This is a genomic window from Microbacterium testaceum (assembly GCF_020781835.1).
In the GTDB taxonomy this organism is placed as follows: domain Bacteria; phylum Actinomycetota; class Actinomycetes; order Actinomycetales; family Microbacteriaceae; genus Microbacterium; species Microbacterium testaceum_H.
The window spans coordinates 168,259-221,805 of sequence record NZ_JAJGNJ010000007.1; the positions used below are offsets into that span (position 1 = coordinate 168,259).

At 70.1% G+C, this 53,547-nt stretch carries 51 protein-coding genes and 3 tRNA genes (1 of these 54 only partly in view); 20 read left to right on the forward strand and 34 right to left on the reverse strand.

Annotated features, from left to right (window positions below; translation table 11 throughout):
* Both LL239_RS11960 and LL239_RS11965 read left to right on the forward strand, forming a co-directional pair.
* Nucleotides 1-675 carry the 3' portion of an SDR family oxidoreductase gene (locus LL239_RS11960; RefSeq protein WP_228163657.1) on the forward strand. The gene continues 84 nt to the left of window position 1, outside the view, so only the last 675 of its 759 coding nucleotides appear in the window; its start codon lies off the left edge, out of view; the stop codon is at nt 673-675.
* A gap of 319 nt (nt 676-994) precedes the next feature.
* Nucleotides 995-2,317 carry a right-handed parallel beta-helix repeat-containing protein gene (locus LL239_RS11965; RefSeq protein ID WP_228163658.1) on the forward strand — a complete coding sequence of 441 codons (1,323 nt, stop codon included), beginning with the start codon at nt 995-997 and terminating at the stop codon, nt 2,315-2,317.
* A 124-nt stretch (nt 2,318-2,441) separates the two neighbouring features.
* Here the strand turns inward: LL239_RS11965 and LL239_RS11970 are convergent, their stop codons facing one another.
* From LL239_RS11970 to LL239_RS11985, 4 genes are read right to left on the reverse strand one after another with little or no spacing between them, the layout of a single operon-like run.
* Nucleotides 2,442-3,524 (reverse strand): right-handed parallel beta-helix repeat-containing protein, encoded by a 1,083-nt coding sequence (locus LL239_RS11970; protein ID WP_228163659.1) that lies wholly within the window; start codon nt 3,522-3,524, stop codon nt 2,442-2,444.
* Complete coding sequence (locus LL239_RS18055) at nt 3,521-5,377, reverse strand: right-handed parallel beta-helix repeat-containing protein (protein ID WP_228163660.1); 1,857 nt, start codon at nt 5,375-5,377, stop codon at nt 3,521-3,523. Before LL239_RS18055 ends, LL239_RS11970 begins: the two co-directional genes overlap by 4 nt.
* Nucleotides 5,374-6,675, reverse strand: a complete 1,302-nt coding sequence (locus LL239_RS11980) for a glycosyltransferase (RefSeq protein WP_228163661.1) — start codon at nt 6,673-6,675, stop codon at nt 5,374-5,376. The genes LL239_RS18055 and LL239_RS11980 overlap by 4 nt, the downstream gene beginning before the upstream one ends.
* Before the next feature lie 43 nt (nt 6,676-6,718).
* Nucleotides 6,719-6,898, reverse strand: coding sequence for a hypothetical protein (locus LL239_RS11985; protein WP_228163662.1), 180 nt, complete (start codon nt 6,896-6,898; stop codon nt 6,719-6,721).
* A 161-nt stretch (nt 6,899-7,059) separates the two neighbouring features.
* Here LL239_RS11985 and LL239_RS11990 point away from each other — a divergent pair, with 161 nt between their 5' ends.
* Complete coding sequence (locus LL239_RS11990) at nt 7,060-7,224, forward strand: hypothetical protein (RefSeq protein WP_228163663.1); 165 nt, start codon at nt 7,060-7,062, stop codon at nt 7,222-7,224.
* A gap of 34 nt (nt 7,225-7,258) precedes the next feature.
* On the opposite strand, the gene LL239_RS11995 is transcribed toward LL239_RS11990, so the two are convergent.
* On the reverse strand, nt 7,259-8,080 hold the full coding sequence (locus tag LL239_RS11995; protein ID WP_228163664.1) for a nucleotidyltransferase domain-containing protein: 822 nt from the start codon (nt 8,078-8,080) through the stop codon (nt 7,259-7,261).
* A 175-nt stretch (nt 8,081-8,255) separates the two neighbouring features.
* Complete coding sequence (locus LL239_RS12000) at nt 8,256-8,909, reverse strand: FMN-dependent NADH-azoreductase (RefSeq protein WP_228163665.1); 654 nt, start codon at nt 8,907-8,909, stop codon at nt 8,256-8,258.
* A gap of 77 nt (nt 8,910-8,986) precedes the next feature.
* Here LL239_RS12000 and LL239_RS12005 point away from each other — a divergent pair, with 77 nt between their 5' ends.
* Nucleotides 8,987-9,337, forward strand: a complete 351-nt coding sequence (locus LL239_RS12005) for a winged helix-turn-helix transcriptional regulator (protein ID WP_228163666.1) — start codon at nt 8,987-8,989, stop codon at nt 9,335-9,337.
* 304 nt (nt 9,338-9,641) lie between these two features.
* Here the strand turns inward: LL239_RS12005 and LL239_RS12010 are convergent.
* The 4 genes from LL239_RS12010 to galU all read right to left on the reverse strand — a co-directional run bounded on the left by LL239_RS12010 (nt 9,642) and on the right by galU (nt 12,567).
* Nucleotides 9,642-9,717 (reverse strand) — tRNA-Ala (locus LL239_RS12010).
* A gap of 77 nt (nt 9,718-9,794) precedes the next feature.
* A complete protein-coding gene (locus LL239_RS12015; RefSeq protein ID WP_228163667.1) occupies nt 9,795-10,859 on the reverse strand; it encodes a large exoprotein in 1,065 nt (354 codons plus the stop codon).
* 179 nt (nt 10,860-11,038) lie between these two features.
* On the reverse strand, nt 11,039-11,662 hold the full coding sequence (locus LL239_RS12020) for a GNAT family N-acetyltransferase (protein WP_228163668.1): 624 nt from the start codon (nt 11,660-11,662) through the stop codon (nt 11,039-11,041).
* Between the two features lie 14 nt (nt 11,663-11,676).
* On the reverse strand, nt 11,677-12,567 hold the full coding sequence (galU, locus tag LL239_RS12025; RefSeq protein WP_228163669.1) for a UTP--glucose-1-phosphate uridylyltransferase GalU: 891 nt from the start codon (nt 12,565-12,567) through the stop codon (nt 11,677-11,679).
* Nucleotides 12,568-12,633: 66 nt separating this feature from the next.
* Here galU and LL239_RS12030 point away from each other — a divergent pair, with 66 nt between their 5' ends.
* From LL239_RS12030 to mscL, 3 genes are read left to right on the forward strand one after another with little or no spacing between them, the layout of a single operon-like run.
* On the forward strand, nt 12,634-13,230 hold the full coding sequence (locus tag LL239_RS12030) for a 5-formyltetrahydrofolate cyclo-ligase (protein ID WP_228163670.1): 597 nt from the start codon (nt 12,634-12,636) through the stop codon (nt 13,228-13,230).
* 19 nt (nt 13,231-13,249) lie between these two features.
* Nucleotides 13,250-13,528, forward strand: a complete 279-nt coding sequence (locus LL239_RS12035; protein ID WP_228163671.1) for an FmdB family zinc ribbon protein — start codon at nt 13,250-13,252, stop codon at nt 13,526-13,528.
* A 34-nt stretch (nt 13,529-13,562) separates the two neighbouring features.
* Nucleotides 13,563-13,979, forward strand: a complete 417-nt coding sequence (gene mscL / locus LL239_RS12040; RefSeq protein WP_228163672.1) for a large conductance mechanosensitive channel protein MscL — start codon at nt 13,563-13,565, stop codon at nt 13,977-13,979.
* A 359-nt stretch (nt 13,980-14,338) separates the two neighbouring features.
* On the opposite strand, the gene LL239_RS12045 is transcribed toward mscL, so the two are convergent.
* On the reverse strand, nt 14,339-18,046 hold the full coding sequence (locus LL239_RS12045; RefSeq protein ID WP_228163673.1) for an AAA family ATPase: 3,708 nt from the start codon (nt 18,044-18,046) through the stop codon (nt 14,339-14,341).
* A gap of 199 nt (nt 18,047-18,245) precedes the next feature.
* Between LL239_RS12045 and LL239_RS12050 the strand changes: the two genes are divergently transcribed.
* Nucleotides 18,246-18,773: a methylated-DNA--[protein]-cysteine S-methyltransferase gene (locus tag LL239_RS12050; protein WP_228163674.1), complete on the forward strand. Its 528-nt coding sequence runs from the start codon at nt 18,246-18,248 to the stop codon at nt 18,771-18,773.
* A gap of 164 nt (nt 18,774-18,937) precedes the next feature.
* Here the strand turns inward: LL239_RS12050 and LL239_RS12055 are convergent, their stop codons facing one another.
* Entirely contained in the window at nt 18,938-20,554 is a 1,617-nt protein-coding gene (locus LL239_RS12055) for a solute symporter family protein (RefSeq protein WP_228163675.1), read from the reverse strand.
* Nucleotides 20,551-20,901: a DUF485 domain-containing protein gene (locus LL239_RS12060; RefSeq protein ID WP_228163676.1), complete on the reverse strand. Its 351-nt coding sequence runs from the start codon at nt 20,899-20,901 to the stop codon at nt 20,551-20,553. Before LL239_RS12060 ends, LL239_RS12055 begins: the two co-directional genes overlap by 4 nt.
* 138 nt (nt 20,902-21,039) lie before the next feature.
* On the opposite strand from LL239_RS12060, the gene LL239_RS12065 reads away from it, so the two are divergent.
* Nucleotides 21,040-21,891: a response regulator transcription factor gene (locus tag LL239_RS12065; protein WP_228163677.1), complete on the forward strand. Its 852-nt coding sequence runs from the start codon at nt 21,040-21,042 to the stop codon at nt 21,889-21,891.
* 126 nt (nt 21,892-22,017) lie between these two features.
* On the forward strand, nt 22,018-22,302 hold the full coding sequence (locus LL239_RS12070; protein WP_228163678.1) for a Fe-S cluster assembly protein HesB: 285 nt from the start codon (nt 22,018-22,020) through the stop codon (nt 22,300-22,302).
* Between the two features lie 104 nt (nt 22,303-22,406).
* Here LL239_RS12070 and LL239_RS12075 read toward each other — a convergent pair whose 3' ends face one another.
* The 3 genes from LL239_RS12075 to LL239_RS12085 all read right to left on the reverse strand — a co-directional run bounded on the left by LL239_RS12075 (nt 22,407) and on the right by LL239_RS12085 (nt 24,198).
* Nucleotides 22,407-23,270 carry a DUF4436 family protein gene (locus tag LL239_RS12075; RefSeq protein WP_228163679.1) on the reverse strand — a complete coding sequence of 288 codons (864 nt, stop codon included), beginning with the start codon at nt 23,268-23,270 and terminating at the stop codon, nt 22,407-22,409.
* Nucleotides 23,271-23,374: 104 nt separating this feature from the next.
* A tRNA-Arg gene (locus tag LL239_RS12080) sits at nt 23,375-23,447 on the reverse strand.
* Nucleotides 23,448-23,463: 16 nt separating this feature from the next.
* Entirely contained in the window at nt 23,464-24,198 is a 735-nt protein-coding gene (locus LL239_RS12085) for an NRDE family protein (protein WP_228163680.1), read from the reverse strand.
* 167 nt (nt 24,199-24,365) lie between these two features.
* Between LL239_RS12085 and coaBC the strand changes: the two genes are divergently transcribed.
* Nucleotides 24,366-25,568: a bifunctional phosphopantothenoylcysteine decarboxylase/phosphopantothenate--cysteine ligase CoaBC gene (coaBC, locus tag LL239_RS12090; RefSeq protein WP_228163681.1), complete on the forward strand. Its 1,203-nt coding sequence runs from the start codon at nt 24,366-24,368 to the stop codon at nt 25,566-25,568.
* A gap of 3 nt (nt 25,569-25,571) precedes the next feature.
* On the opposite strand, the gene LL239_RS12095 is transcribed toward coaBC, so the two are convergent.
* The 8 genes from LL239_RS12095 to LL239_RS12130 form a co-directional block, all read right to left on the reverse strand.
* Complete coding sequence (locus LL239_RS12095; RefSeq protein WP_228163682.1) at nt 25,572-26,480, reverse strand: DUF2510 domain-containing protein; 909 nt, start codon at nt 26,478-26,480, stop codon at nt 25,572-25,574.
* Nucleotides 26,481-26,545: 65 nt separating this feature from the next.
* Entirely contained in the window at nt 26,546-29,980 is a 3,435-nt protein-coding gene (locus LL239_RS12100; protein ID WP_228163683.1) for an error-prone DNA polymerase, read from the reverse strand.
* A gap of 60 nt (nt 29,981-30,040) precedes the next feature.
* Nucleotides 30,041-31,588: a DNA polymerase Y family protein gene (locus LL239_RS12105; protein WP_228163684.1), complete on the reverse strand. Its 1,548-nt coding sequence runs from the start codon at nt 31,586-31,588 to the stop codon at nt 30,041-30,043.
* Entirely contained in the window at nt 31,585-32,310 is a 726-nt protein-coding gene (locus LL239_RS12110; protein WP_228163685.1) for a hypothetical protein, read from the reverse strand. The genes LL239_RS12105 and LL239_RS12110 overlap by 4 nt, the downstream gene beginning before the upstream one ends.
* Before the next feature lie 84 nt (nt 32,311-32,394).
* A complete protein-coding gene (locus tag LL239_RS12115; protein ID WP_228163686.1) occupies nt 32,395-32,952 on the reverse strand; it encodes a cysteine hydrolase family protein in 558 nt (185 codons plus the stop codon).
* Between the two features lie 295 nt (nt 32,953-33,247).
* Complete coding sequence (locus tag LL239_RS12120) at nt 33,248-33,745, reverse strand: HNH endonuclease (protein WP_228163687.1); 498 nt, start codon at nt 33,743-33,745, stop codon at nt 33,248-33,250.
* A gap of 340 nt (nt 33,746-34,085) precedes the next feature.
* Nucleotides 34,086-34,997 carry a M23 family metallopeptidase gene (locus tag LL239_RS12125; RefSeq protein WP_228163688.1) on the reverse strand — a complete coding sequence of 304 codons (912 nt, stop codon included), beginning with the start codon at nt 34,995-34,997 and terminating at the stop codon, nt 34,086-34,088.
* 259 nt (nt 34,998-35,256) lie between these two features.
* Entirely contained in the window at nt 35,257-35,955 is a 699-nt protein-coding gene (locus LL239_RS12130) for a metal-dependent transcriptional regulator (protein WP_228163689.1), read from the reverse strand.
* A gap of 96 nt (nt 35,956-36,051) precedes the next feature.
* Here LL239_RS12130 and serC point away from each other — a divergent pair, with 96 nt between their 5' ends.
* The gene (serC, locus tag LL239_RS12135; protein WP_228163690.1) at nt 36,052-37,173 is read left to right on the forward strand and encodes a phosphoserine transaminase; all 1,122 of its coding nucleotides are present in this window, start codon (nt 36,052-36,054) and stop codon (nt 37,171-37,173) included.
* 114 nt (nt 37,174-37,287) lie between these two features.
* Here the strand turns inward: serC and LL239_RS12140 are convergent, their stop codons facing one another.
* On the reverse strand, nt 37,288-37,908 hold the full coding sequence (locus LL239_RS12140; RefSeq protein ID WP_228163691.1) for a DUF3027 domain-containing protein: 621 nt from the start codon (nt 37,906-37,908) through the stop codon (nt 37,288-37,290).
* Entirely contained in the window at nt 37,892-38,275 is a 384-nt protein-coding gene (locus LL239_RS12145; RefSeq protein ID WP_228163719.1) for a cold-shock protein, read from the reverse strand. The genes LL239_RS12140 and LL239_RS12145 overlap by 17 nt, the downstream gene beginning before the upstream one ends.
* A gap of 106 nt (nt 38,276-38,381) precedes the next feature.
* Between LL239_RS12145 and LL239_RS12150 the strand changes: the two genes are divergently transcribed.
* The 5 genes from LL239_RS12150 to LL239_RS12170 all read left to right on the forward strand — a co-directional run bounded on the left by LL239_RS12150 (nt 38,382) and on the right by LL239_RS12170 (nt 44,640).
* Nucleotides 38,382-38,648, forward strand: coding sequence for a multidrug ABC transporter ATPase (locus LL239_RS12150; protein WP_228163692.1), 267 nt, complete (start codon nt 38,382-38,384; stop codon nt 38,646-38,648).
* Nucleotide 38,649: 1 nt separating this feature from the next.
* A complete protein-coding gene (locus LL239_RS12155; protein ID WP_228163693.1) occupies nt 38,650-40,371 on the forward strand; it encodes a helicase-associated domain-containing protein in 1,722 nt (573 codons plus the stop codon).
* A 47-nt stretch (nt 40,372-40,418) separates the two neighbouring features.
* Entirely contained in the window at nt 40,419-42,068 is a 1,650-nt protein-coding gene (locus tag LL239_RS12160) for a DNA repair helicase XPB (RefSeq protein WP_228163694.1), read from the forward strand.
* A 69-nt stretch (nt 42,069-42,137) separates the two neighbouring features.
* Complete coding sequence (locus tag LL239_RS12165; protein WP_128216810.1) at nt 42,138-42,830, forward strand: response regulator transcription factor; 693 nt, start codon at nt 42,138-42,140, stop codon at nt 42,828-42,830.
* An 82-nt stretch (nt 42,831-42,912) separates the two neighbouring features.
* Entirely contained in the window at nt 42,913-44,640 is a 1,728-nt protein-coding gene (locus LL239_RS12170) for a sensor histidine kinase (protein ID WP_228163695.1), read from the forward strand.
* Nucleotides 44,641-44,739: 99 nt separating this feature from the next.
* On the opposite strand, the gene groL is transcribed toward LL239_RS12170, so the two are convergent.
* From groL to LL239_RS12195, 5 genes are all read right to left on the reverse strand, one after another.
* Nucleotides 44,740-46,359 carry a chaperonin GroEL gene (gene groL, locus LL239_RS12175; protein WP_228163696.1) on the reverse strand — a complete coding sequence of 540 codons (1,620 nt, stop codon included), beginning with the start codon at nt 46,357-46,359 and terminating at the stop codon, nt 44,740-44,742.
* A 142-nt stretch (nt 46,360-46,501) separates the two neighbouring features.
* Nucleotides 46,502-46,705: a cold-shock protein gene (locus tag LL239_RS12180; RefSeq protein ID WP_013585848.1), complete on the reverse strand. Its 204-nt coding sequence runs from the start codon at nt 46,703-46,705 to the stop codon at nt 46,502-46,504.
* 131 nt (nt 46,706-46,836) lie between these two features.
* Entirely contained in the window at nt 46,837-47,421 is a 585-nt protein-coding gene (locus LL239_RS12185) for a LytR C-terminal domain-containing protein (RefSeq protein WP_228163697.1), read from the reverse strand.
* Nucleotides 47,422-47,456: 35 nt separating this feature from the next.
* Nucleotides 47,457-47,711, reverse strand: a complete 255-nt coding sequence (locus LL239_RS12190; RefSeq protein WP_228163698.1) for a DUF3263 domain-containing protein — start codon at nt 47,709-47,711, stop codon at nt 47,457-47,459.
* Between the two features lie 9 nt (nt 47,712-47,720).
* A complete protein-coding gene (locus tag LL239_RS12195) occupies nt 47,721-48,713 on the reverse strand; it encodes a DUF2332 domain-containing protein (RefSeq protein WP_228163699.1) in 993 nt (330 codons plus the stop codon).
* Between the two features lie 72 nt (nt 48,714-48,785).
* On the opposite strand from LL239_RS12195, the gene msrB reads away from it, so the two are divergent.
* Nucleotides 48,786-49,193, forward strand: a complete 408-nt coding sequence (gene msrB, locus LL239_RS12200) for a peptide-methionine (R)-S-oxide reductase MsrB (protein ID WP_228163700.1) — start codon at nt 48,786-48,788, stop codon at nt 49,191-49,193.
* The gene (locus tag LL239_RS12205; protein ID WP_228163701.1) at nt 49,190-49,759 is read left to right on the forward strand and encodes a nitroreductase family protein; all 570 of its coding nucleotides are present in this window, start codon (nt 49,190-49,192) and stop codon (nt 49,757-49,759) included. Before msrB ends, LL239_RS12205 begins: the two co-directional genes overlap by 4 nt.
* A 60-nt stretch (nt 49,760-49,819) precedes the next feature.
* Here LL239_RS12205 and LL239_RS12210 read toward each other — a convergent pair whose 3' ends face one another.
* The 3 genes from LL239_RS12210 to LL239_RS12220 all read right to left on the reverse strand — a co-directional run bounded on the left by LL239_RS12210 (nt 49,820) and on the right by LL239_RS12220 (nt 52,076).
* Nucleotides 49,820-50,779, reverse strand: a complete 960-nt coding sequence (locus LL239_RS12210; protein ID WP_228163702.1) for a DMT family transporter — start codon at nt 50,777-50,779, stop codon at nt 49,820-49,822.
* Nucleotides 50,780-50,999: 220 nt separating this feature from the next.
* Nucleotides 51,000-51,072, reverse strand: a tRNA-Thr gene (locus tag LL239_RS12215).
* 44 nt (nt 51,073-51,116) lie between these two features.
* Nucleotides 51,117-52,076 (reverse strand): DsbA family protein, encoded by a 960-nt coding sequence (locus LL239_RS12220; protein WP_228163703.1) that lies wholly within the window; start codon nt 52,074-52,076, stop codon nt 51,117-51,119.
* 213 nt (nt 52,077-52,289) lie between these two features.
* Here LL239_RS12220 and LL239_RS12225 point away from each other — a divergent pair, with 213 nt between their 5' ends.
* Nucleotides 52,290-53,393: an ABC transporter ATP-binding protein gene (locus tag LL239_RS12225; protein WP_228163704.1), complete on the forward strand. Its 1,104-nt coding sequence runs from the start codon at nt 52,290-52,292 to the stop codon at nt 53,391-53,393.
* Nucleotides 53,394-53,547 lie beyond the last annotated feature (154 nt).

Genomic DNA, 53,547 nt, shown 5'->3' on the forward strand with positions numbered 1-53,547 from the left:
GGCAACACCGTGATCGTCGGCGGACGCCGACAGGCGCTGCTGGACGAGATCGCCGCGACCCACCCCGGCATCGACACCGTGCGCGTCGACACCGCCGACGCAACCTCCGTCGCCGACGCGGCAGGCGAGGTGCTGGCGCGCCATCCCCACCTCAACGTGCTCGTGACGATGGCCGGCATCATGCGTGTCGAGGACTGGACCACCGGAACCGATGTCCTCGCATCGGCCGAGGAGGTCGTGACCACCAACGTCCTCGGTCCCCTGCGCCTGATCGCCGCTTTCGTGCCGCACCTGCTGCGGCAGCGGGATGCCACGATCATGACCGTCTCCTCCGGTCTGGCGTTCGTGCCACTGCGCGTCACCCCCACCTACAACGCGACCAAAGCGGCGATCCACATGTTCAGCGAGACGTTGCGGCTGCAGCTGGAGGGCACGTCCGTGTCGGTGCTGGAACTCGAGCCGCCGTCGGTGGCCACGGATCTGCTGGAGGGGCAGCGCGAGAGCCCGTTCGCGATGCCGCTGGACGATTTCGCCGACGAGGTCATGGCGATCCTGCAGGATCAACCGGGCGCGACCGAGATTCAGGTCGAACGGGTCGCCTTCCTGCGCCACGCGGAAGCACGCGGCGATTACGCGGAGACGGTCCGCGCGCTCAACGCCGCCGATCCGCACTGACGCGAGGGCGGCGCGCAGGCCGACGTCAGCCGCGAGATCCAGCGGCGACCAGTCCTGACGCCACGCGTCCCTGGTCCGGCGGTCGGCGCGACCGCATCTCGCGGCGGTCGCGCCCCATCGCTGCGCTCCGCGCGGGCGAGCCGCACCGTCGTCGCCCGCGCGGAGCGAACCTTTATTCGCGCGACGGACGGATTCTGCGCGCCCAGTACCGAACTTTTGCTCACCATCCGCGAACTGTTTAGATCTTCGCGCCATGGGGTTGACAACAACGCAACGTCGAGATTCTCGCACGTTGTTCTGAGCAGAAGGACGACTGAGGGTGAAGATTTCCAAGATCAGCATCGGCGCGGCGGCACGCGTCGCCGTCGCCGCCACGGTCGCGATCGGAACGATCGCGACAGCCCCCGCCGCGTCCGCGTTGAGCACCGCCGACGTGACGGTGGACGGCGCCGTTCTGGCAGGGACCACGCGCGCCAGCGGGGTTTTCGACCTCGCCGTGCGTGCCCCCGCGGGCGTCAAGGTGAAGTTCCGTCTCGACGGGACATATCTCGGTCAGGATTCGACGGCGCCCTACACCTGGCCGATCCGGACGACGTCCGGCGCGCACACACTCAACGTGCGTTGGGAGGATGAGGCGGGCCGGCACGAGACGAACGCGACTTTCACCGTCGCGGCGGCGGCCACCGGTGCGAAGCCGGCTGCGCCGAAGCCGACGCCGACCGCCTCGGCCCCCACCGCGCCGGCGGCCGGGTCGGGCACGGCGATCGTGACGGTCTCGACGTCGGCGCAGCTCGCGTCCGCGCTGAAGTCAGCCAGGCCCGGCCAGACCATCCGTCTGAACGACGGCACGTACACGGGCGAGTTCGCCGCTGCGGCCTCGGGGACCGCGTCACAGCGAATCACTCTCACCGGCTCGTCACGAGCCGTGCTGACGACCGGGAAGATCTCGTCGGGCTACGCCCTGCACATCACCGGTGATCACTGGAACGTCTCGGGACTGACGGTGACTCGTGCGGCGAAGGGAATCGTCCTCGACGGCTCCAGCTACACCGTCATCGACGGCGTCGATGTCGGCGACATCGGGGCCGAGGCGGTGCACCTGCGCACCGGCAGCACGCACGTGACGGTGCGCAACTCGCGCATCCACGACACCGGGCGGGACAAGCCGTCCTACGGCGAGGGCATCTACATCGGCAGCGCGAAGAGCAACTGGTCGTCCATCATGGGCTCGTCCAGCACGCCGGATCGCTCGGACCACGCGCAGATCATCGGCAACACGATCTCCCGCACCTCGGCCGAGGGCATCGACATCAAGGAGGGGACGACCGGCGGCGTCGTCAGCGGTAACACGTTCTCCGACGCCGGCTACTCGGGCCAGAACTACGGCGACTCCTGGGTGGACGTGAAGGGCAACGGCTACCAGCTCACTGGCAACCGCGGATCGGGCACCCTCCTGGACGCCTTCCAGGTGCACGTGGCACTCTCCGGGTGGGGCCAGGGCAACGTGTTCCGCGGCAACAGCGTCACGGGCGGCGTCCCTGGCTACGAGGTCTCCGTCCAGTCCGGCGCGACCGGGACCGTCGTCGCGTGCGCACCGTCGGGCGCGGCGAAGGGACTGACCAACATCACCTGCACGCGCTGACGCGACGTGCGGTCGAGCGGGGCCGGGTGCGAACACCGGCTCCGCTCGGCCACCGCGTCTCGGTACGCGGAACCCGCGTACCCGGCGCGTCACGGCACGCGGGGCCCGCGTCCCGCGCGTCCGGCTACGGCGTCCCCGCGGAACAGTCGACGTTGCTCAGGCCTTCACCGACATTCGACGCGGAGTTGCTGCATTCGACGACGTTGCCGAGCCTGGCCGTCACGGCGTAGCCGAATCCGGGACCACCCACGTCGGCGACGTTGGCACTGAAGACATTGCCTCGCCCCCAGCCGTCGAGGATCTCGTGGGTCTGATACCCGTCCCCCGGCGAATCGGTGCCGGTGTTGCCGCGGATGACCCAGTCGTTGCCCTTGATGTCGACCCACGAATCCGCATCGTCCTCCACGAGGGCGGCCCCGTCGAAGGTGTTGCCCTCCACACGCCCGCCCGTGGTCCCCTCCTTGACATCGACGCTTTCGGCTGTCGTTCCGGAGATCCGATTCCCGACGATGGCATTGCGGTCGCTGCGATCGGGCTCGCAGTCCGTGACATCGCACCAGTTGCTCTCCGCCGTACCGATGTACACGCCCTCACCGAACTTCGCCCGGCGCTTGCCGGTGTCGCGGATGACGTTGCCGGAGATCAGATTGTCGGTACTGTGCGCGCGCAGGTGCACGGCCTCATCCCCGATGTCGGAAACCGTCAGGCCCTCGACCACCGTGTGGGTGACTCCGTCGGCCATGAGTCCCTTCTGACCGTTGCGGATGCTGAAGCCTGCGACTCGCCAGTGGGAGACCCCGTCGAGGTGCAGCACGTAGCCGCCGTCCACCCTTCCGCCGTCGAGCACGGCGTCGGGGGCGCCGCACAGATGGATCGGGGCGTCGGCCGTACCCGTCGCGGTCGCGGTGAACTCGCCCGGATAGACGCCGGGCTGCAAGCGGATCGAGGCTCCGGGTTGCGCCTCGTCGAGGGCATCCTGCAACTCTGAGGCCGTCGCGACGACGACCGTGGCCTCGGTGCAGTCGACCCCTTCGGCCGTGGGACCGGTCGGTTGCGGTCCCGGGGACGGATCGCTCACCCCGGTCGACGGTTGCGGCTCCGCCTCGGGGGACGCCCCCCGGGTGACGAGCACGACCACGATTCCGGCGATCAGGATCACGGGAAGCACGATGGCCAGCACGATCAGCACGGGTCGGCCCTGCCTCATGACGGTCCGTCCCGCAGCGAGTCGGGTGAGACGATCCCGCGGCTCAGAGATGTGAGGGGAACATGCTGCTCATAGGGGTGGCGGAAGGTGCCGAAGTGGCGGTCCTTCCTCGTCGCCGCCGTGACCAGGAGCAGGACTCCCAGTCCCAGCCAGATGACCGTGAGCGGCTGGAAGATGAACCGCAGCACGGATGTGACGGTCGCCGCCGGATGCCACCGGTCGGTGTCGTTCTCGCCGATGACCGCGCCGCGAGAGCCTTCCGCACGGAGTGCCGTGCTGCCGTCGCCACCGAGATCGTTGCCGGCGACGGTCGTCCCGGTCACGTCGCCGACGAGCAGAACGGCGTGGTTCGACACATCATGGACGACGTTGCCGGTGATGTCGGCATCGGCGTTGCGCACGTTCACGCCTGTGTCCGATCCCGTGATGGTGTTGCCCTCCACGACGGCATCCGTGACCGATTCCCGGACGGCGATGGACTTCGCCGCCTGATCGACGAACTCGTTCCCCGTGACCCGGACCCCGGCCGCTCCGCGGTCGAGCACGACACCGTCGGGGTTGCGGACGAACCGCGTCTGAGTCACCTGGATGCCGCTGCCACCCATGATCTCGACCCCGTAGCGGCCGTTCTCGGCGACATGACCGCCGTCGAGGATGTTGTCGCCGAAGCTCTCCACCGTGGTCCCGGAAGCGCTGGGTCCATCGGCCAGGGACTGGCCGTCCATGGACACTCCATTGCGACCGTTGCGAGCGGCCATGACGTTCTGCAGCGTGATGCCCGAGGTGGAGCGGCCGATGGTCACCCCGTCCACGGCGTTGTCCATGGACTGCGAATCCTCGACCAGACTCGCCGATACCGCACGATGGAACGTGATCCCGTCCACCAGACTGCCGCTGACGGTGGTGCGCGTGATCTTCACGTTCTGCGCACCGGAGACGAAGATGCCGAAGGCGTTGCCCGTCATCGCCGAGTCCGCGATGGTGGCGGACGCGAGACCTGCGGGCGCCGAGGACGCAGCGGCGTCGGCAGCATCGGCGTCGTCGATCGCAGCGGCGGCGTCGACGACGGGAGCACCCGGCGGTGCGACGAGTGCCCGCGCGCCAGGCTGCATGGTGCCGGCGAGCGTCGGATCGTCCAGATCATCGCTCCCGGTGATCGCCAGGCCTCCCGTGCTGCCGCTCCAGAACCCCAACGCCGACAGCGCGGCGTGGCTCAGGTCGGCGGTCCCACCGATGACGCGAAGGTAAGCGCGACCGTCGCGAGTGTCGGTATCCGGCGCCCCGGCGGCGCTGTCCCAGCTGGTGATGGATGCCGGGGCCTCCGGAGTGCCGGCGATCTCCAGTCGTCCACCGAACGCGACGATGGAGGTGAAACCGGCCGCCGAGCTCTGCAGCCGCAGAGCGACGGACCCGAGGGCCAGGGTCGCTCCCTCCATGACGGCGATGTCCTCCGTGAGGAGGTAGGACCCGTCCGCGTTGGAGGTCAGCGACTCCGGTGCGAGGGCGAGCAGATCGTCGACGGTGTAGGGCTCGGGTCGCTCGGGCAGCACGAGGGTGTACCGGTCACCGGTCTGGAAGCGGTACGGCTCATCGACGGACAGCGCCCAGTAGGCGGCCGAGGCGACTTTGCGCACGTAGACCACGCGCTGCCCCTCTTGCTCGACCAACTCCGCCTCGCTCGTCGGATCACCCGGATACAGCACGCCTTGGACGTTGCCGTTGCGCGCGATCTCGTTCACTCCGTAGGCCTCCGGTTCGCCCGAAGCCTCGATGAACTGGGTGGCCGCCAGGGCCGCCCCACCGCCGACGAGAGCCGCCACCGCGACCATGGCCGCGACCGTGCGCCCCCTCACGACGCCACCGCCGGCTCGAGAGCGGCGACCTGCGGTTCGAGAGTCCGCGCCGTCTGGCCGTCCCCACCCATCTGGTTCGCATGGCGGGTCAACCACCCCTGCTTGTTCATCGTGAAGAAGGAGAACGTCTTGACCGGCAGCGCGACGAAGATCACCACGATCGCGTACAGGGGCAGGATGAGCAGGTCGGCGGGGTTGCGACGCAGGTGCGAGATCCCTCGGATGCCACGTCCCAGGAGCACCCAGCCGACCGCTGCCAGGATGCCGAGCACCGACAGGTCCAACCGGCTGAAGACGAGATAGAACATCGTCAGCCCCATCGTCACAGGGGTCAGAAGGATCTGCAGTACGGTCACCTTCGTCACGAAGGGCACCTTCCACAGCCACCCCTTGGCGACGGCGGTCAGGTAGCAGCGGTAGGAGTTGCGGCTCCAGCGGACGCGCTGCTTCACGAATGCCCGGAAGGTGTCCGGGAACATGCTCAACGCGCGAGCGGAGGACTGGTGCACCGTCTTGTAGCCGGAGGCGAGGATGAGCCACGTGAGGCGGCCGTCGTCACCGGCGATGCAGCGTCGGCCGAGGAAGAACTCGTTCTCCAGGTGGTCGAGCACGGCCAGTACAGCGTCGCGTCGGTACGCGGCTGTGCGGCCGGACAGACACGGAACCGCACCCGCGCGGCCCATGGCGGGAACGTAGTCGTAGTAGCGGAGGTCGACCATCCAGTCGGCGATGCGACGCCAGACGCTCGTACGCGCCTGGAAGACGTTCTGGTGCGTTCCCACACCCCCGACCAGCGGGTCGGCGAAGGGCTTCTGCACGGCGACGAGAAGCCCGTGACGCCACCAGGTGTCGGAGTCGGTGAGCACGATGATCTCCCCGACCGCCAGACGGATGCCCGCCCCCAGCGCAGACCGCTTCCCGACGTGGTGGAAGAGGATGGGACGCAGGCGGTCATCGGCCAGTGCGACGATCCGCCGGTGAGCCTCGAGGTCCTGGACGTCCAGCACGATGATGATCTCGGTGGGGCCCTGTGCTCGCCAGGACTCCAGACACCGCATGAGGATGTCGGGGTCTTCGTGGTACGACGGCACGATCACCGATGTCGTCGTCCGGTAGTCGGATTCGATCGGCCGCGCGCGGCGCGACAGGATGAAGCGGTAGAGCCACAGGCCCCAGACCACGACCCCCGCGATGGCGAGCGGGAAGTACCAGGCCACATCGGCATAGACGTCCTGGACGGCTTGCCACACGACGGGGGGACTCACGGCGGTGAGGAGCGGGACAACGGAAAAAGGCACAGGCGTCATCGGGGACGTCGTTTCTCGCGAAGGGACAGGGTAATCACACGACGGTCAGCGAGTACCGGCGCTGGGCGACGGCGACCATCACCCGGGCGAGAGCTGGAACCGTTTCGGGAATCACGTTCGGGATCTGCGATGTGCGGCAAGTGAACGACCCGGCGAGCCCGATCCGTTCGGGGGTCGACATCTCGAGGGGCGCGTCGTACTCTCGCGGGCGCATGGGGGCGCGCGGCTGCGGTGGCGAGCGCGCGGGCGCGCGGGGGCGCGAACGCGCGGCGGGCGCGCGCGAGGCCGGCCCGCTGATCGGCGAGTCAGCTGCACACGATCGGGCGTTCGTCAATGGACGATCGCATCCGATTTCATCGGCGTACGGTCCGGCGCATGTGGACCGTACTCGTCATCCTGCTCGTCGCGTGGGCGGTGCTATCGATCGTGGGGTTCGCGTTCGAGGGCCTGCTCTGGCTCGCCATCATCGGGGTCGTCCTTTTCCTCGGAACCCTTGTCTTCGGCGTCGTACGGAGCCGCGCACGCCGCCGGACGACCTGAGCGTTTCGCCCCGCGACAGGGCCGAGAGAACGTCTCAGCTCCGCCCGGCACCGTCCGCTTTCGCGGCCACCGCGAACGCAACCATCTCGAAGTAGCGAACGGCGGCCGCTTCGGCTTCGATCCCCCGTCGGACGGGCAGGGGTAATTGCTCGCGCAGCTGCCGGTAGAGCGCGATCGTCCTCCGCGTCGCCGTCACGCATGCGCACACGTCATAACCGGGGATCGTTCCTGCCAGGGCGGGAACGACATCGGGCAGCAGGGTTTCGGCACGGCGTACTCCGCGCGGCTCGTGACCTCGAAGATGCGACGCGAGCGGTGCGAGAGCGTTAGCCCGAAGGAACGACAGGAAGTCGACGGTCTCGAAGATCTCCCCCCGTCCGAGCTTCGTGGCTCCGTAATGCACCCAGACCCAGAACCTGTCCTCGATCCACTGCGGATCCACGGCGAGAGGTGTCGCGGAGGCCGTTGCCAGCCGGCGGGTGATGACGGTGTCACGCTCCCAGAGGACGAGGGGGTCCTCGATCCGCTCGTCCAGGTCTGCGACGGTCACGAACTTCAGGTCGACGTGCAACAACGGTTCGTCGAACAGACAGATCAGGAGCCGCGGCTCCCCGACGTGTTCGCCCGTGAAAGCGGCGAGGAGTCGCCCCCAACCCGCGGCCAGGTCGACGCGGGAATCCATCACGTCACGGTAGTGGGCGTCGGCGACCACCAGCACGAGATCGAGGTCGGAGAACTCGTCGGCCGTTCCGTTCAGCAGCGATCCCCCCGCAGCGACACCCTCGAATCGCGGGTCGGTCGAGACGGCAGAGACGATGCGATCGAGCGCGGCGGAGAGGGGTTCCGGGTACGACATGGGGGCCTCGCGGGTCGAGTGGACGAAAGTTCTCCAGGATACGGAGCACATCCGTGCCTCGCCAAGTCATCCGCGACCTCGACCCGTCACGTCGTGCCGGTGCGAAGAACGACGATCGGTCCGACCCGCGGGCCCGGCGAGAGATCCCCCTCACCGCCGGGCCCCGGGACATCTGTCAGTTCGACGCGGCGCGCGACGCGGCCAATTCGCGGCCGTAGGCCACAGCCTCACTCTCGGCCTTGGATTTGAGTTCTGCAGCCGCATCCGCGAACGCGTCCATTGCCGGGTTCACCCCGACCAGTGTGAACGGGCGCTCCACAACGCGCAGGTCGAGACCCCAGACGTCGGCGAGCACCCGGCGCAGCCAGCCGGTGGAGTGGTCCCAGCCCTCCTTCGGCGTTCCCGGTGCGTAGTTGCCGCCCAGCACGGTGACGAGCGTTGCCGGCTTGCCGCGGAGAGCCGTGCCCTGCGGGTCGATGCGCGGATCGGTGTACGCCAGGTCGAACCAGGTCTTGAAATGCTGCGAGACACCGTAGTTGTACAACGGGACCGCGAAGAGCAACGCGTCGGCTCCGATGAGCTCGTCCGCGAACGCCGTCGCCAGTGCCTGGGCCGCTCGCTGGCCCTCCGTACGCTCTTCGGCGGAGACGAACTTCCCGGTCACGGCATCCGCCCAGGCCGTCGCCGGGACGGGGTCGGTCGCGAGGTCGCGCCGGGTGACGACCGAATCGGGGTGGGCGGCAGCCCACTCCTGCTCGACGAGGTCGGCGAGCGACCGGCTCGCGCTCGAAGTGGGCAGGATGCTGGCATCCAGGCGGAAGAGGGACATGACGCTCCAATCTGAAATGATAGTCACTGTGTAAAACGTAGCGACTAGCGCGACTGTAGCACGCGTACGATAGAAGGATGCCGGAGATGCCCGATGCCGAGCACACCGCCTGTGACGCCGCGGTGACGCTCGCCTTCTCCGTGCTCGGTAAACGGTGGAACGGCATGATCCTGTCGTCGCTCGGCGCCGGGGCGACGTCGTTCGTCGGATTGCGGCGCGCGGTCTCAGGTATCAGCGACACCGTGCTCTCCGATCGGCTCGCAGAGCTCACCGGCGCGGGGCTCGCGGTTCGCCGGGTCGAGGCCGGTCCGCCCGTGTCGGTGTCGTACGAGCTGACGGATGCCGGCCGCCGGCTACTGCCCGTGCTGGATCAGCTCGGCGCCTGGGCGCGAGAGAATCTGACGTCGCCGAGGGCCGCCAACCGCTGAGGCCGCCCCTACGGGGTCCCCGCGCGGCTGGCCCACGGAGCGCCCCCACCGCCGGCACCTCGACACGCCCCGACGACCCGAAGCCGTCCCGAGCACTTCAGAACCTGATCCCATGCCGGCCCCGGCGGCGTGCACCTCGGCCGGGACATTCCGCGAATAGGCGATCGCTCCGCGCGCCCGCCCTGAAGGTATGGGCGTCGCCACGGTCCGCGCGCGCGGGCGAATCGACGGGGCCGCCCGCTCCGAGGAGGTGACTGAAAACGAGGAACGGCGCCCCTCCCGAAGGAGAGACGCCGTTGCGAATTGGTGGACCTGAGGGGATTCGAACCCCTGACCTCTTCATTGCGAACGAAGCGCGCTACCAACTGCGCCACAGGCCCGGACAACTCGACAACACTATCACGCCACCCGTGCGTCACCCGACCCGGCTGACCACCGGGCGTGGCGCTGCGTTCGGCTACTGCCCCGACGCGCGACGATCCAGGAGCCGGCGCACGTGGTCCTCGATCTCGGCGTCGTCGACGTATCCCATGCTCGCGTAGGGCGACGGGGCGGGTCGGGATGCCTCGGCCGCCGGACGCGCGACGTCGATCGGCGTGGGCGCCTGGGCGGCGGCGATGTCACGGGCGACCTGCTCGCGCGCGGCAGCACGGAGCGCTTCGCGGGCGAGCTGCTCATCGACCACGGCGGCGGCGCGCGATCCCGCGGAGGCGACCAGCGGCCGCGGCAGTTCGCGCGGCGTCCATGTCGGCCGAGGTGCCGGAGCCGCGGCCGCGAAGTCCTGCACCTCGATCGGGGCGCGTTCGGATGCCGCAGCGATCGGCCGTGCCGTGGCACGGGCGGCGACGCGCGACAACCGCTGCAGCAGGATCAGAGCCAGCACCAGCACCGCTCCCCCGACGGACAGCAGCACGGGGGCGGCACCGAAGAATGCCTGGATGCCACCGGTCACGGCGGCGACGAGCCCCAGGCCCGCGAACGAGGTCGTCGCGAGCCGGAAACGACGACGCGCGCGCGCCCGACGCAACTCCGGCCGTGCGATGGCGGCGGCACGTTCCGCGCGGGCGCGCTCCACGGCGGCAGCCTGCTCGGCTCGCGTCTTCTCAAGGGCCGCGGCCCGCTCGGCCTTGGCCACCTCGACGGCGGCCGCCCGCTCAGCCCGGGCGAGCTCGAGCGCAGCAGCGCGCTGCTCCCGAACCAGGTCTCGGTCACGTGCGGCTTCTTGGCGCGCCACCTCCAGCCGGGCCCTGGCCTCGGCGAGATCGGTCTGGGCCTTCTGCGCCTGCACCTGACGCGCGATCTTCTGCTGCTGGTGCGCGGTGCGCGCCGTGAGCTCGAGGTGCACTTCGCGGGGAGTCTCGGCGGTCTCGGCCAGAACGCGCAACGCCTGGTTCAGTCGCACGGCGTTACGCTCGGCCGAGGTGAAGCGGTGACGGCTCTGCCATGACGGGAGCAGGTACACCAACCACAGCGCGACCGCGACGAAGACGATCACCCCGCCGCCGAGAACCTGTCCGCCCATGGCACCACGGTAGGTCACGCCGAGGTCACACCTCGGCATCCTTCCGCGTGTCGCGGCCGCGGATCTCGAGACTGCGTCGCGCCGACACCCCCGGTGCAGTCGGCAGATGCGACGTCAGCCGGGTGGGGTCTCGCCGGGAGGAGGCGATGGCCGGCTTCTCGCCGCCCGTCGCCCCTGACCTACAGGCGGTCCGCCGGCGGCACGCGCGCGGCGTCCGGGGGGACCTGGCCCCGTTCCCACCGGTCGAGCACGCCGTGCGGAACCTCCTCGCGCACGAGCGCGAACGCGTAGTGATCGCGCCAGTCGCCGTCGATGTGGATGTACCGACGGCGCAGTCCCTCATAGCGGAACCCGAGCTTCTCCACCACGCGCAGGCTCGCGTGATTCTCGGGACGGATGCAGATCTCGACACGGTGCAGGTTCAGCGCGGTGAAACAGACGTCCGTGGCCATCGCGACGCTGATGGTCGTGATGTTGCGTCCGGCGAACTCCTCCGCGACCCAGTACCCGATCGTCGCCGAGGCGAGGGAGCCGCGTGAGACGCCCCACACGTTCAGCTGACCGGCGACCTCGTCGTCCCACTCCATGACGAAGGGGACGCCGAGGCCGTCGCGATACTGCTGAAGAAGACGTCGGATGCCGAGCCGCATGTCGAACGAGACGGGCCCGTCCGGACTCGTCGCCTCCCACGGCCGCAACCACGACCGGTTGTCGATCAGCTGCTGCTGCAGCACGCGCGCGTCGCGGTTGCGAATGAGACGGATCGACACCTCGCCGTGCCGTCGTGGGACGGAGAGATCCATGGCATCCCGTCGGGTCACAGACCCGCCGCGAACTCCTTGAACCACGGACGCAGAGCAGGTCCCAGGTCTTCGCGGTCGGAGGCGAGCTGAACGATCGCCTTGATGTAGTCGACACGGTCGCCGGTGTCGTAGCGACGCCCGCGGAAGACGACACCGTAGACACCGCCGCCGTCGCCACCGCCGTTCGCGAGCTCTTCGAGCGCGTCGGTCAGCTGGATCTCGCCGCCCTTTCCGGGTTCGGTGTGCTCCAGGATGTCGAACACGTCGGGTCCGAGGACATACCGGCCGATGATGGCGAGGTTGGAGGGAGCGTCCTCCGCCTTGGGCTTCTCCACGAGCTGGGTGACCTTGACCACACCGTCGTCGTCAGTCGGCTCGACCGCTGCGACACCGTAGAGGTGGATGTGAGCGGGGTCGACCTCCATGAGGGCGATGATCGTGGCGTTGCGCTTGGTGTACTCGGCCAGCATCTGCTCGAGCAGCGGGTCGCGCTCGTCGATGAGGTCGTCACCGAGGAGGACCGCGAACGGGTGGTCTCCGACGTGGCTGCGGGCGCGGAGCACCGCGTGGCCGAGACCCTTGGGCTCGCCCTGGCGCACCATGTGGACGTCGGCGAGGTCGGAGGAGTGCTCGACCTTGGCGAGCTTGTCGTGGTCGCCCTTCTCACGCAGCTTCGTCTCGAGCTCGGGCATCGAGTCGAAGTGGTTGGCGATGTTGTTCTTGTTGCGTCCGATGATGATGAGGACGTCACTGATACCGGCTCCGGTGGCCTCTTCAACGACGTACTGGATGGCGGGTTTGTCGACGACCGGGAGCATCTCCTTCGGCATGGCCTTGGTGGCCGGAAGGAAGCGAGTACCGAGTCCTGCGGCCGGGATCACGGCCTTGAAGGGCTTGTTAGGCATGCGCATACCCTACTGGTGCCGCGCGACCGCGCTGTTACCGATTGCGCACCCACGTACACTTGCTGCATGCCCGACAGCATCGAGCAGGCCAAGCGCGCTCTCCGCGCCGACCTGCGCGAACGACGCCAGACCGTCTCGGCCCACGGGCGTGAGCTGGCCGAGGCCGGCGTCAAGGAGCAGCTGGACGCTCTCGTCGACCGTCTGGGCGCCCGCAGCATCTCCTGCTTCCTCTCGACCACGACCGAACCCGGCACGCACTCCTTCGTCGCCGGAGCGGTCGCTCGTGGCATCCGGGTCCTCCTCCCCATCACGCGCGAGGACGGTCTGCTCGACTGGGCTGTCGCCACACCGGATGCCGAGATCGCCGAGGGTCTGTTCGGACTGCCCGAACCGGTCGGCGACGTGCTCGGCCCGATCGCCGTCAACGACGTCGATCTGCTCGTGATCCCGGCAGCCGCGGTCGACCAGCGCGGAATGCGCCTGGGCTGGGGAGGCGGCTACTTCGACAAGACCATCGGCTCGATGGAGAAGTGCCCGCCGGTGTACGCCGTGATCTTCGACTCCGAGTTCGTCGACGACGTGCCGCGCGACGTGCACGATCAGCCCGTCTCCGGCGTCGTCACCCCCACGCGGACGGTCACCATCGACCGCTCCGCCGCCTGAACACCCGAAGGAACCCGAGATGCCCACCTACTCCTACGCCTGCAAGCAGTGCGGTCACCGCTTCGACGCGGTGCAGTCCTTCTCCGACGCCGCCCTCACCGAATGCCCCGAATGCGGCGGCGAGGTGCGCAAGCAGTACGGCTCGATCGGTGTGACCTTCAACGGCTCCGGCTTCTACCGCACAGACTCGCGCGGGTCCAATGCCGCCGCGTCCGGCGCGGCATCCGGGAGCACGGGCGGATCTTCGACATCATCGTCCTCGGAATCGACGAAGACCGCGTCCGCCCCGGCATCCTGACTCTCGCGCGACGCGGCGGAAGGGGAGCCTGGTCGTGATCAAGGGATTCAAGGAGTTCATCCTCCGCGGCAACGTCATCGATCTCGCTGTCGCGGTGGTCATCGGAGCCGCGTTCACCGCCGTCGTGAACGCCATCGTCGGCTCGGTGATCAACCCGCTGATCGCGATCTTCTACGTGCCCAACGACAACGGCGAATTCGGGCCGAGCATCACGGGCCTGTACGGGCAGACCGTGACGTTCCCGCTCGGCGCCCTTCTCACCGCGATCATCAGCTTCTTCGCCGTCGCGCTCGTCGTCTACTTCGTGTTCGTCTACCCCATGAACCAGTGGAAGGCCCGTGCCGCCGCGCACGCCGGCGTTCAGGAGAACACCGAAGAGCCCAAGCTCCCTACCGAGCAGGAGCTGCTCGTGCAGATCCGCGACCTGCTCGAGCGTCAGCCGCGCGGCTGACAAGCCGCCCCGCGCACCGATCCGCCATATCCCGGCGTCTCGTCGCGGGCAGGCCTTGATCACGGCGATCCTGGGCGGTGCCGCGGCGGGCGACGGCCGTGTGCGTCAGTAATGCGGCGGCACGTCGCGCAGAAGCTGCGCGTCGTTCGGGCCGGATGCCGCGGGCGATGCCGGCCGTTCGCGGGTGCGGTCATCGGCGGGCGCCGGTTCCGCGCTCGTGCCCGGCGCCGGAAGGAGCCGCGCACGGCGGGACCCCCTCACCTTGACGATGGGCTGCCGCGCAGCCGCGCCATCGGGCCGTGCGGCCGAGGCCGGTCGAACGGCGGGTTCGGTGGCATCCGGAGTCTCCCCCACCGCACTCACCCGGGCAGGTCGAGGGGTTCGGTCGTCGTGCCGGGGGCTGTCGTGTCGTCGGGTGCGGCGCCGAGCAGTTCCGCGATACGGGATGCCACGCCCGCGGGGTCGCTGTAGAGATCGAACGCGTGCACGCGCACGTAGTGCCAGCCCAACCGACGCAGGATCTGCGGTCGGAGCCGCAGCGTCTCGCGGAGGGACTCGCCGATGGTCTCGGGGTCGCTCTCGGCCACGACGGCCTTTCCGCGGTAGCGAGCCACGAGAGGCAGCAGACCGCGGTAGTCCAGATCGACCTCGACGCCGAGTCGCCGCAGCTCGCGCGCGAGCGCGCGGGTCAACGGATCGGCCAGGTCTTCCAGTCGCGACTCGCGTCCACGGCCCGCAACGTTCCCAAGGATGCCCATGAGCGTGGCCGCGCCGTGCTCGAGACGTCCGTCGTCGAACGCCGAGGGGCGGATCGACGACACGATCACCATGGACCGACGGGCACGGGTCATGCCGACGGTGAGCAGCCGCTCCCCGTCCGGGGTGGACAGGTCGCCGAAGTCACTGAGCACACGCCCGTGACGGGTCAGGCCGAAACCGAGCGAGAACACCACGCGGTCGCGGCTCTCGGCCACCGACTCCTCGAGGGTCAGCACGGCGAAGGGCTCGGCGGCATCCCGGGAGATGAACGCCGCGACGTCCGATCGTCCCGCGAGCGCCGCCTCGACGGCCGCGCGCACGCGCTCCGCATGCTTGCGGCTGGCGGTCACGACCATGAGCGACTCGGAAGCGCGGTTCACCGCGTGCTCCACGACGAGCGTCACCACGCGCGCCACCTCGGCGTCCGGGCTCTCGACCGCCCCGGTCACCGGATCCGGTGCGCCGACGCCGTTCTCGACGTAATCGACGCTGAGGCTCCCGCGACCGAGGTACGAACCGGCCCAGGGCAGCGAGACGATCTCGCCGCCGTAGAAGGCGTCGTTCACGAGCTGCGCGAGATCCTCGCCGCCGGCGCGGTAGCTGCGTGTCAGTGTGTCGACCGGGAGGAGCTCGGCGATGCGCTCGAACACCGACACCTCGTCGAAGGGGACGTCGTCGGCGTCGTCGTCCACCCCGGCAGCGAGCGATGCGCTGACGCGGAAAAGCGTCGGCTTCTGCACCACCGGGTCGCCGAACAGCACGACCTGGCGCGCGCGCAGGAGCGCCGGCGCCGCCTCGGCGAGACACAGCGCGGCGGCGTCCGCGACGATGACCATGTCGAAAGCCAGGTCGGTGGGGACATCGGGCACGTCGTAGGGGGAAGCCAGCCAGACCGGCGCGAGGGTGCGCAGCAGCGTGGGCGCGGCATCCGAGATCTCCTGGGCGGTGTGCAGCCCGTCCTTCAGCGCGCTCTTGAGCGCCGCGGCCTCGTCGGGGTGATCGACGATACCGATGCGCCACTGCTTCGCCAGCTCGGCGGCCAGAAGCGGACCCGCCGCTGCGGCGTGGGCCTCGTCCACGAGCCGGAAGTCGCGCTCGAGGCGGTCCACCACGCTGGTGTTGGCCCCCAGGAGCGCGCGATCGGTGCGCAGCAGGTGCTCGAGGGCCGACTGCCACCACGCGAACTCGAGCTCTTCGCCGACCCGCTCCTCGGGTACGTGCCGCACCGACAACTCGACGAGGAGTTGTTCGAGTCCGAGCCGCGCGAGTTCGCCGCGCAGCTGCGCGCGCTCGACGAGGTTGTCGAAGAAGGTCGACTCGGCGGCGAGTCCGGCGAGCGTGCGCACGAGGACCTGGACGGGCAGGGTCGCGAGCCGGTCCGAGCCCTGCCGCTTGAGGATCTGGTCGAGCTCACCCAGCATCGCATCGACACGCTGCCAGGCGACGTGCACGTCGGCCAGGCCCAGCGGGACCTCGGGCGTGACGCCCGCGTCCACCACACGCTGCCACTCGGTGCGCTGCTGCTGGATGCGCACGAGAGCCTCGTACATGTCGGGCACGTGAACGCCCGGGCGCACGTACTCCTTCGACAGACGGCGCAGGCGTCGACGGTTCGGACCGCTCATCGCGGACGAATCCCGTCGCGGCGAATGGGCGTCGATGAGCTCACCCAGCGGACGTTCGAACACGGTCGGGCTAAAACGATCGAGCGACTCGCGGATACCCTGCAGCAGCTTCAGGTAGGCCCCGAGCTCCGACACCGTCTGGAACGGGCGCATGCGGGTCTGTGCGATGAGCTCGTAGCCGCGCTCCAGCAGCCGCGGGACGTCCTGCGAGTGAAGCTTCGCGGCGAGATCGTGAGCGGCGCGGGCGTCCTCCGTGCGCGTGAAGCTCACGCCGTACCAGGGCGAGTCGTCGGGCCCGAAGCGGAATTCCCCGAGCCGTGCCGCCGTCGCGAGCGCCCTGGCCGCCGCGTCGCGTCGTCCGGCGAGCCGCTCGAGGGTCGCGAGATCGAAGCGGGCGCTCGTGGAGGGGGCTGGGGAGAGGGACGCCAGGGCCGTCAGCGCGCGGAGGACATCGAGCGCCGAGACGCCCAACGCCAGGTGCGGCTCGGTGACGGCGGACCGGTAGTCGCGCAGCACCGCGCGCAGGCGGACCAGAGCGTCATCGATCTCGGAGACCTTCGGCTGCTCGGCCTTCTCGTTGCGGCCGATCGCGCGGATGAGATCGCGTCGGACGTGGGTGGGCGAGACCGCGAGGCCCGTCAGGCCGACACCGGCCAGACGGTGCCGGATGCCATCGAGGGTGGACCGGCGGGCACTGACCACCAGCACGCGCTTGCCGGCGTGCACGCACTGACCGATCGCGTTGATGATCGTCTGCGTACCGCCCGTGCCGGGCAGCGTGTGCACGGCGAGGGAATGTCCGGCCGCGATCCGAGCGAGGACGCGCTCCTGCTCGGCATCGGCGTCCAGGAGCAGGGTGTCGGCCGCGGGGGCCCTCTCGTCGGGGCTGGTCACCACCGGGTCGGCGGGACGGACCGTGATGCGGGCGCGATCGTCGGGGTGCCCGGCGAGGGCGTTGAGCAGCGTGGCGTCGAGGTGCTCGGTGTCGCGGGCCATGCCTGAGCCGACGTCTGCGAACGACGAGATGACCAGGCGCGGGTGAACGACGAACGTGGGGACATGCGTCGTGAGCCGACGCAGGTGGTCGATGACCGGCTGCGGCTTGAACACGCCCTGGTCGTACGCGAGGCCCGCGAGCGCCGTGCTGTCGATCGGGATGCCGAGGTGCGTGCGGAACGCGCGTGCGAGCTCGGGATTCATCACGAATGCGCCGTGCAGCTTGAGCTCGAAGTCTCCGTTGTGCCGCCGGATCGCGAGCGGGCGAAGCAGCACGGGGGCGGACCACTCCACGCCCCCGATCTTCCAGGCAGCGAGCCCGACGGCCAGGTGCACGGGCTCGAGTCCGCGCGCCGTACGCAGCTCGACGTTCTTCGCCGTGATGCGCTCGGCGGCCATGCGCGCTGTGCGCAAAGCCACCTCGTCTCGGAAGAGGTTGGACAGCAGCGTCGCGCGTCCCGTGATGAACTGCGGAAGCGAACCCGGATGGGCCTTGGTGATGTCGATACCCGCGTCCTGAGCGTCATCGAATCGCAGAAGCGTCGACCGCCCGCCCAGGGCCGCCGCCTCGGAGCGGATCCGCTCGCGTTCGGGGTCGGCGACGTGACGAACCACGATGCCGGGCTCCGACAGTCGCAGCTCGCCCGGATCGATCGACGTCGGAACGTCGCCTTCGGCGCCCGTCACGACGCCGTCCTCAGCTCGCCACACACCTGCCAGACTAAGCCGGGCACCCACGGATGACGCGCAGCAGGCCCGAGTTTCGCCTGATTGCGCGACACGCCGGGCGGATCAGCACCTCCTCCCCCGCGGTCGAAACCGCAGAAGCATCCACCGATCGCCCGCCGCCCCCGCGGCGGTCGGGTCGCGTGATGAGGATGAAGGAATGAGCACAGTCACCAGCGCCGTCTACGACGGCCCGTTCGCCCCGATCCTGCTGACCTTCGTGGATGACGCGCTCGTGCGCCTCGATGTGGCCCACGACGGTCTCGAGGTGGCGCGCGCGGCGATCGCGCATCGCCTCGGCGTCGTGCCCGATGCCGACCCGGAGCCCGCGCGAGAGGCGATGACGCAACTCGACGAATACTTCGCCGGCCGGCGTCGGAGCTTCGAGATTCCGCTCGACTGGAGACTGATCGACGGGTTCGCACGCGCAGCGCTGCAGGCGACGCGGCGGATCCCCTACGGTGAGGTCGCCTCGTACGGCGAGGTCGCGATCATGGCCGGCTCTCCGGGCGCGGCGAGGGCGGTCGGGACCGCCTGCGCGCACACCCCCTTCTCGATCGTCGTGCCGGTGCATCGCGTCGTGCGCGCCGACGGATCGATCGGCGAGTACGGCGGTCACCCCGAGGTGAAGCACTTCCTGCTCGACCTCGAGAACGGCGTCGCCGATCGGCTGCGCGCACCGGCGTAGACCCATCCGCGTCGTCGACACCGCAACGCCGGTGGGGCACGGACGCCGAGGCACGGCGCAGGGAAGACCCGGCCGCCGAGCCTCGGCGACACGACGCGAAACACGCGGGCGACACGACGCGCCCGGCCCGGGGCGATGCCGGGCCGGGCGACGTCGGTGGCGGATCAGTGACTCGAGGCCTTCTCCGCACCGAAGCCGGTGAGGGAGCGCACGTCCATCTCGGCCGCCTTGCGCGCATCCTCCTTCCGGCTCGAGGTGATCGAGCCCAGCCACCCCAGGAGGAAGCCGAGCGGGATCGACACGATGCCCGGGTTGTTCAGCGGCCAGATCGCCACGCCGGTGTTGACGAACACGCTCGTGGGCGTGCCCCAGAACACCGGCGAGAGCAGGATCAGCACGAGGGCCGAGCCCAGACCGCCGTACATGCTCCACACGGCGCCGCGCGTGCTGAAACGGCGCCAGAAGAGCGAGTACAGGATCGTCGGCAGGTTGGCCGAGGCCGCCACGGCGAAGGCCAACGCCACCAGGAACGCCACGTTCTGGCCCTGCACGCCGATGCCGCCGACGATGGCCAGGATGCCGATGACGATCACCGTGCGACGAGCGACCTTGACCTCGCCGTCGGGCGGGACGTTGCCCTTCTTGACGACGTTGGCATAGATGTCATGGGCGAACGACGCCGCCGCCGTGATCGTCAGACCCGCCACGACCGCCAGGATCGTCGCGAAGGCCACCGCCGAGATGAACCCGAGCAGGATCGGCCCACCCAGCGCAAGGGCGAGCAGCGGCGCCGCGGCGTTCACTCCCCCGGGAGCGGCCAGGATGACCTCGGGTCCGACGAGGGCGCCGGCGCCGTAGCCCAGCACGAGCGTGAGGAGGTAGAACAGGCCGATCAGCCAGATCGCCCACACCACCGAACGCCGCGCCTCCTTGGCCGTGGGGACGGTGTAGAAGCGCATCAGGACGTGCGGGAGGCCCGCCGTTCCGAGCACGAGGGCCAACGCGAGCGAGATGAAGTCCCACGGGTTGGCGCCGTACTGCAGACCGGGTCCGAGGATCGCCTCGCCCTTGGGCGATGCGGCCACCGCGCTTTCGAGCAGCGTGTTGAGGTTGAATCCGTTGATCGCCAGCACCCAGATGGTCATGACCACGGCCCCTCCGATGAGCAGGAACGCCTTGACGATCTGCACCCAGGTCGTGCCCTTCATCCCGCCGATGAGCACGTACACGATCATCAGGATGCCGACCACCGCCACCACGATCGACTGGCCCACGCGCTCGGTGATGCCCAGCAGCAGCGAGACGAGGCCACCCGCACCCGCCATCTGCGCCAGCAGGTAGAAGAAGCACACCGCGAGCGTCGTGATCGCGGCCGCCATACGAACCGGCCGCTCTTTGAGGCGGAACGACAGGACGTCGGCCATCGTGAACTTGCCGGTGTTCCGCATGAGCTCGGCGACCAGCAGCAGCGCCACGAGCCAGGCCACCAGGAATCCCACCGAATAGAGGAACCCGTCGTAGCCGTTGATCGCGATGGCGCCGCAGATTCCGAGGAACGATGCCGCCGAGAGGTAGTCGCCGGCGATCGCGAACCCGTTCTGCGGTCCCGTGAACGACCGTCCGGCCGCGTAGTAGTCCGCTGCCGTCTTGCTGTTGCGGCTGGCACGGATCACGATGAACAGCGTCACGGCCACGAACGCCCCGAAGATCGAGATGTTCAGGACGGGGTTGTTCTCCACTGTCTGCACCGCAGCGTGCACGGCGCCGAAGACCTCGTTCATGCCTCACCCCGTTCGGCGCGTTCCAGTTCATCCCGCAGCTGCTCCGCCCCCGGGTCCAGCCGACGGTTCGCGTAGGCGACGTAGCCCATGGTGATCGCGAAGGTCGTGACGAACTGGCCGAGTCCGAACACCAGCCCGACCGTCACGGCCCCGAACACCGGCTGCGCCATGAAGGCCGGTGCGAACGACGACAGCAGCACGTAGACGAAGTACCAGACGAGGAATGCCACGGCCATCGGGAACACGAAGCTGCGCTGACGCCTCTTCAGCTCCCGGAACGGGGCGGACTCCTCGACCGCGATGTAGTCGACGCCGCCCGGGGCGCCGTCGATCCTTCTGTCCGTCATGTGGCCTCCTTGCCTCATGAGACCGGTGCAACGCAGCACCGGAAGGGGGAAAACACCGGGTCGGAGGACCTTCCCGGTGGTAGGGTCGACGCTACGAAAGGCGGCGACGCAGCCGTCACCCCCGGAAGTAGGTAGTTCGTGGGAGCATCGGGCGCACTCCGTGACGACGCGACGCTCGTGTCGCGCGCCGTGATCGAGCTCGCCCGACGGACCAACTTTCCCGTCGCCTTCGGCGGTCTGGAGCACAACGGTGCCGTCCACGTCTCCACCATCGTGGGCGCGCGTACGCGCAGCATCGAAGGCCTCGTCGTCCACGCCGAGCGCGGCCTGGGCGGTCGAGCCCTCGTGGAGCGGCGTCCGCGCCTGGCCCTGGACTACCGGACCGCCCGGACGATCACGCACGACTACGACCGGGCGATCCTGGGCGAGGGCATCGCCACGCTGTTCGCCGTGCCCGTCCTCGTCCGGGGCGACGCCCGCGGCGTCCTGTACTGCGGGTCGTGGGCGCAAGCGCCCCTCGGCGAGCGCGAAGCCCGTCCCGCGTTCGACATCGCCGGCGAGCTGGGGACCGAGCTGCGCGTACGCGATGAGGTCGACCGGCGCCTGGCCGCCGCGACCTCCGGCGAGGACGGCCTGAGCGCGGGGGCGCGCGAGGAGATCCGGCAGAGCTACGCCCAGTTGCGGAGCATCGCCGCGACGGTCGACGACGAGAGCGTGCGTCGCCGTCTCGAAGAGTTGGAGGCTCGCCTGGCCGCGCTGTCGGGCGACGCACCCGCGGCATCGGATCGGGAGGGGATCCACCTCTCCCGCCGCGAGCTCGACGTACTGGCGTGCGCGGCGGTCGGGGCGACGAACGGCGAGATCGCGGCATCCCTGAACCTGCGGGAGACGACCGTCAAGTCGTATCTGGCATCGGCGATGTCGAAGCTGGATGCCTCGACCCGGCATGCTGCGGTGGCCCGGGCGCGCCGCGTCGGACTGCTCCCCTGACCGACTGCGGAGCGCCCCTGAGCGCTCCGTGGGAATCCCCTGGCAATGGCGCCGTGAGGTTGAGACCGCCGCGGATTCTCGGAATCGTGGCTGGCCCCTGACGTCGACACAGAAGGAGAGTCACCCATGCTGACGCTCACCGAAGAGGCCACCACCGCCGTCAAGACCATCGCCGCCCAGCTGCCGGACGCCGCCCAGGGCGGTGTGCGCATCGAGGGCGCCGGCTCACCCGAGTCGCAGTTCCGCCTGTCCGTCGTCGACGGGCCTGAGCCCGAGGACGCCGTCGTCGAGAACTCCGGCGCCCGTGTCTTCCTCGACGCCGACGCCGCGCAGGTGCTCGACGACCGCGTGCTCGACGCGCAGGTCGATGGGCAGGGGTCGGTGCAGTTCGCCGTCACCACGCCGGCCTGACCCGCCGTACGACGATGCCCCGGCCGCGCGCCGGGGCATCGTCGCGCACGGGCGGACTCTCCCCGATCAGGTGACGACGGTCGGGCACCCGACTCCCGCAGCGGTCACGCGGGGCCCCGTCGTATCCACGCGATGACGAACAGCACGAGCCCCGCGACGAGGGCCGCCAGCACCCACAGCACGATGAGGTAGTCGATCCACGAGCCGATCGGCGGGGAACCCGGCAGGAAGTTCCGGAGCGGGATGGTCGCGAACAGCATCGCGCCCATCCATCCCATGACGGTCACCTCGACCTTGCGGCGGCCCCGGAGGACGAGCACGGCCACCGTCAGCACCAGGGCCGGGATGATCACCATGAGCGAGAGCAGCACGATACCGAACGCGATGGTCGATCCCGACCGCGTCAGGGCGATATCGACGGCGAGGACGCCCTCTCCCAGCGGCGTCTCCGTCACGGCGATGTCCCAACCCGGGATGCCGCGCTTCGAGGTCTGCACCGTCGTCGGGAGCGGAACCGGCTCACCGGTGGCATCCTCCTCGATCGCCATCATGATCGAACGCACGGCATAGCGGTCGAAGGGCCAGTTCTCGATCCGCCCCTCCATGACGAACGAGGTCTCGATGGGCGCGATGAGATCGTCCGCCGCGTACTCGGTCGCCTTCGACCCCGCGACCGCCGAGATGAGGACGCCGAACGGACGCCATGCCACCAGACCGTTCGTGACCGTGCCGTCCTCGCCCTGCGTGGGCAGCACCGACACCGTGAACCGGTTGGTGGTGGCATCCATCTTCTCGGGGGTCATCGACAACGCGACCGTCTCGCCCGTCGTCTCCGTCTCGCCGGTGGTCACGACGTCGCCGCTGCCGGCGTAGAGCCACACGACAGCGGCGTACAGCGCCGCGAAGAGCACGACGCACACGACGGTCCACAGGATGGGGCGGCGGCGAGGGGACGCGGAGCTGCTCACGGAGCCAGTGTGGCAGAGGGCAGAGTCCGGGGCGGTGCGCTCCGCCCTTCGACGCGGTCGCCGCCGCACCGGCGCCCGCCGTGGTGCCACGGCCTCGATCTGGGTGCCCCCGACAGGATTCGAACCTGCGACGCCCGCGTTAGGAGTGCGGCGCTCTATCCCCTGAGCTACGGAGGCGGGGCTGCCGTCCAGCCTACTGCGGAAGGGCCGCGATGCCGGCGCGCAGGCGCTCGGGGAGGGCGTCGTCCCACTCACCGGGCTCGGACAGCACGGCCTCCCGCACGTCGATGCCCTCGGCGCCGACCGCGGCGGCGCACACCAGCAGCGACTCGAGCACGAGCCCGTCATGCGCATCCCGGCGCAGCACCGACGTGGACGGGTCGGCCGTGGAGGCCGCGACGACCTCGAGCCACGGTTCCCACCAGCCCTCGCCGTCCGCGACGCCGACACGGCGGAAGTCCTCGAGCCACCGCCCGATGCGCGGGGTTGCCGGGTCGTCGGGGCTGTGGTGGGCGACCATGTGCGTGCCGGGCGTGAGGCGGGTGCGCCGGGCCGTGAGGCCGTCCCACTCCACGACGCTGGCGCCGTCGGCATCGACCTCCACGAGGTTGAACCCGCGGGTCGCCGGAGTCTCCGGGAGCACTCCCGCGACAGCCTGCAACGGGATGCCGCCGCGAGTGACGACCTCGTCATCCGATCGCTGTGACAGATCCTCGCGGTTCAGCAGCACCGCCAGGCGCCGGGCGCCGGGGTCCACGGCCAGCCAGGCGCCGCCGGCCCGGTCGTCGCGCACGCCCAGAACACCGGGCTGCTCGGGCCACCAGTCGCCGAGACCGCGCCAGGGCCGGCGCCGATCCTCGTCGCGGACGGCGAGCACGCGGACGGGCTGACCGCTCTCGCGCGGAACGTCGACGACCACGGTGCACATTCCCTCCACGCTACCGGGGTCGGAGCGGCCCGGGCGTGGCGGCGTCCGGCCGTCGCCGGGACACGGGATGCCAGGGCGACGGGCCGATCGTGCGGATGACGCCCTGTTCCGGCGCATCGCCTGTCCCGGGCGCACCCGCGGGGCCCCGCACCTGGGAGACTGGGCCCATGTTCGTCGTCGTGGGAGTGACCGGGGGCATCGCCGCCTACAAGACCGTGGCCCTGGTGCGGCTGCTGGTGAAGACGGGGCACGACGTGCACGTCGTCCCCACCGCGGACGCGCTGCGCTTCGTCGGACTGCCCACGTGGGAGGCGATCAGCCGCAACCCCGTCACGACCTCGGTGCATGACGACGTGGCGCGGGTGCGTCACGTCGCACTCGGCCAGGCCGCCGACCTCGTCATCGTCGCGCCGGCCACGGCCAACACGCTCGCGTCCATGACAGCGGGTCTGGCATCCGATCTCCTCGGCACGACGCTTCTGGCCACGACCGCGCCGGTCGTGGTCGCTCCCGCGATGCACACCGAAATGTGGCGCCACCCCGCGACGGTGCACAACATGGAGGTGCTGCGGGCCCGCGGAGTGCACGTCGTCGGCCCGGCCGACGGCGCGCTCACCGGAGGCGACAGCGGCCCCGGTCGCATGTCGGAACCGGAGGAGATCGCCGCGGCCGCACTCGCGCTGGTCGAACGCCCGCGGGACCTTGCCGGGGTCTCCGTGCTCGTGAGCGCCGGCGGCACCCGTGAACCCATCGACCCGGTGCGCTTCCTCGGCAACCGGTCCAGCGGTCGCCAGGGCGTCGCGATCGCGCGCGCCGCCGCCGACCGTGGGGCGGACGTCACCCTCGTCGCCGCTCACCTCGACGCCGATGTCCGACCCGATCCGCGGGTGGAGGTCATCGCGGTGGGTACGGCGGACGAACTCGGACGGGCGATGGATGCCGCCGCCGCCGACGCCGACGTCATCGTGATGGCCGCGGCGGTCGCCGACTACTCCGTCGCCGCGGTGGCGGACCGCAAGCTCCGCAAGCAGGACTCCCCCGGGGCGCTCACGCTCGAGCTCGTCGAGAACCGCGACATCGTCGCCGGGCTCGTCGCCGCGCGGCGCGTCGGTCAGACGATCGTCGCGTTCGCCGCGGAGACCGTCGACGACGACGAAGAGCTCGTGGAACGGGCGCGGGCCAAGGCCGCCCGCAAGGGCGTCGACCTGCTCGCCGCGAACGCCGTGGGATGGACACGCGGGTTCGAGTCGGCCGAGAACGCCCTCACGATCGTCGGGCGCGACGGTGACGTCGTGACCTCGGCATCCGGCTCCAAAGACGACACCGCTCATGCCCTCCTGGATGCGATCCGGGAGATGCGGGCGCGCTGAGACTCAGTACCCGTAGTACTGCAGCTGCTCGATGAGCGGGAGCAGTGTGTTCAGGAGCGCGGCCCCCCAGATCGCGCCGGCGATGACGGTGACGAGCATCACCGCGATCCAGCCCCACACCGGAGCGAGTCCCTTACCGGTCTGACGTCGCAGGACGACCGCACGGCCGATGATGTAGACACCACCGCTGGAGATGGCGAAGACGAAGAAGCTCCACGCCCAGTGGAACGGCTTCTGGATGCCACGGGCGCGCAGCTGCCGCCAATCCAGGAACGAGAACAGCACCGTGAGGGCCGCGACGACGAAGCTGAAGGCGGATGCCCCGGCGGTGACCGTCAAAGTGGCCGCCGCCGCGTAGGGCGCCTGCTCGGGGTAGAGCGAAGCGTAGATCGACTCCTGGACGTAGGCCGACCAGTCGAACAGGAACAACGCCAGCAGCGACACGAGCGGCAGCGCAACGACGAGCCAGATCCAGACGGTGTCGGTGGGGATGTCGCTGCGTGCGGGCGCCGCCGCCGACGGCGCGGCGGGGGCCGTCGGGTATGCGGGAGCGCCCGATCCGGGGTAGGCCGGGGCGCTCGAAGAGGCGGAAGTCCCGGGGTAGGCCGGGGCGCTCGAATACGCCGGAGCGCTCGTGGTCGAGGTGGGCGGAACGGGCGAGGTCGCGGCCTGCGGCGCGACGGGCTGCGAGACGGGGGCGGGTGGGACCGGGGACTCCACGGTCGGGGCGTCGGTCCCGGCCGCGGGCGAGGGCTCGACGGGGGCACCGCCCGGCGCCTCCGCGGCCGCGGGAACCTCGCCGGCCGCCGGACGCACCTCATCGGTCCACGCGGTGCCGTTCCAGCGGCGAAGGCCGCCGCTCCCCGCCGGGTCGGGGTACCAGCCGTCGGGCGGAGTGGGCGTGTCGGTCATGTCGTTCCCCCTGTGATGCGTCGGCACGGCGTCGTGTTCCCCGAGTCTAGTGACGGCGCCCCGCGTCATCGGAAGTCCCGGGAGGCGTGCGACACCCCGACCCGCAGATCGGTGAACCCGTCGGCGATGACGTTGGTGACCCCTTCGACCGACCTCTCGAGCATGCCGCGCACGATGAGCGCGGGCGACTCGCGCACGATCCGTCGGTAACGATTCCACACCCCCACCGAGCACACGATGTTCATGAGGCCGTGCTCGTCTTCGAGGTTGAGGAACGTGATCCCGGATGCCGTCGCCGGCCGCTGCCGATGGGTGACCAGTCCCGCCACCTCGATACGACGGTCCGTCTCGGCCGTGCGCAACTCGCGTGAGGTGAGCACGCCTCTCGCGTCGAGGGCGGAGCGGAAGTGGGTGAGCGGGTGGTCGTCGGTGGAGAGCCCCGTCGCCCACAGGTCGGCCGCGAGCATCTCATAGCTCGACGGGTCGGTGAACAGCGGAGGCTGCACGTACGCCACGGAGTCCGGCAGGAACTCCGGCCGATCCAGCGCCGCCGAACCCGACAGCCAGATCGCTTCGCGACGCGAATGCCCGAGGCACTCGAAGGCCCCGGCCGTCGCGAGGGCCTCGAGCTGCGCGGTCACGAGCCCCGTGCGGCGTACCAGGTCGCGCAGGTCGCGGTAGGCGCCCCCGCGCTCGCGCTCGGCGACGATGCGCTCGGCGACCTTCGTCCCGATGCCGGTGACCCCGGCGAGCCCCATCCGCACCACGAACGCCCCGTCGCGCCGGTGCGCTTCCGTCTCGTCAGGGGCGAACCGATCGAAATCCCCCGTCGGGGGCTGGTCCGCACACGTGCAGGAATCGAGCCCCGTGGCGGGACGCCGACGGTCGGCATCCATCCCCCCGGTGTCATCGTCGAGCGGTTCGAGGCCGGCCTCGACATCCGAGCGCAGCAGATCGGGCCGGCGCACCCGCACCCCGTGCCGCCGCGCGTCGGCCGTGAGCGTCGCGGGCGAATAGAACCCCATCGGCTGCGCGCGCAGGAGCCCCGCCAGGAATGCCGCCGGGTAGTGCAGCTTGATCCACGAGCTGGCGTAGACCAGGAGCGCGAACGACAGGGAATGGGACTCCGCGAACCCGAAGTTCGCGAACGCCTGGATCTTGGCGTACAGCTCATCGGCCACCGCGCCCACGAGCCCGTTCTGCGCCATGCCGGCATAGAGCTTCTCGCGCAGCGAATCGATGCGCTCGAGCCCGCGCTTGGACCCCATCGCGCGTCGGAGCAGGTCGGCGTCCTCAGGGGTGCAGTTGCCCACAGCAACGGCCATCTGCATGAGCTGCTCCTGGAACACCGGCACGCCCATCGTGCGCTCGAGCACCGGCCGGAGGTTCTCGTGCACGTACGTGATCGGCTCCTGCCCCAGCTTGCGTCGCACGAAAGGGTGGACGGCTCCGCCCTGGATAGGACCCGGCCGGATCAGCGCGATCTGCACCACCAGGTCGTAGAAGCGCCGGGGCTGCAGGCGCGGCAGCAGCCCCATCTGAGCGCGCGACTCCACCTGGAACACCCCGATCGAGTCGGCGCGGCACAGCATGTCGTAGACCGCCTTCTCCTCCTTCGGCAGCGTCGACAGCTCCCACCGCTCACCCGTGGCATCCCGGATCAGGTCGAAGCAGTACTGCAGCGCCGCGAGCATGCCGAGCCCGAGCAGGTCGAACTTCACCAGCCCCATCCAGGCGGCGTCGTCCTTGTCCCACTGGATCACCGTGCGGTTCTCCATGCGCGCGTGCTCGATCGGCACGACCTCCCCGACGGGGCGGTCGGTGAGCACCATGCCGCCGGAGTGGATGCCGAGATGCCGCGGCGCCTTCAACAGCTCCGACGCGAACTCGATGACCGCGTCGGGGATGTCGTGGTCGGCGCCGGTCTCGAGCGTCGCCCCCCACCGTTCGACCTGTTTCGACCAGGCATCCTGTTGTCCGGGAGAGTGGCCCAGCGCGCGGGCCATGTCGCGCACGGCGTTCTTGGGGCGGTACTGGATGACGTTGGCCACCTGCGCGGCCCGGTCGCGACCATAGGTCTCGTAGACCCACTGGATGATCTCTTCCCGGCGGTCGGAGTCGAAGTCCACGTCGATGTCGGGCTCTTCGTCGCGCAGGCTCGAGAGGAAACGCTCGAACGGCAACCGGTAGAAGATCGAGTCGACCGCGGTGATGTCGAGCAGGTAGCACACGGCGCTGTTGGCGGCCGATCCCCGCCCCTGGCACAGGATTCCGCGCCGACGGGCCTCGGCGACGATCCCGTAGACGATGAGGAAGTAGCCGGGGAAGTCCTTCATCTCGATGACGGCGAGCTCGCGTTCGATGCGGTCGCGGTCGTCGGCGGAGAGGTTCGGATACTTCCGTGGCACGGCTTCCCACACCAGGTGCCGCAGCCACGACATCGGGGTGTGCCCCTCGGGGACGTTCTGCTTCGGGAGCGCGGGTTTGGCCCGGCGGAGCGGGAAGGCCAGCTCGTCGGCGAGGGTGACGGTCCGTGCGACGGCCCCCGGATAGCGGGCGAACCGCGCCGCCATCTCGGCGCCCGAACGCAGGTGCGCACCGGCGTGCGCGGGCAACCACCCGTCGAGCTCGTCCAGGCTGCGGTTGGCGCGCACGGCGGCGACCGCAGCGGCCAGCAGTTCTTTCTTCGGCGCGGCGTAGTGCACGTTGTTCGTGGCCAGAACAGGGAGCCCGCGCTCGGCGGCGAGCGCCGAGAGCAGGTCGTTGTGGGCGGAGTCGAGCGGGCCGCCGTGGTCCATGAGTTCGACGTGCACGGCGTCGGGTCCGAACAGGTCGACCAGATGATCGAGCGCGCGGGCGGCCCCCGCCGGCCCCTCGGATGCCAGAGCCTGACGCACGTTTCCTTTGCGGCATCCGGTGAGCACCGCCCACTGCGGATCTGCCGGACCCCCGGCGAGGTCGGCGAGGTCGGCGAGGTCGTAGACCGGCCGCCCCTTCTCGCCCCCGGCGAGCTGCGCCCGGGTGATCGCGGCGGCGAGGCGGTGATATCCCTCTTCTCCGCGGGCGAGCACGAGCAGATGCGAACCGGCGGGATCGGGCTGTCCGTTCTGGGGACCCGGGAGGCCGAGCGACAGTTCGGCACCGAAGACGGTGCGTACCGCGCGGGCTTCCGCCGCCTCGGCGAACCGGACGATGCCGTAGAACCCGTCGTGGTCGGTGAGCGCGAGCGCGTGGAGCCCCAGCTTCTCGGCTTCCTCGACGAGCTCTTCGGGCGAGGACGCCCCATCGAGGAAGGAGTACGACGAATGCGCGTGCAGTTCGGCGTACGGCACCGCATCGGCGGGACGCTCGATCGTGGGCGGAACGTAGGGGCCACGCTTGTGCGACCACGCGGGGCTGTCACCGCCGTCACCGTTGGACGGAGCCGAGGTCGGGCGCCGCTTGTTGCTCAGAGCCCGCTCGAGCTCGGACCACTTCACCGGCGGATTGTGGAAGCCCATCAGTGCTCCCCCGTCCGCCGAGTCGCCTGGGACGCGGTCGGTGACGAAGACGAGAGGCGTTCAGTCATAGCGCCCCTCCGCCCGCCACTCCCCCTCTTCGACCACGAGCAACCACGCACCGCCGTCGACGTCGACCACCTGGAAACGGTGAGCGCGCCGTCGCCGCAGCGGATCCCACCCGCGTTCGCTGATCGGCCAGGGACCTGCCCACGCGTGGATCCGCATCCGCCGCCCGCCGGCGTCGAGGATCGCCGGCGGCGCACTCAGCGCATCGCGCTCCCCCACCGTGACCGATGCCCCCGCGATATCGGTGACCTCGACCAACCGGGGCTCGGGGTACACCGTCGCCGGGAGCGGGTCGGGAAGGCTCCCCGGCCAGGGGTGGGAGCGGTCCTTCGCCGTGACCGCACGATCCCCCCACGGCACCAGCACCTGCCTCTCGGCCAGCCACCGGCCGCCGCCCACGACCGGGGTGACGACGGCGCGATGGCCGAGCATGGCCTGCACTCGGGAGAGGGCGTGATGCACCCTCTCGTCCGGACCGGCGCCGAAGAGTCCCTTGGCATGATGGGCGGCGTCGTCGACCGCCTCGGGCTCGATGGCCACACCGGCCACCCCGCTGCCGAAGATGCCGCGACCGTCTTCAGCGAGCTGCCACCGCACGCGATCGACCACTGCTCCGGCGTCGAAAGACCCGGGGTGCAGCCACACACGCTCACTGCGCTCACCGCGTTCACCCGAGAGCACCACGCGCAACTCGGTGCACACGAGGTTCTGCGCCCCCAGTCGAGCGATGAACTCCTCAGCGGCCACACGCATGCCGAACGCGATCTGATCGGCCAGCTCGAGCGGCGGCTCGAAGGCGACCTCACGACGGAGCTCCGGCGGTGGCGTGCGCGGCTGCACCGGTTGGGAGTCGCGCCCGGAGGCGAGGGCGTGGAGTCGCGCCCCGCGCTCGGCGAAGCGCTCGCGGACGCGCTCGACCGGCATCGCGGCGAACTCGCCCAGCGTGTGCACACCGAGGCGCGCCAGCAGGCTCGCCAGGTCGACGTCGTCGAGCGTCGTCACGGGGAGCGGGGCGAGGAACGCGGCGGCCTGCCCACCGGGCACCACCCGCACCGGCTCATCGGCGCGGGTGACGCGCGCGGCGCGCTCGGCGGTGAAGACGCCGTCGGCAACGCTCGCGCGCGCGTCGGTGTATCCCTCGGCCGTGAGGAGCCGCACGAGCGTACGCGCCGCTTCTTCTTCACCCCCGTAGTACCGCGCAGGCCCGCGTGCACGGAGGGCACACAACCCCGGACGCACGATCTGCACCCCCGGGGCGTGCTCTTCGACCAGAGCCACCACCGGAGCGAAGACGCGGGCGTCGCGGACGGGGTCGCCGGCGACGACGATGAGCGATGGACACAGCGCTTGAGCGTCACGTCGGCGCTGCCCCCGCCGCACGCCCTGGGAGCGCGCCGCGGCGGAGCAGGCCACGACGGTGTTGTTCTCGAACACCGCCAGGGGGGCGTCGGCTCGCGGGGGCCGCGCCGCCTCGCGACGATACGCCAGGACCGGCCAATCGGGGAGCCACAGCACGAGGGTGCGGGTGGGCTCGCGCGTCATCCCGCCACCCGCTGCCGGTACTCGCTCTCGCGCGGGACGAGCCTCTCGGTGGGTGCACCCAGGAGCTCGATCGACCCGTCTGCGGCGGGGAGCAGCATCCGGGCACGACGAGCCGTCGGCGTGCGCTTGCTGCTGACGGACACCGTGAGCTCACGACCGGCGAGATAGCCGTGCCCCTGCCCGAGGCCCGCCCACCGCGGATCGGCGACGTCGATCACGGCCTCCGCCTGCGGCCACGGCCCCTGCACCAGCAACACGGTGCCGCGATCGCGCAGTCGCGCCGCGAGCCGTGTGGCTTCGGCGCCCCCGCGCGCGGTGTTCGCTCCCGCCGGAGGGCGCACCGCGACGACCGGGAGGACCTCGGCGATCGTGGCCGTCACCGCCAGCCATCGGGGCCCGGGATCGGGGATGAAGACCAGCCGGTCCAGGTCGAGACCGTACTTCTCGGCGGCTTCGGCGCCCAGCTCGGGCATGCCGACGACCCCGCACCACGCCCCGTCCTGCGAGGGCCGGGCCATGAGCGCCAGCAGCAGTGACATCGAGCGGGCGATCGCGTACGCCGACCCCGAACGGAGACCGCCGCCGGGCAGCAGCGAGGTGAAGGCGGGATGCGTCGGCAGCACCGGGGCGTCCATCCGACGCCCCTGCATCCGCTCAAGCCGATCGCGGAGTGCGTGGACGTCGGGTACGGCTTGCGCCTGGTCTCGCACGATCGCCCTCACTCCCACAGGTTAGAACATGTGTTCTACACTCTCAATCCCTGTGATTCGAAGATACGATCCCCCTCCGACATCGCCGCGGGCGGCTCAGATCACGTCGGCGGTCAGCGCGATGCGGGCGAAGCCGCCCCGCTCGAGCACCAGAGCGGTCGTGGTCATCAGCTCGGAGGCCGTTCTCGTCACGGCCCCCACACCCGCGACCTCCGCAGACAGATCGAACGTGCGAGTGGCATCCAGTACGACCGTCACGTCGTAGCCGAGATTGCCCGCCATCCGTGCCGTGGTCTCCACGCACATGTTGGTCTGGATGCCGCAGATCACCACGTCCCGGATGCCACGTTCGCCCAACCACGCATGCAGGTCGGGGTCGCCGTAGAACGCCGAGTTGACGTTCTTGGTGACCAGGAGCGCGGGTTCGACCGCAGCGACCGCATCGACCAGTGCGTTTCCCGGCGACGCCGCGTGCAGCGGCGAGTCCACTGACCGGGAGTCGTGGCGCACGACGACGACGGGCTCTTCGTCCGCGCTCCACCGCTCCACGAGCGCGGCGACGTTCGCTTCGCAGTCGGGGTTGGCGGTCGGACCCCAGAACTCCAGGTCGTCGAATCCGCGCTGCATGTCGATCACGAGGAGAGCACGAGTCATGCCTCCATCACACCACCGACCGGGATGCCGGAGGCAGAGCGGAGCAGACCACCTCCGTCACGAAACCGTCACCGCGCCGCGCGTGCAAGGCATGAGCCGCCCGTGACGGCAGACCGCCGGCACAACCGCTGGAATCTGCACGACCTCAGTCGCACAAAGCCTTCCGAGACTGAGGTTGCGCAGATCACTGAGTCAGAGCAGCCCGGCGAGGTGAGAGCATCTCGGCGAGACCCCACAGAGCGGAACCACACCACCGACCGGGATGCCGCGCACCGCCGCGGACGGGGGCGCCGTCCTACGCCGCCAGCGCCAGATACGGCTCCCACCGGGGGTCGGACTTGTCCACCCCGCGCACCGTCCACGAGGATCCGCGCGGCGGGCCGGGGATCAGCCGCAGCTCCCACATCATCTCCTGGGGCGTGCGATCGCCCTTGACGTTGTTGCAGCGCAGGCAGCAGGCGACGAGGTTCTCCCACGTGTCCTTCCCGCCACGCGAGCGGGGCAGCACATGGTCGATGGTCGACGCCGCCTTGCCGCAGTAGGCACAGCGGTGCGCGTCGCGGCGCAGCACCCCGCGACGTGTCACCGGCACACGCCGCGCGCCGGGAACGCGCACGTAACGCGTGAGGATGATCACAGCGGGTCGGTCGTACGTCCCCGCCGCCGCCCAGACCGGATCACCGTCGACGCGTTCGACGACGGTGGCCTTCTCGTTCATCACGAGCACGAGGGCCCGTTTGAACGACACGACGGCGAGCGGCTCATAGCCCGCGTTCAGCACCAATGTGCGCATTCCGTTTCCTCTCGAATGGCCGAGACGGCTTCTCGGATGTTCGACTCGCGGCGGCGGGAGAGGCGCAGGGGCATGAAAAAAGGCGCTGTCTATGCAGACAGCGCCCCAGAAGCCGCGGTGAGGCCGCGGCATCCGCTCACGCGATGCCGAAGGACGAGCAGCCCGAGCGCATCCATGGTGCGGATGCGACGTATGGCGTTCATCAGCGTTCCCTTCGGTTCTCCCGACGTCGCGAACAGGCTAACCCACGGCGACACGCCCGGGGTCCGCTGCGGCGGGAAACGGCAGACGGCGTGTCGGAGAACGATCGTCTCCGGCACGCCGTCTGGCATCGTGGCGGTCAGCCCGCGTTCTGCTGCAACCAGGCGTACGGGTCGACCACGGAGCCGTTGATGTGCACCTCGAAGTGCAGGTGGTTGGCGGTCGAGCTACCGGTCGAACCGACCAGGCCGATGAGCTGACCGGCGGCGACGGTCTGGCCCGCCTGGACCTGCCGGCTGCCGTAAGTCATGTGCCCGTAGGTCGTGGAGACCCGCTGGCCGTTGATGACGTGCTCGATGACGATGCCGACGCCGTAGCCTCCGAAGCTCTCGGAGGACACCTTCACGACGCCGCCGGCAGCGGCGAAGATCGGCTGCCCGCCGGGGGCGAGAAGGTCGACGCCCTGGTGGTAGCCCGAGTCCCACAGGCCGCGACCGAGCGTGTAGCTGGTCAGCGGCCACCGCACCTCGCCGGATCCGGGGGCGGTCATGTTGAGGTCGACCGAGGAGACGGCGACGTTCGCGCTGGCGGCGAGCTGCCGGGCACGTTCGGCGGCGGCCGCCGCGGCCGCCTCCTGCTCCTTCTTCTTCTGGATCTCCTCGGCGGTGGTGGCCGAGTAGCTGCTGCGGTCGAGGGTCTCGGCGGTGGCGTCGGAGGCGACGACCAGCGACTGGTTGTCGGGGGCCGACATCTCCTGCAGGGTCATCGTCTCGGCCGCGGGCATCGACGCCGCGTACGCGGGGATGGCGACCGTCGCGACGAGTCCGGCGACCATCGACAGGATGACGGCGCTCCGCAACGGCTTGGCGCCGCGCCGGAACGACGAGGATGAGCGAGGGGCGGAAGCGGGGCGGCGCGTCGGCGACGCCACTGCGGGTGTCCGCTGGGGGCGCGTGGCGGGTCGGGCGACCGCGGCGCGCGCGCTCTTTCGAGTCTGACCCGTCGCGGGGACCTCGGGCAGGTCCGCAACGGGATCGGTGTGTTCAGCCAAATTTCCTCCGGCGCCTCTGCGTTCGCACGCTGGCTCGTCAGCACTCGATGGGGGCACGATGTGCGGGCTTCACCCTCTGCGGACGACGAGCCGATGAGGCAAACCGCGAGGGGTCCGACGGCGGGCTTCTCGCCTGTGGACCCTCAGAGGCTACCCGAAGATAACGAAACTGTCACGCCTGACGGCATTGCGCACTCGCGATGTCCGGGATACGACGACTCGACGCGGGCCGCAGCACGCCGACCGCGCCAGGACGGCGTCAGACCTCGTCGACGAGGAAGATGTGCGAGGCGACCTCTACCGGCAGTTCGAGTCCCTCGTCGACCCCCTCCATCTCGACGAGGACGTAGCCCTCGTTGAAGCGGTAGCTGCCGCGGGCTCCCGGGAGGACGCCGGCACCCTTCAGCTGCTGCAGGAGCTCGGGGTCGACCTGTGCCGGTTCGGCGAGACGCCGGACGGTGCCCGTGATGGGCGCGCCGGCGTCGGTGAGCTTGCGCACCAGGCCGACCACACCTTCTTCGAAGGTCGCGCTGGCCACGTCGCCCAACTGATCGAGACCGGGGATGGGGTTGCCGTAGGGCGACTCGGTCGGGTGACCGAGCAACTCGACGAGACGGCGCTCGACCTGCTCGCTCATGACGTGCTCCCAGCGGCAGGCCTCGTCGTGCACGTAGGCCCAGTCGAGACCGATGACGTCGCTCAGCAACCGCTCGGCGAGCCGGTGCTTGCGCATGACGTCGACCGCCTTCTGCCGACCGTCGTCGGTCAGCTCGAGACGACGGTCTTCCGACACGACGACGAGACCGTCGCGTTCCATGCGACCCACGGTCTGGGAGACGGTGGGACCGGAGTGGCCGAGGCGTTCGGAGATGCGCGCGCGCAGCGGGACGATGTTCTCTTCCTCGAGTTCGAGGATCGTGCGCAGGTACATCTCGGTGGTGTCGATGAGATCGGTCATTCAGCAGTCCTCGGGCCTCGTAGCGGTCTTCACAGCCTACCGACCCCCTCCGACACACGCGCGGGTGGCGACTGACCCCCGCCCTAGAATCGAGGCATGCCGCACGTGGACCTCCCCACCGACCTCCTGCCCGCCGACGGCCGCTTCGGGTGCGGCCCCTCCAAGGTGCGCGGTGCGCAGCTCGAAGCGCTCGTCACCCGCGGGGCCACCATCCTCGGAACCTCGCACCGTCAGGCACCGGTGAAGAACCTCGTCGCCAGTACGCGCGAGCGGCTCGCCGAGCTCTTCCGCCTCCCCGAGGGCTACGAGATCATCCTGGGCGACGGCGGCTCGACCGCGTTCTGGGATGCCGCCGCCTTCGGCCTCATCGAGAACCGCAGCCAGAACCTGGTCTCCGGGGAGTTCGGCGGCAAGTTCGCCGCGGCCGCCGCGGCGCCGTGGCTGCAGGCACCCGACGTCCGCCGTGCCGAGCCGGGGACGCGCGCCGCCTTCGAGGCCGTCGAGGGCGTCGACGTCTACGCCTGGCCCCACAACGAGACCTCGACGGGAGTGGCCTCCCCCGTGGCACGCGTGCACGCCGACACCGGCGCCCTCACGGTGATCGACGCCACCAGCGCCGCCGGCGGGATCGACTTCGACGTCGCCGAGGCCGACGTCTACTACTTCGCGCCGCAGAAGAACCTCGGCTCGGACGGCGGCCTCTGGTACGCCGCCGTTTCCCCGGCCGCGATCGAGCGGATCGAGCGGATCGCGGCATCCGGGCGCTACATCCCCGAGTTCCTGAGCTTGAAGAACGCCGTCGACAACTCCCGGCTGCAGCAGACGCTGAACACCCCGGCGCTGGCGACCCTCCTCCTCCTCGACGAGCAGCTGGGCTGGATCCTCGAGAACGGCGGCCTGTCCTGGGCCGGCGCGCGCACCGCGGAGTCCTCGTCCGCCCTGTACGAGTGGGCCGAAGCGAGCGATGTCGCGACCCCGTTCGTCACCGACCCGGCCGATCGATCCCCCGTGGTCGTCACGATCGACTTCGACGAGTCCGTCGACGCCGCCGCCGTGGCCAAGAGCCTGCGGGCCAACGGCATCGTCGACACCGAGCCCTACCGCAAGCTCGGTCGCAACCAGCTCCGCATCGCGACGTTCGTCTCGATCGAGCCCGAGGACGTGCGCCGACTCATCGGTGCGATCGACTACACCATCGAGCGTCTGCCGCGGGGCTGATCCTCGCGCCCGCCGGAAGCCGTCCCGCCCTGTGCGGGGCGGCTTCCCCCGTTCCGGCAGAGGCGCACGAGATGGACAGAGCGAGCGGGATGCCGCCAGAGTGAGGGCCGCGCGTCAGTAGCTGCGATCGCGCTCGTCGTCGTCGAAGTCGTCCGAGTCCTCGTCGTCCGAGTCCTCGTCGTCGGAATCCTCGTCTTCGTCGTCGTCCGAGTCCTCGTCGTCCTCGCCGGACTCATCCAGCTCGTCGATGTCGACGCCGTCGAGGTCGCCCGCGTGCAGTCGCGCCTGGGGCTCCTCGTCGTCCTCGTCATCCGACTCGTCGTCCTCGTCATCCGAGTCGTCGAGGTCGTCGTCGTCCAGATCGTCATCGTCGATGTCGTCCTGGTCCGCCCCCGCAGCGGCCGCCGCAGCCTGAGCCGCCTGGTACTCCGCGAGACGCTTGGCCCAGGGCACCCATTCCGGCGCGAGCAGTGCGCCCTCGCCGGGGAGGAGTTCGGCCTCGAGAACGGTGGGCTCGGCGTCGTCCACGACCGCGACGGTCACGGTCCAGTGCCAGCCCGGATAACCGGCGAGACGGGTGTGGAACCGCAGCGAGACGACGTCGTCGTCTTCCACGACGTGACCGGCCGCCGGTCCGATGGTGTCGGCCGGGGTGATCTCGTGCAGCGCTGCCAGCGCGAGATCGTGGGCGTGGAGCAGCCGCTCGTCGGCGACCGGCTCAGGCTTCGAAGTCATCGGCGACCTTGCGCAGGACCGCGGCGATCTTCTTGGCGTGAGCACCACTGGGGTAACGACCGCGACGCAGGTCGCCGCCGATGCCGTCGAGGAGCTTCACGAGGTCTTCGACGATGATCGCCATGTCGTCGGCGGGTTTGCGGGCGCGCTTGGCCATGCTCACGGGGGCCTCCAGCACGCGCACCGACAGAGCCTGCAGACCGCGCTTGCCGTCGGCGACGCCGAACTCCAGCCGCGTTCCGGCCTTGGGCGCGGGGGTCCCGGCGGGCAGGGCGGTGGCGTGCAGGAACACGTCCTGGCCGTCATCGGTGGTGATGAAGCCGAAGCCCTTCTCGTCGTCGTAGAACCTGACCTTGCCGGTGGGCATGGACACCTCGCTGAATGTGTGCGCGATCGCGCGGCGGAACACGGGACCCGATCGGATCCCGGCCTCCCAGCCTACGGCACGCCCGCCAGGCAGTAGGCTGACGACGATGAGCACGCGCACCCCCGACGGCGACGTCCCGATCCGTCGTATCGACCGGATCCTGGCTTTCATGTCGCTGGGCCTGCTGATCCTGTCGGTGGTCTGCTTCTTCGCGATCATCATCGGCTCGTCCGCCGGGGCCGACATGCGGACCGGCCTGTGGCCGACGATCGGCGTCCTGATCTACATCGCGCCCCCCGTGGCCTTCGCGTGCCTCGTGGCGGTGCTCATCATGAGCTTCGTGCGAAGGGCACGCGCGAACAAGGGACGCTGACGTGCCCGAGACCTCCGACCAACGCGCGCTGGCGGTCTCGCTGAGCGCCTTCCCGGACGAGGTCCTCGCGCGACTCCTCGCCGAGCGCCACGTACCGGCGTCCGCGACGTGGCGCGACATGTTCGATGCGGCCGACGCCCTTCTCGACGCCGCATCTGTGGCCCGCGCACTGCCACTGCTCGACCACGCCGAGGCCCATGCCCTCGTGGCGGCCGTCATCGACGGCGTCCGCGCAGGTGACGGCATCCGCGAGGCGCTCCACCATCGCGCGCTGGTCGGCGTCGATGGCCGCCCCTACGCGGCGGTCGTCTCGGCTGTGCGCGACCTCGCGCCGCACGGACTACCGGACACGCCGACGGCCTCGACGGTCGACACCTCGAACGACGCCGCTGCCGCCGAATCGGCGTTCACGAACGCGGCCGCTCTGGCGGACGTCCTCCTGCTGACGCTGGAGTCGCCGCTCGGCCGCATCGGCTCGGGCTCGCTCGGCGCCGGTGAGCGACGGCGCCTGGTGCATGCCGGGGCCGCCCCCTCCGCCGAGGAGGCCGACCTGCTCGTCGGCATGGCGGCACGCACGGGACTGCTCGGCTCCAACGGCCGCGCCTGGCTCGTGACCGCAGCCGGCCGGGCCTGGCTGCGCCTGCCCACCCTGGAGAGGTGGGCGACCACCGCTCGGGCTCTGCGCGACGCGCTCCCCCGGGCGTACCGCACGGCAGAAGGCGGATGGATGCCGCAGCCCACGTGGGCCGCAGCGACCCCCTTCGATCCCGCCGGGCCCGAGCGCGCCGCCCGCTGGACGCACCGCCTCCGGGCCTGGGGTCTTCTCGACGACAGCGGCGCCGTGCCGCCGTGGGGTGTCGGACTCGCCGCGGGCGGCGATGTGGATGTCTCGGCGCTCCGGGAGTTGCTGCCGCCCGAGGTGGACCGGGTGTATCTGCAGAACGACCTGACCGCGATCGCCCCGGGTCCGCTCGCCCCCCACCTGGACGTGCGCCTGCGCAGCATGGCGGCCCGTGAGTCGCGCGCCCAGGCGTCCAGCTACCGCTTCAGCGCCGCCACGATCGGCGCGGCCATCACGGCTGGCGAGACCGCCGACAGTCTGCGCGCGTTCCTCACCGAGATCTCCCTGACGGGCCTGCCGCAGCCGCTGGCCTACGTCATCGAGCGGACGTCCGCGGAGCACGGACGTGTCCGCGTCACCGCCGACGCGGCATCCGGCCTCACCACCGTGCGCACCGACGACGAGACGCTCCTGCGGGCGATGGAGGTCGACACTTCGCTGCGTTCGGTCGCGCTCAGCCGCTCGGGCGACGAACTCATCACCCACGTCGCTGCCGATGTCGTGTTCTGGGCCCTGAGCGATGCGCGCTATCCCGCCGTCGCGGTCGACGCGGACGGGCAGCCCCGCGCGGTGGAAAGAGCCAAGCTGGCCGCGACCGAGGCACCCGAGGACCCCGCCGACGTCTACGGCCCCCTCATCGAGCGTCTGCGCGCCGGTGGCGAGGATTCTGATGCGGCATGGCTGGAGCGCGAGCTCGATCAAGCGGTGCGCGCCCGCGCGGTGGTCGATGTCACGGTGCGCCTGCCCGACGGCTCGGCCCGGGTGTTCCGACTCGAGGCGACGGGGCTCGGCGGCGGTCGGTTGCGCGGCCGCGACCGCGCCGCCGACGTCGAGCGCACGCTGCCGCTGTCGCACATCGACTCGGTCAGCCCTGTCGCCTGAGCGACCACCGACGACGTGCGCCCGGCGCACCGGTAGAATCGAACGCTATGGCTGACGGCCCCCTCATCGTCCAGAGCGACCGCACCGTGCTCCTCGAGGTCGCGCATCCCGATGCGGAGACCGCGCGGCACGAGCTCGCGGTCTTCGCCGAGCTCGAGCGCGCTCCGGAGCACATCCACACCTACCGCATCACGCGGCTCGGGCTGTGGAACGCCCGCGCGGCCGGGCACGACGCCGACGCGATGCTGCAGACGCTCGACACCTGGTCGCGCTTCCCCGTCCCGGCATCGGTGAGCACCGACATCCGCGAGACCGTGGGCCGATACGGTCGGCTGGTCATCGAGCGCGATGACGAAGGCGCGCTGGTGCTGCGCTCGACCGATCCCGCCGTGCTGGGCGAGGTCTCGCGGAACAAGCGCATCTCGCCGCTGCTCATCGGTCATCCCACGCCCGACAGCTACACCGTGGACGCCTGGGCGCGCGGGCACATCAAGCAGGAGCTGCTGAAGATCGGCTGGCCCGCGGAAGACCTGGCCGGGTACACCCCCGGCACGCCCCACCCGATCGACCTCGATGAGGACGGCTGGAAACTGCGGCCCTACCAGCGCCAGGCGGTGGAGTCCTTCTCCGAGGGCGGGTCTGGTGTCGTCGTCCTCCCCTGCGGCGCGGGCAAGACGCTCGTCGGCGCCGGCGCGATGGCCGAGACCCGCACGACCACCCTCATCCTCGTCACCAACACCGTCAGCGCCCGCCAGTGGCGCGATGAGCTGTTGCGCCGCACCAGCCTGACGCCCGAGGAGATCGGGGAGTACTCCGGTCAGTCCAAGGAGATCAAGCCGGTCACGATCGCGACGTACCAGATCCTCACCGCCAAGCGCGGAGGCAAGTACGCCCACCTCGCCCTTCTCGACGCACTCGACTGGGGACTCGTGCTGTACGACGAGGTCCACCTGCTGCCGGCGCCGGTGTTCAAGCTCACCGCCGACCTGCAGGCGCGCCGCCGCCTCGGGCTGACGGCGACCCTCGTCCGCGAGGACGGCCGCGAGGGCGACGTGTTCAGCCTCATCGGCCCCAAGCGGTTCGACGCACCGTGGAAGGAGATCGAGGCCCAGGGCTTCATCTCCCCCGCTGCGTGCTACGAGGTGCGCATCGACCTGCCCGCCGACGAGCGGCTGGAGTACGCCGCCGCTGCGGACGAGGAGCGCTACCGGCTCGCGGCGACGGCACCGGCGAAGATCGACGTGGTCAAGCGCCTGGTGGACCGGCATCCCGGCGAGCGGGTGCTGGTGATCGGCCAGTACCTCGACCAGATCGACGAGCTCGCAGACGCCCTCCACGCCCCCAAGATCACCGGGTCGACGCCGGTCGCCGAGCGCGAGGAACTGTTCCAGGCGTTCCGCGAGGGGAAGATCTCGCTGTTGGTGGTGTCGAAGGTCGCGAACTTCTCAGTCGACCTGCCCGAGGCATCCGTCGCCGTCCAGGTGTCGGGGTCGTTCGGCTCGCGTCAGGAGGAAGCGCAGCGGCTCGGTCGTCTGCTCCGCCCCAAGCAGTCGGGTCACACGGCGAGTTTCTACACCCTCATCGCGCGCGACACCGTCGACCAGGACTTCGCGCAGAACCGCCAGCGTTTCCTCGCGGAGCAGGGCTACGCCTACACGATCCTGGATGCCGAGGGGATCGACGCCGCGGCGGCCTGAGCCATACCAGGGCGCGGCGATTCTTGCGATATCCAGCGCTTCCTTGAGCGAAGTCACGATAATGGGCGCATGACAGCACCGCGCATCCTCGTCGTGGACGACGAACCCAACATCCGCGACCTGCTCATCACGAGCCTGCGTTTCGCCGGATTCCAGGTCCGGGCCGTCGCCAACGGCGCGCAGACCATCTCCGCGGTCCTCGAAGAGGAACCCGACCTCATCGTGCTCGACGTGATGCTCCCCGACATGAACGGGTTCAGCGTCACCAAGCGCCTCCGCGGGGCCGGCTACACCGCCCCGATCCTGTTCCTCACCGCGAAGGACGAGACTGAGGACAAGATCACCGGCCTCAACGCCGGCGGCGACGACTACGTCACCAAACCGTTCAGCCTCGACGAGATCGTCGCCCGTATCCAGGCGATCCTCCGCCGCACGATGCAGGCCGATGAGGAGTCCGTGATCCGCACCGGCGAGCTCACGATGGACCAGGACACGCACGACGTGAGCGTCGGCGACGTGTCGATCGACCTGAGTCCCACCGAGTTCAAGCTGTTGCGCTACCTCATGCTGAACCCGAACCGCGTCCTGTCGAAGGCGCAGATCCTCGACCACGTCTGGGAGTACGACTTCAACGGCGATGCGGGAATCGTCGAGAGCTACATTTCGTACCTGCGCCGCAAGATCGATCCGCACTCCTCGGAGCCGCTCATCCAGACCAAGCGCGGCTTCGGCTACATGCTGAAGTCCGGCAAGACCGCCTGAGCGGAGAGGGATCCTGGAGAACTCCGACGATGCGCTGACGCACTGGTGGCGCCGGCTGAGCCTTCGCACGAAGGTCACCGGCGTGACCGTGACGCTGCTCGCCGTGGGCCTGGTCGCCGCCGGTGTCGGCACCCTGGTGTTCCTGCGCACGACGCTCATCAACAACCTCGACGAACAGCTGGGCCAGCAGGCGGCCGGCAACATCGCCAACAGCGTGTTCGTCACCGCGGACGTCGACGGCCAGCTGGCGTTCACGCAGGTCGACAATGCGCCGCAGATCGGGTCGATGGTCGTCGTGTACGGGCCGGACGGGCAACGGGTCGCCTTCTACAACGGGACCGCGATGAAGACGGTCCCCGATCTCCCCGAGACCTTCACGGTCGAGCAGACCTACAGCCAGGTCGACCGGCGCATCGAGCTGGACGAACCGGTCTCGGGGCAGCGGTTCCTCGCGCGCGTGGGCCTGCTCCAGGTGCCGGGCTACAACGGGATCTACACCCAGATGGTGATCCAGCCCCTCGCCCCCACCGATCGCATCGTCGCGGCATATGTCGGCATCTACGGCTTCGTCGCGCTGCTGATCCTCATCGCCAGCGCGCTGCTGACCCGCGCGCTGGTCACCCTCACCTTCCGCAGCCTCGGCCAGGTAGAGACGACGGCGATGGACATCGCCGCGGGCGACTTCAGCCAGCGTCTGACCGACATCGTCCCCGACACCGAGGTGGGCCGCCTTAAAGCCGCCATCAACGCCATGCTCGCACGCATCGACGGCGCACTTCACCAGCGGGATGCCACGGTGCGCCAGATGCGGCGGTTCATCGGGGACGCCAGTCACGAGCTGCGCACCCCGCTCGTGACGATGCGCGGCTACGCCGAGCTCTACCGGATGGGCGCGATCCGCTCCGACGAGGATGTCGCGCAAGCGATGGAGCGCATCGAGAAGGAAGCGATCCGCATGGGCGCGCTGGTCGAGGACCTCCTCGCCCTCGCGCGCCTCGACGAACGGCGCGACGTCGCGATCACGACGCTGGATCTCCGCCCGATCGCGCGGGATGCCGCCCTCGACCTGCGCGTGACGTCACCGCAGCGCGAGGTCACGGTCGACGACACGACGAGCCGTGCCGCGATCGTGCTGCCCGTGATGTCACTCGAAGCGGAGACGGACACGAACGACACCTCGGCGGCGACGGGCCGGCGCAGGAACGCCCCGACCACGTCGGCGATGGCGATCGCCGGCGCGACGCTCTCACGGTTCCGTCGACGCAGAGACGCCACCGGCGACATCGCGGCCGGAGAAGGAGAAGGACCGTCCAAGTCGTCGGAGATCACGACGGGTCCGCGTCGCGTTCCGAGCCTCGTGCCGATCGTCCTGGGCGACGAGAACCGCGTCCGTCAGGTCGTCGCCAACCTCCTCGGCAATGCACGGCGCTTCACCCCCGACGACTCCCCCATCGGCCTCCGCGTGGGTGTGGATGCCGAGAAGGACATGGGCTGGATCGAGGTCATCGATCACGGGGAGGGCGTGCCGGAGCAGATCCGCGAACAGATCTTCCAGCGCTTCTGGCGTGCCGACACGTCGCGGACCCGTGAGACGGGCGGCTCCGGACTCGGGCTGTCGATCGTGGCATCCATCGTCGATCTGCTCCACGGGACCGTCGAGGTCACCGACACCCCCGGCGGCGGCGCGACGTTCCGTGTGTCCCTGCCGCTCGCCGAGCGACGGGATGCCAGCGAGCACGCACTCATCGCCACGCAGCCACTCGAGCGTCTCCCCGACGAGCAGGACCCCGAAGCCGATCCCGCGTCCTGATCGCCCGGCTCTCCAGCGCCCGCATCCCTTCCGTTCCCCACGAACGGAGAACGCCCCCTCCCGGAGGAGGGGGCGTTCTGCGTTCTGCCTGGGCGTGGATCAGAAGTCCATGCCACCGGTCGGGTCGGCGGGCGCGGCCGCGGCCTTCTCGGGCTTGTCGGCGACGACGGCCTCGGTGGTGAGGAAGAGACCGGCGATCGAGGCGGCGTTCTGCAGCGCGGAACGCGTCACCTTGGCGGGGTCGATGATGCCCTGTGCGAACAGGTCACCGTACTCACCCGTCGCCGCGTTGAGGCCGTGACCGACCTCGAGCTCGGCGACCTTGTTGGCGACGACGCCCGGCTCGAGACCGGCGTTGAGGGCGATCTGCTTGAGCGGAGCCTCGATGGCGACCTTGACGATGTTCGCGCCGGTTGCCTCGTCACCCGTGAGCTCGAGGTTCGCGAACGCCGTCTTGCCGGCCTGGATGAGGGCGACACCACCACCGGCGACGACACCCTCTTCGACGGCCGCCTTGGCGTTGCGCACGGCATCCTCGATGCGGTGCTTGCGCTCCTTCAGCTCAACCTCGGTGGCCGCACCCGCCTTGATGACGGCGACGCCGCCGGCGAGCTTGGCGAGGCGCTCCTGGAGCTTCTCGCGGTCGTAGTCGCTGTCGGTGTTCTCGATCTCGCGGCGGATCTGGGTCACGCGACCCTCGATCTGAGCGGAGTCACCGGCACCCTCGACGATCGTCGTCTCGTCCTTGGTGATGATGACCTTGCGCGCACGGCCGAGCAGGTCGACGGTGGCGTTCTCGAGCTTGAGGCCGACCTCTTCGGTGATGACCTGGCCGCCGGTGAGGATCGCGATGTCCTGCAGCTGCGCCTTGCGACGGTCGCCGAAACCGGGCGCCTTGACGGCGGCCGACTTGAAGATGCCGCGGATCTTGTTGAGCACGAGCGTCGCGAGAGCCTCGCCCTCGACGTCCTCGGCGATGATGAGGAGCTCCTTGCCCTCCTGGATCACCTTGTCGACGATGGGCAGAAGGTCCTTGATGTTGGAGATCTTCTGGTTCGCGATGAGGATGTAGGGGTCTTCGAAGACCGCTTCCTGGCGCTCGGGGTCGGTGACGAAGTAGGGGTTGATGTAACCCTTGTCGAACCGCATACCCTCGGTGAGCTCGAGCTCGGTGCCGAAGGTGTTGGACTCCTCGACGGTGACCACACCCTCCTTGCCGACCTTGTCGATCGCCTCGGCGATGAGCTCGCCGATCGCGGGGTCGGCGGCCGAGATCGACGCGGTTGCGGCGATCTGCTCCTTCGACTCGACCTCTTTGGCCGAAGCCAGCAGCTCGTCGGTGACGGCCTTGACGGCCTTCTCGATGCCCTTCTTGAGCGAGATGGGGTCGGCGCCGGCCGCGACGTTGCGCAGGCCCTCGCGCACGAGCGCCTGAGCGAGGACGGTCGCGGTGGTCGTTCCGTCACCGGCGACGTCGTCGGTCTTCTTGGCGACCTCCTTGACCAGCTCGGCGCCGATCTTCTCGTACGGGTCGTCCAGCTCGATCTCCTTGGCGATCGAGACACCGTCGTTCGTGATCGTGGGAGCGCCCCACTTCTTCTCGAGCACGACGTTGCGACCGCGGGGGCCCAGGGTCACCTTGACGGCGTCGGCCAGGGTGTTGAGGCCGCGCTCGAGACCGCGCCGGGCCTCTTCGTCGAAAGCGATGATCTTTGCCATAAGTGTGTCGTCCCTCCCGGACGGGTGGCTACCAGTCTTTAGCACTCGACAAAAGCGAGTGCTAACTCATTCTGGCACTCGACCCTGGGGAGTGCAAGCCGCCGACGCGCTGCGGAAACGACGACGCCGGGAGTGAGAGGCGTCAGGCCATCAGGCGGACAGACTCGGCCTGGGGCCCCTTCTGACCGGAACCGACAGTGAACTCGACGGCCTGGCCTTCCTCGAGGACGCGGAAGCCCGACATCTCGATGTTCGAGTAATGGACGAAGACGTCCTGGCCGTCCGTCACGGTGATGAAGCCGTAACCTTTCTCGGCGTTGAACCATTTGACGGTGCCCTGCGTCATGCGAATCTCCTGTTGCTGAACGACGAGGTCATCGTAAGCACGCGGAACCGCGTCGTTCCGGCCCCTGTGGGCATTGTTGACACGGCGGCATCCAACTTTTTACGCCGCGGAAACACGCGGCCACCAGGGGGTCAGGGAGTGGGCTGAGCCGCGGCCCGATCGAGTCCGATGACCACGACGAGCCGCTTCTCCGCGCTCTCATCGTCGGAGGTGTTCGGGTCGTCGACCGGCTGCAAGAAACCGTCCTGCGCGATCTGCGCGCCCCCGATGGCATCGGCGAGCCCGCGTGCGGCCTGCTCGTCTTCGGGACCGCGGTAGTACACGGTCGTGGTGGCGAAATCGGTGGTGTCGGAGTCACCCGTCTGAACGCTGTCGCCGGACCAGCCGAGCTCGACGATCCGGTCGCGCAGGTTGCCGGCGAGCCCCGCATCGGCGGTGCCGTTGAGCACGACCACCGAGTAGGACGTGTCGATCGGCACCGCGGTGGTCTCGCTCACGGTCGGGGCCGGTTCCGGATCGGACCCAAACGAGATCCGGCCGGAGGCGACGAGCACACCGAAGATGCCGATGATGACCAGGAGAACGGTGGCCACCGCCGCCCACAGGAACACCACCCATCCGCGCGACCGGGGACGCTCGGCGCGATGGGCTCCGACGCGGCCCACATCGGCCGGCAGGTCGTCGAAGCGATCCCGAGGGAAGGTCGATCTGGCCATTGGACGATGCTATCGGTCGGCGCTCTCAGCCCCCATCAGCGCGTCGCCGTACGCCCCAGGCGGGCGCGGTGCTGCTGCGCGGCCTCATCGCGGCGCCGACGCAGACGCCGGACCAGCATCGGGTCGTGTGCGAGAGCGTCCGGATCTTCGAGCACGCGCCCCAGCAGTTGGTAGTAGCGTGCGGGGGCGAGATCGAACTCCGCGCGGATGGCCTCCTCCTTCGCCCCGCCGTGTCGACGCCACTCGCCCTCGAAGGCGAGGAAGGCGCGATCACGGTCCGAGAGAGCCACGACGCCACGCTACTGCGCGCGGTACGCCGATCCCGGATGCCACGCCACCCACGCGCCGAGCGGATCGACGCTGGCCAGGACCTCGCCGTCGAGCGCGAGAGCGAACCCGCCCGGACGCAGCTCCGGCGTGCCGTTCCACGCGTCGTGGAGGCCCGCGGCATCCACGGTCACCCACCGCCCGGCGGCACGAGCGGCGGCGATGACGCCATCACGATGCCGACGCGGAACGTGCGCCAGGACACCGGGGGTCGTGACCACGAGCGTCGCCTCCCGCGGCGCACGAGACGCCAGTGCGGGCAGGGCCTGGGCTCCGTCGCCGGCGAGGAGCAGTGGAGGATCGGCCGCGGCGATGTCGAGGGCCGCGGTGATCCGCTCGCGGCGCCCCTCCTCCCCGGGCCACACCAGTCCCGTGAGCCACGCGCGGTCCTCAGGGTCGCGGGCGTCGAGCGGTTGCAGGTCGATTCCCGCGCGCCACACAATCTCAGGCAGGCGCAGCGGCGGTTCACCCGAGACGTCGGATTCCAGGACGACGGTGCTGCGCCCGCCCTCGGGATCGAGGCTGGTCGTCCGGCCATCCGGGGATCGGAACCGGTACGAGTACCGGTCCGCGTAGAGGCACAGCCCGGCGCTGGCCCCGATCTCGATCAGCGCGATGGGTCCGTCGATGAGTGCCAGGGCCGGGAGCAGCGCCGCGCACCGCAGCGGCTCGTTCGTCTGGATGCTCCGCCGCTCGCACTCGGCCACGAGCGTGTCGGCGTGGGAGACGATCCAGTCGGCCCACCGGTCCCCCGCCTCCATCGGCGCGCCGAGCAGGCGCGCGACGGCGAAGACCAGCGGCGGCTGGCGGTGCGTGGCGGGGATACGGGCGAGCACGGCCGCGACGGCGGGGTCGTCGACCACGCGGTCGGCCCACTCGCCGTAGAGCCGGGAGCGTCCCGGAGCCTCGTCGCGGGCGAAGCGCCCGTACCGGTCGACGACGGCGGTCACGGCATCCTGGTCCACCCGGCGATTATGCCGCCCCGCCCGGTGCAGTCCCTGGACACGCGAGAATGGAGGAGACGAAGGAGACCACTCATGACCTACGCCGTCGAAAAGTCCGACGACCAGTGGCGGGCCGAGCTCAGCCCCGAGCAGTATGCGGTCCTGCGCCAGGCCGGCACCGAGCGCGCGTGGACCGGCGAGCTGCTCGACGAGAGCCGCGCCGGCCTGTACACGTGTGCCGCCTGCGGTGCCGAGCTGTTCCAGAGCGGCACGAAGTTCGACTCGCACTGCGGGTGGCCGAGCTTCTACGAATCCGTTCGACCCGAGGCCGTCGAACTGCTCGAGGACAACAGTCACGGGATGCAGCGCACCGAGGTCCGCTGCGCCAACTGCGGCTCGCACCTCGGACACGTGTTCCCCGACGGGTTCGGAACACCCACCGGCGACCGCTACTGCATGAACTCGCTGTCGCTGAGCTTCACCCCCGCCGACGAGGCATGAGCGCGCTGGAGGCCATGCGCGATCGGCGGTCGTGGTCGAAGGTCACCGACCTGGCACCCACCGGCCCCGAGCTGGAGGCCTTCGTTGCGGCGGCCGGGCGTGTGGCCGACCACAAGTCGTTGAGACCCTGGCGTCTCATCGAGATCCGTGGCGCTGATCGCGACGTGCTCGCCCGCGCCTTGAACAAGGCCGACGGGAAGAAGGGCCTCTCGTCGAAGCCGCGTCGGGCGCCGCTCATCATCGCGGTCGTCGCCGACCTGAGCTCGAAGAAGATCCCCGCGTGGGAGCAGGAAGCCGTGGCATCCGGTGTCGCCCACATGTTGAGCCTGGCACTCGACGAGGCGGGGTTCGGCGTGTTCTGGCGCTCCGACGACAACACCCGCAGCAAGCTGCTCGCCAAGGCGCACGGTCTGGCCAAGGGCGAGGTGCTCCTCGGCTGGCTGTACGTCGGGGGCAAGCCGGTGCGATCGCGCCCCACCCGGCGGAAGACTGTGGATGCCGCGAAGCACATCTCACGGATGCCGGGCGGCAAGAAACGTCGGAAGGTCGACGAGGCGCGGCTCTGACGCCGTCCGAAGGGCCGACGCCGGGTGCCGCGGCGACGCGTCGTCGTCCGCGGCGGGGCTTCACCCCCGGCGGATCCGGCCGCGGCGCGGCCTCCGCCACGGCACCGCCGCCACCACGACCCCCGCGATCGCCACTGCGGCCGCGAGCACAGCGATGGGGAGGGGAGGCGCCGCCGGCGCGGGCCACACGGCGTCGAGCACGACCGACGTGGCGAGCAGACCGACCACGGACCCGAGTCCCATCAGCAGTACCCCCGTACGCTGCACGATGACCGACGACAGGAAGATGTAGACGACACCCACCGTTCCGCCCAGGTACAGCCAGGGGTCGCTGGGGAGGCCGCGCGGCGGTCCGACCACCGCGACGTGCGCGAGCACCGCGACGATGAGCACCGCTGTTCCTCCCGCGAAGTTGACCACGGTGGCGGCCAGGGGGCTCTGCACCCGCAGCCGCAGCCGCCCGTTCGTGCCCTGCTGCCACGCGACTCCCGCCCCGGCGATGACGGGGACGACGAGCATCCAGACCGGGATGCCGCCCACGCTGTCCCCCATCAGCGACACCGCGACGCCCGCGAGCGCCAGCAGCGCCCCCACCACCCGACGCACGGTGACCGGCACGACGCCGGCGGGACCGTAGCCGACACGGTCGAGGAGCAGTCCACCCGTGGTCTGGCCCGCAACGAACCCGACCGTGAACAGGGCGACGCCGACGGTGGCGACGGCCAGCCCCTGGCACGCGACGGTGAACGCTCCTGCCGCACCGCCCAGCAGCATCCACACGGGGATCGAGCGTTCCCTGATGGCCGCCGACAGTCGTCGCAGGCCCGCACGCCCGGAAGGGAGCACCGCGGCGATCGCGAGCACGACCACCAGGCCGGATCCGAACGAGATCCCACCGGCCAGCACGCCGTCGCCGGTCTCCGCGCCGAGGGAGCCGTTGATACGCGCCTGCAACGCCGTCAGCGAGCCGATCAAGACCGCTCCGAGGATGGCGATCGCCGGTGATCGTCGCTGAGACATGGATCCTCATTCCCTGCGCCCGCTCGCATCGCGGGCCGTCGTCGATCGTACGTGCCCGCTGACCGGGCACCCGTCCCGAGACAGCGGCCCGAGTCCGAGCAGCACTGCGGGGCGTGGATGACGTGATCCCGGCCAGCAGGCACACGGGCCCGGTGACATTCTCACCGTCATGCCCGATGGGGCGGTCATCGTGCCCTGGCGCGGACTGGTGGAGAGGAAGTGCCGGCTACAGGACTTGAACCTGCAACCCCCGTATTACAAGTACGGTGCGCTACCAATTGCGCCAAGCCGGCTGGACGGCCAGTCTATCGGCGCGCCGGGCGATGCTCCGAGTAGGTCAACCGGCCGGTGTCTCGACGGGCGACGGGGTCGGCGTGGCCGTGGAGTAGTAGGCGTTGCTGTCCACCGTGAGCACGAACTGGGCGAACTCCTTAGGGTCGTCCATACGGCCGACGTACGGGGTCCCGTTCACGAGCACCGTCGGCGTCGCGGTCAGGGCCTGCCCCTCGGTGTCGGGCAGCCCCTTGATCGCGCGGTCGGTGGCGGCCTTCGCCCAGCCGGTGAACGTCTCGTCCTCGATGCACGCGCGCACCGTGTCGGGGTCGGCCACCCCGGTGCCCTGCGCCATGTCGGCGAGCTTCTCGTCGCTGTAGCCGTCGGAGTCCACGGGCGGCTGGTTGATGAGCAGCTCGTGGTTGAAGGCGAAGAACCTCTCGGACGCGTGTGTCGCGACGCACGCGGCGGCACCGGCGGCACGGAGGCTGTACTTGGTGCCGTTCGACTTCGATGTGAGCATGGCCACCGGGTAGTACGTCAGCGACGCGGCATCCTCAGACACCCACTTCGAGAGCTGCTCGGCGTTGGCCAGCTGGAACTCACGCGCCTCGGTCGAGAGGTAGTCGACGTAGACGCGGATGTCGACCGGAGCGGCGGTCGTGGTCGGCTCGGGGGCGGGCGTCGGAGTCTCGGTGGGAGTGGCCTCGGCCGCCATCGCGGAGGCGTTGCCGTCGACGGTCTGGTCAGCCAGCGGGTCGGCGATCCCCGTCGCGGCGGTGACGACGAAGCCGTCGTCGGAGGCGGCATCCGGGAGCGCCTGGGACCGGCCGTCGCGGGACGACAGCGCATACGTGACGCCTGCCGCACCGACGGCGACCGCCGCGACGGCACCGACGGTCACCAGCGATCGGCGGACGATCCGTGCCCGCGTCTGCCGCGCCTTGACCTGCTGCGCCTTCTCGCGCACCGCCTCGCGACGAGCGTTCTCGGCGGGCAGATTCGACGTCTGGTCGTTGGACATGGGACCTCTCGGGCGCGGACGGGAGCCGCTGACGATGATGGGAACGCACGGGTAGGCGAACGAGCACCGATGGTAGTAAGCCTGGCTGAGAAATGCCCAGACACGTGCCATACTGACCCTGCGCTCAACGTCGTGCGCGCTCGGGGTCGCCCCCGTTCATTCCATTCACTACGGATCGTCCGGCACGTACCTGCCGGTGAAGGAGAAGAAGAAATGGCGTCCGTCACCTTTGACAACGCAACCCGTCTGTACCCCGGAGGCACCCGCCCCGCGGTCGACAAGCTCAACCTCGAGGTCGGCGACGGGGAGTTCCTCGTCCTGGTCGGCCCCTCGGGTTGCGGTAAGTCCACGTCCCTTCGCATGCTCGCCGGCCTCGAAGAGGTCAACTCCGGCCGCATCCTGATCGGTGACCGCGACGTCACCGACGTGCCGCCCAAGGACCGCGACATCGCGATGGTCTTCCAGAACTACGCGCTGTACCCGCACATGACGGTCGCCGAGAACATGGGCTTCGCCCTGAAGATCGCCGGCGTCGGCAAGGAAGAGCGGGCTGCTCGCGTGCTCGAGGCCGCGAAGCTGCTCGACCTCGAGCAGTACCTGACCCGCAAGCCGAAGGCTCTCTCGGGTGGTCAGCGTCAGCGCGTCGCCATGGGCCGCGCGATCGTGCGTCAGCCCCAGGTGTTCCTCATGGACGAGCCGCTGTCGAACCTCGACGCCAAGCTCCGCGTCCAGACCCGCACCCAGATCGCGTCGCTGCAGCGCCGCCTCGGTGTCACCACGGTCTACGTCACGCACGACCAGACCGAGGCCCTGACCATGGGCGACCGCATCGCCGTGCTCAAGGACGGCCTGCTCCAGCAGGTCGGCACCCCGCGCGACCTGTACGAGAAGCCGAAGAACGTCTTCGTCGCCGGCTTCATCGGTTCGCCCGCGATGAACCTGTTCCCGGTCGACCTGGCCGAGGGCGGCGTGCGCTTCGGCGACCTCATCGTCCCCGTCGAGGCGGACGTGATCGGCAAGGCGCACGGCAGCGAGGTCACCATCGGTGTCCGCCCGGAGGACATCCAGGTCGCCCCGGCCGACGGCCGCGGCCTGTCGGTGGTCGTCGACCTCGTCGAGGAGCTCGGTGCCGACGGCTACCTATACGGCCACACCGACATCAACGGCAAGCGCACCGACATCGTCGCGCGCGTCGACGGCCGTCGTCACCCGAACGCGGGCGAGACGGTCGTGCTGGCTCCGGTTCCCGGTCACGTGCACGTCTTCGACCTCGAGTCGGGCGACCGTCTCACGGACAAGGCCATCGCCTCGGCCTGATCCGACCCACCGTCGCGGGGGGGGGGGGGGGGGGGGGGGGGGCCCCCCCCCCCCCCCCCCGGCCCCCCGCCGGGCGGGGCGGGGGGCCCGCGCCAGCCCCCCCCCCCCCCCCCCCCGGCGGGGGGGGGCGGGCCGGCGGGGCGGGCCGGGGGCC

Excerpts from the sequence above, each read along its gene's own strand:
- LL239_RS12085 (WP_228163680.1), bottom strand. The coding sequence starts at position 24,198 with ATGTGCACCGTGGTCGTCGACGTTCCGCGCGAGAGCGGTCAGCCCGTC.
- LL239_RS12055 (WP_228163675.1), bottom strand. The coding sequence starts at position 20,554 with ATGAACGAGGTCTTCGGCGCCGTGCACGCTGCGGTGCAGACAGTGGAG.
- LL239_RS12185 (WP_228163697.1), bottom strand. The coding sequence starts at position 47,421 with ATGGCCAGATCGACCTTCCCTCGGGATCGCTTCGACGACCTGCCGGCC.
- LL239_RS11990 (WP_228163663.1), top strand. The coding sequence starts at position 7,060 with ATGTGGACCGTACTCGTCATCCTGCTCGTCGCGTGGGCGGTGCTATCG.
- LL239_RS11995 (WP_228163664.1), bottom strand. The coding sequence starts at position 8,080 with ATGTCGTACCCGGAACCCCTCTCCGCCGCGCTCGATCGCATCGTCTCT.
- LL239_RS12070 (WP_228163678.1), top strand. The coding sequence starts at position 22,018 with ATGCTGACGCTCACCGAAGAGGCCACCACCGCCGTCAAGACCATCGCC.
- serC (WP_228163690.1), top strand. The coding sequence starts at position 36,052 with ATGCCGCACGTGGACCTCCCCACCGACCTCCTGCCCGCCGACGGCCGC.
- LL239_RS12105 (WP_228163684.1), bottom strand. The coding sequence starts at position 31,588 with ATGACGCGCGAGCCCACCCGCACCCTCGTGCTGTGGCTCCCCGATTGG.
- LL239_RS12060 (WP_228163676.1), bottom strand. The coding sequence starts at position 20,901 with ATGACGGACAGAAGGATCGACGGCGCCCCGGGCGGCGTCGACTACATC.
- LL239_RS12100 (WP_228163683.1), bottom strand. The coding sequence starts at position 29,980 with ATGGGCTTCCACAATCCGCCGGTGAAGTGGTCCGAGCTCGAGCGGGCT.
- LL239_RS12000 (WP_228163665.1), bottom strand. The coding sequence starts at position 8,909 with ATGTCCCTCTTCCGCCTGGATGCCAGCATCCTGCCCACTTCGAGCGCG.
- LL239_RS12020 (WP_228163668.1), bottom strand. The coding sequence starts at position 11,662 with ATGGATCTCTCCGTCCCACGACGGCACGGCGAGGTGTCGATCCGTCTC.
- LL239_RS12160 (WP_228163694.1), top strand. The coding sequence starts at position 40,419 with ATGGCTGACGGCCCCCTCATCGTCCAGAGCGACCGCACCGTGCTCCTC.
- LL239_RS12115 (WP_228163686.1), bottom strand. The coding sequence starts at position 32,952 with ATGACTCGTGCTCTCCTCGTGATCGACATGCAGCGCGGATTCGACGAC.
- galU (WP_228163669.1), bottom strand. The coding sequence starts at position 12,567 with ATGCCTAACAAGCCCTTCAAGGCCGTGATCCCGGCCGCAGGACTCGGT.
- LL239_RS12165 (WP_128216810.1), top strand. The coding sequence starts at position 42,138 with ATGACAGCACCGCGCATCCTCGTCGTGGACGACGAACCCAACATCCGC.
- LL239_RS12035 (WP_228163671.1), top strand. The coding sequence starts at position 13,250 with ATGCCCACCTACTCCTACGCCTGCAAGCAGTGCGGTCACCGCTTCGAC.
- LL239_RS11970 (WP_228163659.1), bottom strand. The coding sequence starts at position 3,524 with ATGAGGCAGGGCCGACCCGTGCTGATCGTGCTGGCCATCGTGCTTCCC.
- LL239_RS12005 (WP_228163666.1), top strand. The coding sequence starts at position 8,987 with ATGCCGGAGATGCCCGATGCCGAGCACACCGCCTGTGACGCCGCGGTG.
- LL239_RS12050 (WP_228163674.1), top strand. The coding sequence starts at position 18,246 with ATGAGCACAGTCACCAGCGCCGTCTACGACGGCCCGTTCGCCCCGATC.
- LL239_RS11985 (WP_228163662.1), bottom strand. The coding sequence starts at position 6,898 with ATGCGCCCGCGAGAGTACGACGCGCCCCTCGAGATGTCGACCCCCGAA.
- LL239_RS12205 (WP_228163701.1), top strand. The coding sequence starts at position 49,190 with ATGAGCGCGCTGGAGGCCATGCGCGATCGGCGGTCGTGGTCGAAGGTC.
- LL239_RS12210 (WP_228163702.1), bottom strand. The coding sequence starts at position 50,779 with ATGTCTCAGCGACGATCACCGGCGATCGCCATCCTCGGAGCGGTCTTG.
- coaBC (WP_228163681.1), top strand. The coding sequence starts at position 24,366 with ATGTTCGTCGTCGTGGGAGTGACCGGGGGCATCGCCGCCTACAAGACC.
- LL239_RS12120 (WP_228163687.1), bottom strand. The coding sequence starts at position 33,745 with ATGCGCACATTGGTGCTGAACGCGGGCTATGAGCCGCTCGCCGTCGTG.
- groL (WP_228163696.1), bottom strand. The coding sequence starts at position 46,359 with ATGGCAAAGATCATCGCTTTCGACGAAGAGGCCCGGCGCGGTCTCGAG.
- LL239_RS12030 (WP_228163670.1), top strand. The coding sequence starts at position 12,634 with ATGCCCGACAGCATCGAGCAGGCCAAGCGCGCTCTCCGCGCCGACCTG.
- LL239_RS12095 (WP_228163682.1), bottom strand. The coding sequence starts at position 26,480 with ATGACCGACACGCCCACTCCGCCCGACGGCTGGTACCCCGACCCGGCG.
- LL239_RS12180 (WP_013585848.1), bottom strand. The coding sequence starts at position 46,705 with ATGACGCAGGGCACCGTCAAATGGTTCAACGCCGAGAAAGGTTACGGC.
- LL239_RS12140 (WP_228163691.1), bottom strand. The coding sequence starts at position 37,908 with ATGACTTCGAAGCCTGAGCCGGTCGCCGACGAGCGGCTGCTCCACGCC.
- LL239_RS12130 (WP_228163689.1), bottom strand. The coding sequence starts at position 35,955 with ATGACCGATCTCATCGACACCACCGAGATGTACCTGCGCACGATCCTC.
- LL239_RS12150 (WP_228163692.1), top strand. The coding sequence starts at position 38,382 with ATGAGCACGCGCACCCCCGACGGCGACGTCCCGATCCGTCGTATCGAC.
- msrB (WP_228163700.1), top strand. The coding sequence starts at position 48,786 with ATGACCTACGCCGTCGAAAAGTCCGACGACCAGTGGCGGGCCGAGCTC.
- LL239_RS12015 (WP_228163667.1), bottom strand. The coding sequence starts at position 10,859 with ATGGGCGGACAGGTTCTCGGCGGCGGGGTGATCGTCTTCGTCGCGGTC.
- LL239_RS12225 (WP_228163704.1), top strand. The coding sequence starts at position 52,290 with ATGGCGTCCGTCACCTTTGACAACGCAACCCGTCTGTACCCCGGAGGC.
- LL239_RS12145 (WP_228163719.1), bottom strand. The coding sequence starts at position 38,275 with ATGCCCACCGGCAAGGTCAGGTTCTACGACGACGAGAAGGGCTTCGGC.
- LL239_RS12220 (WP_228163703.1), bottom strand. The coding sequence starts at position 52,076 with ATGTCCAACGACCAGACGTCGAATCTGCCCGCCGAGAACGCTCGTCGC.